The sequence below is a fragment of the Enterococcus sp. genome (assembly GCF_032555305.1).
Lineage (GTDB): Bacteria > Bacillota > Bacilli > Lactobacillales > Enterococcaceae > Enterococcus_A.
On sequence record NZ_JAWGOQ010000016.1, the window covers coordinates 57,672 to 100,937 of the forward strand.

Below are 43,266 nucleotides of genomic sequence, written 5' to 3' on the forward strand. Positions count from 1 at the left end.
ACGATCGATAAACTTAAATTACTAGACATCTTCTTCTTACCGCATTTCAATCAGCCGTATAACTACATCACAATGGCTGCGTTAAGTGCAGAATAATAGTCTATTCATTGAGTTTGATAATATTGAAAAGGGATTGTCGCCTGAGCGCAACAATCCCTTTTCTTTTATGTTCAGTTATTCCGCGTCCTTTAATATATCAAGGACTTTCTGATAATTTTGATTTTGAAATATTTCGTAATTTAAACTTTTGTAAAGCTTGACTGCAGGATTACTCCAAGTTTGTGTATTTAAATATAGATCTTGATCAGGATAGTATTCATGGAGCAACTCAGTTACCCGAATCGCTAATGCTTTAGCCAGACCCTTACGTTGTTCTTCTGGAACCACTCCCAACCAGTGAAGCCGTGGGTAATTCTCTTCGGTCCACCAGGCAGTAAAAGTCCCCACTTTTTCTCCTTGCGGATTTTCGATGAAGAGCATTCGCCGCCTCAACTCTTCTTGATGAGGTGCGAAAGATCGTTGAAAATATTCAGCGGCATCCACCTCTGAATCAAATTCTAAAACAGCCGTCTCAATCCGACACCAGTCCTTTTCATCGCCTGGTTGATAAAAGACGATACGATAGCCTTCAGGTAATCGTATCTTTGGCAATGCAGGAGCATTTGATGGGCGAAACATTGTGAACGGAATGAACGGTACAGACTTATCCAACATAACAAGACCTCCAATATTTTCTCATTAAAATCGTATCATGTAGTCATACTAAAAGCTAGCTGGATTTTTATTAGCAATGCTTTTTCTAAGACCATTTTTGTTTGACTAGTCCATAACAATGAATGCACTTGTTTGAGCTACTTACAAACCAAAAAGTTGTCTGAATTCTGGGTTGGTTGTATGATGTGCAAACTAGCAAAACGCTTGTTCTCCATAAAAACTACTATTATAAAGAAAATGGAGACATAGAGAATGATTGGTATTATATAATGATAGAAGAAATTGGATTTCAGATTCTCTAGGAATTGTCAAGACATTTCTTGTTTTTTGACAAATAGCAATCTGTGGCAATTTCTGGTGATGAAAAAGTTAGGGAGGTAATTTTATGGCGAAAAGAGTTTTTTTCAGTTTTTACTATGAAAATGATTTATCGCGAGCGTTAGTCGTTAAGAACAACTGGGCTTTGAAGGAGAATGAAGAGTCCGGTTTCATTAACAAAGCAGAATTTGAGCGAATGAAGCGTGATGGAGATGAGACGATTGAGCGTTGGATTGATAAACAATTAGCGGGAACATCGGTGACTGTCGTATTAATTGGTAGTGAAACATTGGACTCCAAATACGTGCAATACGAAATCAAAAAAAGTCACGAACGCGGAAATGCGATTATTGCATTGAAAATCGGCAAAGTAAAGAACTTGAATCAGCAAACATCGATCAGTCAGTCAGTCGTAAAAATTGTTGGTAAAAAAAGCGATGGAGAATTGCTTTGGTTTGATGAAATCATTGATGGGGAATATGATTACATTAAAAACGACGGCTACAACAATCTTGAAAAATGGATCGAAAATGTTGATAAGGTGAAGGAGAAATAAAGAAACTCTACAACTTGTCTTGGATAATTTTTGAGGGGGAGCTCGCTGAAGACTTTTTAAAAAAGGAGACTATGAAAGCGAATGGAGAACTTAAAGGGGAAAACCAAAGCAACGCGCTTTAGAGAGAATAGAAGGACAAGACATTGAACAAAAAGTTCAGTTCTTGTCCTTTTTAATTTACTTAGACAGAGCAAGTGCAAGGGCTTTTTGGACAGCAACAATATTTTTATCTTTTCTAAACTGAATTGTTTCTGCGGGCAATTCAGCACTGGAAATCCAAAGTTTAAGTTCTGCATCCAAATCAAAGTGTCCGCTGGTTTCTACTGAAAACCGTGAAATAGAACGATACGGAATAGATTTATATTCAGCCTTTTTACCTGTAATACCCTGCTTATCAACTAAGATCAAACGAAAATCGGTGAAAACGATCAAATCTCGAACCAACTTAAAGGCTAAAGAAACAGCTTCTCCAGGAATCAAGACATCCTCCAATTTTTTCTCAACTGCTGCGTTATCGTGTTGGTTGGCGTTTCCCATTAAACCATCAAAAATACTCATAAGTAAACTCTCCTCTTCAGTTAATTGAATAGTTTAATTTTAGCTGATATTTATCTAAATAACCACACAGTATTTAATCAGATGAATGAAAAATTCAAAATAATAATTATTCTTTCACAAAAAAAGGTTTTGTTCTTTTTTACCAGAAATTTACTTGCTAAACAAATGACGTTTCGTTATACTCGATAAGGAAAAGAACTCAGTTTTTAAAGACTGATATAGGAGGTGTTCTCATGTTTATTAACTATCAGCGGTGACTATGATCTCAATCGTTACTTAGAGTTTCTAAGCAAGCAGAACAACTTGATATCCTCCAAGAACCTTTTTTTGCGTTACCTTAAAAAGGGTTATTCAGTCTACATTTGATCATCGCTTAGGAGGAGGCATACTTTTTAGTATGTTTTTTTGTTGTGCTTTAAAAGATTGGTCTACCGTTGTTGAAAACGGTTCAAGTGAAAAAATAAACTTAAAGGAGCAGAATGATGAAAAAAGTATTAACAGTTGTAAGTTGCTTGTTGCTAACCGCCTTGGTGGTATTCGTAAAAACAGAACAGGTTCAAGCAGCCAAAAAAACGAGTAAAGTTCAACGTCTTGTAAAAAGCAAGGACATCAAGGAAGATGATTTCTTCGTTGACGCAAAATGGTTGAATAAGCAGATGAAGGATAATGATAAAACAGTTGTGATCGAAGCATCTTATGGTGAAGGCAAAGATTACAAAAAAGCGCACATCCCTAGTGCATTGCATATCGATACAATGGAGATCGAAACGGAAGAGAACAATTGGAATATTCTAGATGCTGAAACATGTAAAGAAGTTTTCTTGAAGCGCGGAGTCACAAAAACAACTCCAGTGGTTATTTACTCTAGCGATATCAATGCTGCTGCACGTGTTGCCTTTGTAGCTTACTGGTTGGGTGTCGATGATGTTAAGATTTTGGATGACGGCTTAAAAGCATGGGAAAATGCTGGTTATAAAGTAGAGAAGGGAACTGAAGAGGCAACAGCTGCTAAAGATTTTGGTGCTGAGGTTCCTGGCCGACCTGAATATTTAATCTCAACATCTGCTGATCTTCTTGCATCTAAAGAAAAAAATTCAGATTTAGTTATAGCTAGTATTCGTTCTTGGAAAGAGTTTACTGGTAAAACAAGCGGTTACGATTATATCGAAAATGCTGGTGAACCTGAAGGGGCAGTTTATGCGAAATCGAGCAAGACTAGTGCTGATGTGGCTCAGTTAATGAACAATGATGGTACGGTCAAAGAGCCGACTAAAATCTTCGCCGCATGGGAAAAATGGGGCATTACTCCTGATAAAGAGGTTGCTTTCTATTGCGGAACTGGTTGGCGTGCGGCCACAGCCTTCTTTATCACGAAGCAAGAAGGTTGGAAAGATGTTCGTCTCTTCGATGGTGGCTGGTTTGATTGGGATAAAGCCCATCAAAAAGATCCAAGCAAATACCCGGTTCAAGTTGGCGACCCAAGAGACAAAGATAAGGTGGAAATCTTGAACTAATGAAGATTTTCCACTATTTCATTCATCTGCTACAGGCAGGATTGGTTTATGCCATCTATTTAATGAACGATCTTTATAATAATCATTTAGGCTTTATGCGAAACGTTTCCTTTTACTCCCATAAAGTTGAAGCTAGCACATTCGGCAGTATTTTCTTTTTGCTGCCGCTTCTGCTAGCAGCTGTCGCCATTTTCTTAGCAAACAAAAAAAGAGGAATCGAAACCTTACTTTTGACTTTATCTAGCATCCTATTTCTAGTTTGGCAAACAGTAGTTACACTGGAAATAATACCGATTTACTATCTAGTGAGTGGCATTCTATGTCTAGGATTTTTACTGCAATTTATAATCGTCCTAACAAAAAGGAGCTAATCTGATGGATTACTCAAAAGAAACAATTAAAATGGCACAATATATCGCAGAAACTTGTACAAGTTGTAAACGTTGTATGAAGGATTGCCTTTTTCTGCAACAGTATTGTGAGGATCCGCAAAGATTATTCCAGCGTTTTTTAGAGGAAGATCTCGAACCGATCATCCCGTATTCCTGTATGCTATGCGGTCATTGTACGGTTGTATGTCCATTAAAACTAAAATTGGATGACGCCTTTCTGTCAATGCGACAAGATTTGATCAAAGAAGGGCTACCATTAAGACAATTAAGAGGGGTTGAAATGCATCAAAAGCTTTCAACCAGTAAACTTTTTACCGCTGTGAATCGAGGCGAAGCAAAATGAAATATGGTTTTATGGCCGGCTGCTCATTAAGCTCCAGCAGTCCAAAACAAGTTGGAAAAATTGTCGAATACTTAAAAAGTTTTTATCCCGATTTGGCCATCATTCAAGGCTGCTGCGGGAAACCGACGCGTATGATCGGTCAAGAGCAGTTGTTCCAAGAGCGTTTCGGAAAACTGACGCAACAAGTACATCAGGCTGAGATTGAAGAATTGATTGTCGCTTGTCAAGGCTGCATCAAAACGATGACGATTCAGAATCAGTTTCCTACCTCATCCTTATGGGTGAAGATGGCAGAATTGGGACTGCCTAAAGAATCGATTGGTAAAGCAAAGGATAGTAACGTTGTTTTTTCTATTCAAGATTCTTGCCCCACCAAAGAAGTGACCGAGATCCACCAAGCTGTCAGGTACTTGTTGGAACAACTAGGTTATCAAGTTGCGAAAAATCGTTTGTCGGGAAAAAACACGTTATGCTGCGGAATGGGTGGTATGTGCGGCGTCTCGAATCCGACTTTAGCAAAGAACTTTGCAGAAAAACGAGTTCAAGATTTTAAGACTGATCATATTGTCACCTATTGTGCCAGTTGTACTTCAGCCATGATTCTTGGTGGCGGCGAAGCTTGGCATTTATTAGATTTGATATTTGGGGATGTCATACATAATGAAGATAAAAGTCCGACTCATCCATTAGCCAACCCAGTAAAGGCATGGAAGAATCGGTATCAATCAAAAAAAATTGTCACAAAAGCATAGGAGAGAATGATGAAAAAATGGTTAATCGGTTTGCTGACGGCGGGGATGATTTTTTCTTTAGCTGCCTGCAAAACTAACGAGAAAAAAGAAGCAGATACGACGGACTCTATCAGTAGTTTTTCTGATGCAGTCAAAAAAGGAAAAGGCGAAACGGTAACCTTTTATGGGTTTGGCGGTAGTGAAAAAGCCAACGCTTGGGTGGACGAAGTGGTTACCCCGGCGATGAAGGATAAATATGATATCACGGTGAAACGTGTACCGATGGATATTGATCAAATTTTGAATAAATTGACCACTGAAAAAGAAGCTGGTACAAAAGCTGGTGACATCGATGTTATTTGGATCAACGGTGAAAACTTTTATACAGCCAAACAAGCGAAGCTGCTTTACGGACCGATCACCAAAAAAGTCGAAAGCTTTGAGAAATTGATGGATGTTGACGGACATAATTCTAAGTATGATTTTGGTGTCAAAATCGATGGCTATGAAGTTCCTTATGGCAGTGCACAATTAGTTTTCGCTGGCGACAAGGAGAAATTCAAAGAGGGTTTTCCTACAGATACAAAAGCTTTGCTGGAATATGCGAAAGCCAATCCGGGTAAAATCACCTATACTGCACCACCGGAATTCACAGGCAGTGCTTTTGTCCGCAATGTCATTTGTGATATCGTCGGGTATGATAAAGTAGAGAAGGCCAAAGCGAACAAAGAAGAGTTGTATAAGGTGATCAAACCGGGGCTAGATTATTTAAATGAGATCAAGCCTTATCTATGGCAAGAAGGCAAAACTTATCCAACGACCACTGCTGAGCTGGATCAGATGTTCGCAGCTGGGCAGATCGATATGAGCTACAGCTATTCGCAAATGCATGTGGCAGAAAAACGCAGTGATAACGAGTTTAAGACGACAACCGAATCCTTCTTGTTTGATAAAGGGACGATTGCTAACCAAAGTTATCTAGCGATCGCCAACACGTCGCAAGTCAAAGCATCGGCCTTACTTTTGATTAACGAAATGACTAACGAATCAGCGCAACTGAAAAAAGCAGAAGCCAAGTACGGATACAGCATTCCGCCATTTGATTCAAGCAAATTATCAGAAGAAACCAATCAAAAACTGACCGATCTTTATAAAAATCAAGGCGTCTTATCACTTGAAGAAATGCAGGAAAAACAAATTCCTGAGGTTCAAGCTGAAAAGATCCCAATGATTGAAGCGTTATGGAAAGAGCATGTCTTACATGAATAAAAAAAATTTTTTGGCAGTACCTTTTCTCTTAATAAACGGCGTTGTGATTTTTGCAGCGCTGTTTAAGGGGCTGCAAATTAGTCTAGGGTACTATCCTTTGAGCGGTCTGCGAGAAATTACTTTAGCGAATTATAAACAGATTTTGACCGACCCATTTTTTCAGAAGTCGCTAGGATACAGTTGCTATTTGGCACTGACTGCGACTTTTTTGTCATTGCTACTGGGAGTGGCTCTGTCTTTTCTTCTACTAAAAGTAAAAAGTCCTTGGTTACATACAATTATCCGACTGCCGATTTCTTTGCCGCATATTATTGTCGCTTTAATGATTATGCAATTGGTCAGTCAGTCGGGAATTATCTCGCGATTCCTTTTCCAATTGGGCTTGATAAAAGAGATCGGTCAATTCCCTTTGCTGATCCATGACACAGGGGGCATTGGGATTATCTTAGTCTTTCTTTATAAAGAGATTCCTTATGTTGCAGTGACAACCTTAGCGATTTTACAGCAGCTGCAATTGGGATACATAGAAGTGGCTAAAAACTTAGGTGCCTCAAACTTACGAATCTTTTTTTCGGTGATTCTGCCGATGATTCAGAAAACGTTAACGACTTTATTTATCATTTTGTTTTGTTTTACTTTTGCTTCTTTTGAAGTGCCGTTTCTGCTGGGAAATCCAAGCAAGCAAACAGTCGCATTAACAGCGTACGATTTATTTACTCAGGTCGATTTGACGACACGTCCTCAAGCCTTCGCGTTAAATCTAGTGATGTCAGGGATTTGTTTAATAGCTGTACTGCTTGCATTAGCGATCAGCCGGGTGCTGCCGGGAGGGAGAAAATCATCATGAAACTCTCGACAAAAAGAAATTCCTTATTTTTACTTCTTTCCGCAACGATCGTTTTAGTACCCTTGGTTCTATTGTTTTTATGGTCCTTTAGCGATAAATGGATGTTTCCTGCCCTTTGGCCGCAGGAAATAACTTTTAGGGCTTTCAAACAAATGCTAAGCGAGCCTAACTTCTTTCCAGCGATTCTAAATAGTTTCGTGATTGCTTTAACAGTAACGATCATCACTATTATGATTGCACTGCCAGCGGCTAGATATTTTGCTTTTCAGACAAAACTTTCTCAGCGTTTTGTTGAAGTGGTCATTTATTTGCCGTTGATTTTACCTGCTATCGCAATTATTACATCTAGTCAGGTGCTGTTTTTGCAAATGCGCTTGACCGGCACCTTTTTTGGTATTATTCTGATTCATACTTATTTATGTTTACCTTATGCGATGCAGATTTTACTGGAAAGTTATCGTCAGTTAGGAGATGGCTATCATCTGACCGCACAAAGTTTAGGCGCAAAACGTTGGAGAATTTTCTGGCAGATCACCTGGCCATTGCTGAGACCTGGCTTGAGTACGGCTGCGACCCTGGTTTTTATCGTTTCCTTCAGCCAGTACCTGCCGACCTTTTTTATTGGTGGAGGGAGAATCGTCACACTGCCGCTTTTACTGCTGCCATATGCGAATAATGGCCGTTTTGGCTTAGCTTCAACTTACAGTCTAGTCTTTATAATCTGTACAATGATCGGTGTATTCATCTTGAAAAGAGTAATAGGAGGAAAACAGCGTGGGATTAAGCGTTAAAAATTTGCAGCTAAGATACGGGAAAAAAGAAATATTACGTGATTTGTCTTTCGATGTGAATGAAGGGGAGATTCTTGCACTCTTTGGCCCATCTGGTGTAGGAAAAACCAGTCTCCTAAAAATGATTGCAGGAATCCAACCGGTTGATAAAAACACGATTTGTTTCACTGAATCATTTTCTCAAGAAAGTACAGTATTGGTATTCCAAGATTTTTGGCTTTTTCCCCACATGAATGTGGTGGAAAACATCGCTTTTGGATTAAAGGCCCGCAAATTTTCAAGAGAAATTATTCAACAGAAAATCGATAAAATCCTAGAAGTCTTTGATTTAGAGGGCTTAGAAATGCAGTTTCCTGATCAATTGTCTGGCGGACAAAAACAACGAGTAGCGTTGGCCCGAGCGATTGTTTTAGAACCCAAGCTGTTATTATTAGATGAACCATTTGCCAATTTGGACAATCATTTAAAAAGCGCCATGCGGGATTATTTGCGACGCTTGCAAGAATCCTATCGTTTTAGCATTATTTTAGTGACACATGATCGTGACGAAGCTCTTCAACTGGCGGATCGTATGATCATTTTATTAGACGGTAAGATTCAGCAAATTGGGGAACCCAAAGAAATCTATTTCCATCCCAAAAACCGAAAAGTTGCTGAAACGATCGGGGAGGCCAATTTTATCTCTGGAACAGTCAACAACACTTTATTTCGAACAGAAAAATTCAAACTAGCTGTACAAAATCCCGACAATATAAAGGGAGAGGCTCTTCTCTATCTTCCATATGGTGCAGAAATAACGATCAGACAAGAAGGGGCAGGAGTCCCGGCCTTCATTACTAGCAGTGATTGGACCCCCAATGGACAGCGAGCACAAATCAAAGTTGGGGAGACAAGCTGTACTTTTACGAATTTATCTCAAAAAATCGCTATTGGTGAGCAAGTCTTTTTAGATTTCAGCGAGCCCTTGCAAGTGATGAACCGATGATTTCGATTATTATCCCAACTTTAAATGAAGAAAAGAATCTTACGAAGCTGCTCTCACAATTGAAGCAACTAAAGAATACGATTTCTTTCGAGATTATTGTCGTGGATGGCGGCAGTCAAGATCAAACAGTTGCGGTCGCCAAAAATGATGCCGCAGTTTATCAATTACATAAGGCCAATCGAGGTGCGCAATTAAAGCTTGGCGTCGAGAAGAGCAGCGGTGAGATTCTATGGTTTTTACATAGTGACAGCAGAATTGAAAGTAGTCAGAATAATGTTTTAGAGCAAATTCAAACTGCTTTAAAAGATAGTCACTATAGTGCGGGTTTTTTAAAATTAACTTTTGATTCATCGGATTTCTTCTACCGTTATTTAGCAGGGACTTCCAATTTGCGAGCCCGTTATCTGGGCCTGATTTTTGGCGATCAAGGCCTATTTACCACTCGTGAAAGCTATGAGAAAGTTGGAGGCTTTGAACCTACACCTTTGATGGAGGATTGGCAGTTAAGCCGAAAGTTGTGGAAGCTTGGAAAATTTTATTCATTGTCAGCGACGATTATCACCTCCAGCCGACGATTTCGTAAAGGAAAGCTTCGAACGCACTTAAAGATGCACAAAATAAAATTGCTTTATTTACTGGGAATGTCACCAGAAAAATTAGCGAAGCGTTATTATAAATAGAAAGGAGTCATTCATGTTAGAAAAGATTCAGCTCTATTTGAAACAAAACCAACTCATCGAACAACTACACTTGCAAGAGCCCTTTACAGTTAAATTTTTAGCTCAAGGAGAATACAATCAAAATTTCCTAATTACTGATGAGAAAAGCAGTTACGTCTTTCGTTTAAACTTTGGCAGTCAACTGCATTTAGAAAATCAGATTCAGTATGAATACCAAGCATTAAAATGGCTTGAACGAACAGAACGAACGCCTAAAGTTTATTACGTCGACGATAGTCATCGAAGCTTCCAGCAAGGATTATTAATCATGAAGTTTTTAAAAGGGCAGCCTTTGGATTACCGAAAAGATTTACAGGAAGCAGCCAAAATATTTGGTCAGATTCATCAACAGCCAATTGATGAATTAGCGGATAAAACGTTCATAAAAGAAAAGGCGACGATCTTATCTGCTCGCATCAAGGAGTGCCAGCAGTTATTGGAACCTGTACTAAAAAGTGATTACGTTCCATTGCATGCACAGCGTCAGTTAGCCAATGCCTTCGACTGGTGTCAAAAAAATGTTTCTCGACAGCAATTTTTCATTGATTTGGATCAATGGTCAATCAACAATACAGAGGTTAATTCACATAATTTCATCATTGGAGAAAAAGGATTTTTGATTGACTGGGAAAAACCAGTCATTAGTCATCCGGTTCAAGATATTTCGCAATTTTTAGCTTCAACAACAACACTTTGGCGAGCGAACTTGATTTTGAATCGCTCAGAGAAACAAGAGTTTATTTCCAGATATCTTTCTGAGACTAATTCTGACGCCGCCTCTTTTGAAGAAGCACTTAGAATCTATCACCCATATTTGATGCTGCGGGCGTTAAGTTGGTCGGCAATGGCCTATGACAGTTATCAAAAAGACACTAAAGAATTGAAGAACCAAGAAATTTTCGACAAAGTGGCTAGTTATTTAGAAGAGGATTTTTTACGTCAAGCATTGAAGGAGCAGGTCTTTGAATAAAAAAGCGTATATTTTATTTACCCGTGTTCCTGTGCCCAATAAGGTTAAAACGCGTTTGCAGAGTTTGCTGACTGGCGAAGAAGCCTGTCAGGTTCAACAGCGAATTTTACAAGATAGTTTTGTAAAGTTTCAGCCGTTAAGTGAAACCGGGGTGGATCTCTATCTTACTTACTCTGATGAAGGCGATCCAACAGAATTGCTTACAGCATTACCAAAGAGCTTTCACTCATTTCAACAGCATGGAAAGACGATCGGTGAGCGTATGAATCACGCGATGAAGTATGTTTTAAAAATGGGCTACGAGCAGATTATTTTGACTGGAAGTGATATCCCAAATTTAAATACCAGCACTATTCAAGCAGCATTTAATCAGATGCGTGATGTTGTTTTAGGACCGTCACCAGATGGCGGCTATTACCTAGTAGGCTGTACTCGATCAATTGATTTGACACCGATATTTGAAACGAACATCGGATGGGGAAAAAGTGAAGTTCTAAAAGAAACACTGCGATTATTGACGGATTTTGATGTGACCTTATTAGCATCGTTGCAGGATATTGATTATCCCTCTGATTTAAAAGGAATTCGTAACGACTTAAAAGAAGAAAATTTGTATTTTAAACACTGGCTAGAAGAGAATCGAGGGATCTTAGAATGAAGAAAGTCATTTTTGATTGTGATAATACTTTTGGGATGTTCGGCCGCGATGTTGATGATGGACTGACTTTATTTTATTTACTGGGCTCACCAGCGATTGATTTACTTGGAGTTACCTTGACTTATGGAAATGGTGGTTTAGAAGAAGTTATAAAAATGACTGAAGAAGTTCAGCAACGTTTACGATTGCCTTTCATTTATTTCTCAAGCAATCAAGCACAGTTTTTGGTTAAGCAAGTTAATTGCTATCCCAATGAAGTGACGATTATAGCTACAGGAGCATTATCGAATTTATTTGAAGCACAAAAAATTGACCCTAATTTTTTTGAGAAGGTTCAAGAAATTGTTTTGATGGGTGGCACGCTCGAACCTCTGCAGGTAAATCAACGACCAGTCGCTGAACTGAATTTTTCATGCGATGCGGAAGCTGCTAAAGCAGTTCTATTAAGTCAAACAAAGCTCACAATAATGAATGGTCATATGACTTCTGAAGCTTTTTTTTCAAGAATTGAGCTGGACAAATTTCTGGAGTTGGCAGCAGATACTATCAGTCAAGAAGCGCTCATCTGGATTAGTAACACGTTAGATGAATGGATTGGTTGGAACAAAAAAATCTTTAATTTCAATGGTTTCTGTAATTGGGATATGACGACCGCCGTCTATTTAGAACATCCGGATCTGTTCAGTAACGAACATTATTGTTTATCTGTTGAGCAATTAGAACTCTCTCAAGGTAGAATGACGATTACTGATGAGTCACCTTATATAGTGAAAATGCCTAAGAAGCTTTTAGCCGTTACCGAGTTTAATAAGCTCGTGATTGATCGGATGATTCAGGGACTAAAAAGTAATGAAGACTAACAAGGAAGGAGAACAGGTGAAAAAGATCGTATTCTTTATTTTGTTAGTATTATTTGGAATCTTTCTAGCACATCAATTTGGTTTAGTTGATTTCTTGACAGATATTGCTGGGTTAAGGGCTTATTTAGAAAATCTTGGCTGTTGGGGATATCTGATTTTTATTGTCCTTTCGATCGTCGTATCGGTATTCCTGTTGCCAGGACAATTCCTAGCGATTGTCGGAGGTCTTGCATATGGTGGGTTTATTGGTGGACTGTTGACGATCGTTGGTGCTTCGTTCGGCTCCAGTATTTCCTTTATTATCGGAAAATATGTGGCACGGGATTATATTATAGAACGATTCGGCAGTGACCCAACCTTTCAAAAAATAGAAAAGGGTGTTAAAGAAAACGGCGTGTTTTTTTTGATTTTTACTCGACTAGTGCCGATATTTCCTTTTGCCATCCAAAGTTATGCTTATGCAATGACACCCATGAGTACCAAAAGTTTTAGCTTGATTTCATTCTTAACGATGATGCCAGCAAGTTTCCTATATGCCTTCATGGCTTCAGAGATTGCCGCCAAAGGTGTCTCTGTACTCTTATTGTTGGAATTAACAGGCGCAGGAATTCTCTTAGCGCTGCTAGCCTACTTGCCGAAAAAAATCAGCAAGAAAATTAGCCGCTTAAATTCAGAATACAAAGAAGATTAATAGTGTAAAAAAGATCAGAGAAACTCTTTCTGATCTTTTTACGTTCCAGCAAAACAAAGGGAATCTTATATTGAACGAAGATAAGATAATTTCATTTTTTTGTATTCTTCGATATTACGATCGCTGTTTCTCAAGAGTTGATTTTAAACCGTGTAAGTTAACTAAGACTCCATTGTTTTCTTTTGAATGTCATTCTAAAATAAAGATGAAAGGGGAGATGAAGATGGAAATGAATATTGGGCCGATTATTATGGAAAAACGTAAAGAGAAGCAAGTGACCCAGCAAGAACTAGCGAATTTTGTCGGTGTATCTAAAGCTTCAGTATCGAAATGGGAGACAGGGCAAACCTATCCTGACATAACGTTGCTCCCGCTCTTAGCTGCTTATTTCGATATCACAATCGATTCGCTGCTAACCTACGAACCGCAATTAGATAATCATGAGATACAGCGAATCTACGCAATGTTGAAGGAATCCTTGATAACAAAATCACCAGAGGATGTTTTAGCGACTGTTCGCAGTTTTGTCCGTCGCTATTATTCCTGTTATCCCTTTGTACTAAGAATGGGGATGTTTTTAATGAACCATGTTGATCTACTACCAGGCGAAGATAGCATCCAGACATATACAAAGGAAGCGCAGGAATTATTTGTCCATGTTCGAACACAAGCAAAAGACCCTGAAATGATCATTCAAGCTTTGAAGTACGAAGCATATACTGCTCTAACTTTGAATGAGTTTGATCAAGTTTTAGAAATTTTGGGTGACCAAGTCCCTATGCTGTTTCCAATTGAGAGTTTAATAGCTGCAGCACAACAGCAAAAGGGTGATCAGCAACAAGCGATCGTTACTCTTCAAAGTGCCATCTATCAATACTTAACAGTTTTTTTGAGCTTCTTAACGAATTACTTACAGCTACTACTTAATGATTCTGCTAAGTTTTCCGAAACAGTATCACGAGGTCTTCAGTTTGCGTCTATCTTTAATTTAAATGAAATGCATCCCGTAGCTTTGATGAACTTTCAATTATCTGCAATTTTTGGCTATGCACAAAAGGGTGATGAAGCTGCTGCCTTACAAAATTTAAATAGGTTTCTTAATGTGTTACAACAAACAAAATTTCCAGTCGATCTTCATGGAGACAACTATTTTGATCAAGTCGATGATTGGTTGAAAGAATCAGAAATTGGAAATCAATTGCCTAGAGACTCAATGAAGGTTAAGGAAAGTTTGATTACTATCGTAATAGATAACCCTGTATTCGCAAATTTTAAGGACCAAGTACAATTACAGAGAGTTTTTAGTGAACTGCGAAATATCAAAGGACAGGATGTGACTGATAATGAATAATTTCGAATTTTTGAAAGAGAATCTGCCCATTTTTCTGCCATTAGTCATTTTAGAATTGATCTTAATGATCACCGCCGTCAGGCATGTATTGAAACACCAAAATTATCGTTTTGGCAGCAAGGCTATCTGGTTGCTGATTGTGATTTTGCTTCAAATCATTGGGCCAGTCATGTACTTCGTCTTTGGAAGAGGGGATGACCAGTGAGCATTTTGGAATTGAGGCAAGTGACTAAAAAGTTCGGTTCGAAAAGTGTGTTAAATCAGCTAAATCTGACTGTCCCAACAGGATCAATTTTCGGTTTTGTTGGCGAGAACGGTGCAGGAAAGACGACTACCATGAAGATGATTTTGGGATTAGAGGAAAAAAATGGTGGAGAGATATTCGTTAAGGGAATACCTGTAGTTTTTGGTGATAATCAAACCAATCATCTGACAGGATATTTACCTGATGTGCCGGAATTTTATGATTATATGTCTGCTCAAGAATATCTAAAGTTCTGCGGAGAAATCACCGGTCTATCGAAAGAGCAATTAAAGCAAAAGATTACTGAAATTTTATCACTGGTAGGATTAAAAACGGATAAACGGAAGATCAGTGGGTATTCGAGAGGGATGAAGCAGCGATTGGGTATCGCGCAAGCTTTGTTGAATGATCCAGAATTATTGATATGCGATGAACCAACCTCAGCGTTGGATCCCAGCGGGCGCAATGAATTTTTGGAAATGTTGGAGCAATTAAAGGGACGGACGACGATTTTGTTTTCTACTCATATCTTGAGTGACGTGGAACGGATCTGTGATTACGTCGGTATTTTAAATAAAGGTAAATTGGCTGTAAGCGGATCATTGAATGAATTGAAGTGTCAGTATGCCAAAAATCAAATTGAAATCAAATTTTCAAAGTATGATGAACTCACTGAATTTGCTGGCAAATTGGATGAGATGAAACAAAACGCCATACTGAAAGAGGTTTCTTTTAATATGGAAAAAAGGCTTTTTCAACTTGAGCATGCTCAACCTTACGAGAAAATTGCACCACAGATTTTTCAACTATTTGAAACGTGTCATGTGTTTCCAATAGCGATCAAAAAAATTGATCCATCATTAGAAAAGATTTTTCTGGAGGTGGTTCAATGAAAAATTTGTTTTATTTTACTAAGAAAGAATTATTTGAATGCTGGCGCACTTCGCGTTTAGTGATTATGGTGATTATCTTTTTAATTCTTGGCTTAATGAATCCCTTACTGGCAAAGTTGACACCGGAAATCGTGAAAATGACAATCGGAGAGATTCTGGCGAATACCATTCCTGAACCAACATCTATTGACTCTTGGACACAATTCTATAAAAATCTTACACAAATCGGATTGATTGTTATAGCCTTGATGTTTAGTGGAGTCGTTAGCAATGAGATCGGCAGGGGAACATTGATTAATCTTGTGACCAAGGGGCTGAGACGGTGGGTGATCATCGTGGGAAAAATGATTAGTTTGTTGCTCCAATGGACGATTTGTTTGGTGTTAGCATTTTTAATCACCTGGGGTTACACCGCGTATTACTTTCCTGATGATAAGAGCCCTCATATTTTCTTAGCCGTTCTTCCCTTATGGATATTTGGTCTGCTATTGTTCAGTTTTATTCTTCTTGCTTCAACAATCGCTCATAACAATTACGAAGGACTATTGATAACGGGCGGAGGGATTGTGTTGCTAGTAATCCTCAACTTGTTCGATAAGATGAAGCATTATAATCCTATTTCACTAGTTACCCAAAATTTATTTTTATTGAAAAAAAGCGCAGGCTTTCAAGATTATCTCCCGGCAATGCTGATCAGTATCATTCTTGCTATTGCAGTTATTATTTTAAGTGTGCTGATTTTTAATAGGAAGAAACTGTAGTGCACTCTTTAACTCATAGAGGTGTTATTTTTGAAGAAATTGAAATGAATGACTATCTATTCAAGTAGAATTTCTGACAAACGAAAAATTACTTGTTGTGCTTGAGAACCAGATCTTTTCTGGTTCTTTTTTTAACTCAAAATTCTCTTTGGAAGTTTTTGACAAAAAGAAAAAAACATCAACACAATGTCGATGTTCATAATTAAATAAATAGATAAATAACGGAATAGATATAGTAGGCTAAGAGTAGTAAAGCAACGATGCAAGAAAGCTTAGCAAAAAAACCTCCGCGCGCTGGCTTAATAGACTGGCGAGATTGCTTACGTGTCATCTCTGCTACGTCAATATCAGGTGTCTGCTGTTTTGATGAACGTAAAAGTACGACTGCCAGTAAGTCGATAAAAAGTAATCCTTGTAAAATAATGCTAACGATGAATACAATTTGATCTCCCTTTATTAGCCTGAATAGGAATAAGACGATCATCAGAAGATCAAAAAGTAGTGTCAGTAAAAGCGCCATAATAAAGCTCCTTCGAATAGGTTAGAATAAACAAAGTTTATTATAGCATACAACTAATAAAAAAAATTACGAAATATTTGTGAAAGATTCCAGTAGGAGCATTACCTCTTGTGTCTCCATAGTGAATAGATCATCCAATAAAGCATAAATGTAACCAGGGAAATCAACATTAAGAGTGCGAGTGTCCATGCTCCTTCAACCGGCTGGTCATGATGATAATTCATTAGCAGGTAGATGCATAAAAAAGTCGGAATCAAGGATAAATACAAATGAATCAGCACACGATCTCTTTTGAAAAGATAAAAATAAATGATTGTCATCAAGCCAAAAATCAGATAAATAATCCAAGAAACTGCATCGCCAATATCCATAAATTCCCTCCTTCGTACGCTATTATAACAGAGTGACGGCTTTAATAAATAACGGGAAAATGAGAATTGATTGGTTTTGTTAATGAGAAAATGCCATTTTATGTCTCATTTTCAATTGTATAATAATAAATACGCTTTAAGCTCTGAAAAATCTTTCTTTAATTTAAAAAAATCAGAAAGAATTGAGAAACGGTTGTTATATAAGGGTTTCCATAATTCAAAGTTAAAAGAAATAATTTTACTTTGTGATTAATTTTTGTTACTTTATAAAGAGAGAGGTAAGGAAGAAGCATTAATTGTAACTACATATTAATGCTTGATAGAGGGGGATGACATGGATTATAAAAAACTACTATGTAGTGTGATGTTGTTAGGAAGCTTAGGGACTTCAACAGTGGTGGCCTATGGGGATGAAACAACTGATTCTACTAGTACACAGGAGAGCTCAGCAGTAGTAGAATCATCTAGCTCTTCAATTGATTCAACTGGAACACAGGAAACATCAACACAAAAGACGTCAGAATTAGAAATTAAGGAAAACGTAGCAACTGATTCTAGCGAACAGATAGAAAGCAACAGTGAGATAGAGGCTATAGATGAAGAAGAATTCGATGCACAAGGAAATTTGCAGTTTCATCATCCGATTCGATTTGAAGATTTTACATTGGAACCACCTGCCTTTAGAGCAGCTCGTTCAACTATGAGCACACAGCAGGTATTTATCAATCAAATTGCTCCATCAGCAAAATCATTGGCAAGTGAAAACGACTTGTATGCCTCCGTTATGATTGCGCAAGCAATTGTCGAGAGTGGATGGGGAGGGAGTGCACTTTCACAAGCACCTAATTACAATCTTTTTGGCATTAAGGGAGATTATAAAGGACAATCTGTAACAATGAAAACACAAGAGTGGAGCGAAAAAGAAGGCTGGCACTATGTGAATGCCAAGTTTAGAAAATACCCTTCTTACAAAGAATCTTTAGGAGACAATGTAACAGTTCTGAAGAAAACCTCTTTTTCAACAGGAATTTATTTCTATTCAGGTGCGTGGAAGAGTAATACAAAATCTTATAAGGATGCTACAAAATGGCTGACAGGTAGATACGCTACAGCACCCAATTATGGATCAACTCTGAATAACGTCATTGAGACCTATAAACTAACGCAATACGATACCGGAAGTAACAGCAGCGGCGGATCTAATCCAGCACCAGTTCAAACGAACGCGATGTATCGTCTGTATAACCCGAATAGCGGAGAACATTTTTATACGGCAAATGCTGCTGAACGTGACAAGGTTAGAAAAGCGGGCTGGCGTTACGAAGGTATCGGCTGGCAAGCACCTAGAAGCGGCACACCTGTTTATCGCCTTTATAATCCGAATGCAGGGGATCACCATTATACGACATTTGCTTACGAGAAGAATGATTTAGTTAAAAAAGGTTGGCGTTATGAAGGAATAAGCTGGTATTCTGGAGGTAGCAAGCCACTTTATCGACTCTATAATCCAAATGCTAAAGCAGGTTCTCACCACTATACATTGCTTCAAAGCGAGCGGAACAACTTAATCAAACAAGGTTGGCGCAATGAAGGTATTGGTTGGTACGGACAGTAATGATGACTAAAAAAAGGTTCTCGATGAAATAAATCATCGAGAACCTTTTTTAGTCAGCGTCAGAGATTTCTGAAATGACAAAAAAGTTGTGAAGACTATCTTTTGAGTACTCATACTTTTTCGCAATCTCACACAGAATCTGATTGTTAGATTCAACAATTGGCTCGTTCCCATCATACAAAGTTTCCGTTGGAAGATGGATTTCGAAAGATTTTTTGTCCTCTAACACCAAAGGCTTTTGAAAGAAATATCCAGCGATCTTTTTCATGAGAATTTCTCCTTTTTCTATTATTTGTTATATATTACCTCAGCGAAGCTGTTAAAACCAGAAATAAGCTCTATAACAAGTGTAATTTATAGTAAGCGTAAGAGCGCGATTCCCAATACACCTGTAAGAACTATTTTCATCAAATCATTCGTACGAATACCCACAATCAATGCTGGTATACAGGCTAAAACCTCTGGAATGCGTACAGTAGGAAAATGACCTGTTCGAAAATTTAGTAAGCTTTGCAGCAGCAATGCTGTCAAAATCGTCATTGGCAAGTAACTCAAGAATTTTTCGATCACAGGTGGCAACGTGAATGCCTTAGTAAGTACAAAAGGTAAGACCCGTGGAATCCAAGTAACTAAAGCACAACCAAAAAGTGTCAATAAATAGTAGTAATTATTCATCTTTGATCAGCACCCCCACAAAACAACCTGAAAGTGTTGCCAATATTACGGCAAATTCAGCAGAGACAAAACGCATCAAAAGGAAAAGCGCAACAGACGTCACAGCTAAAATCGTAATCGTTTTATTTCTTTGTCTTTTTAGCGGCAATTGAACCTGAAAAAGGAACAGGCCAAGAAACATCGCAGTCAAGGCAAAATCAAAACCAAAAATTGTGGGGTCAGGAATGAAATTTCCCAGCAGCGCACCAATAACGGTTGAAAGAATCCAAACGAGATAGGCAGTGATATTTAATCCGTGCATCCAATTGCTTGTAACCCTTTTTTCTTGCGCTAAAGTGCTCATCAATACTCCATAAGATTCGTCTGTAAGTAGTGTTCCGATGGCAATACCGTTTAACAACGAATCTTCTTTAAAGTAGTGAGCAACAGAAAGACTCATGAGTAAATGGCGCAGGTTAACTAGAAAGACTGTAAAAACAATGGACAAAACCGGTGCGCCCAACAAAAGCAAACCGCATAGGATGAATTGTGCACTTCCAGCATAGACCAACGTTGACATCAAAAAAACTTGCCAGATAGCAAGATGGGCAGACTTGCCCACGATACCCATCGCAATACCGATACCCAGATATCCCATGATTGTAGGCAGACAGGCCTTGACTCCATCAGAAAAGCTGGAGGTTTGCGTAATGCGATTATCCATATGGTTTCACCTCTCATTTTTTTTTAATCATATTAGACTAAAACAAATAAAAAAACAAGAGTAACTAAAAAAATAAATGAGCTACTGATCCAATGAGAAGAATATATCAGTGAGCAAGAGAAGTTACTGCTTATTTATTTTACCATAAAAAAAATAGTAAAAAGTTTAAAAAATGAAATAGTATTAGTTAAATAACTAATGATTACTCTTTTCCATGAGAAAAGGCTTTAATTTTATTGCTGGATGTAGTTGATGTATAATAGAACTAAGGGAGGCGTTTTCAATGAAAGAAAGCTATAAAAATATTCTCGTTGCAGTGGATGGTTCACCAGCTTCGAATGATGCGTTTAATGAAGCACTCAATGTTGCTGACCGTAATGGCGCAAAATTATTCATCCTTACTGTAGTGGATTACAAATTTTCAATCGGTGATCCAGCATTTATCAATGACGCGCTGAAGTTTCATTTGAACAATGCTGAAATTGAATTAGAGCAGTTGATTTCCAACTCAAAGATGAGTGGATTGGATTACGAAACGAAGATTGATTCAGGAAGTCCAAAACGAAAAATTATTGAATATGCGCTTGAAAAACAGGTCGATCTCATCATGGTCGGCGCGACTGGATTAGGAGCCATAGAGCAAGCAATAGTTGGTTCTACGACAGCGTATGTCGTGAATCATGCAAAGTGCAATGTAATGGTAGTTAAATCCTAAGGAGTTTAAAAACGCAAAAAAAGTTTCTGCCTTCCATTGAAAGCAGAAACTTTTTTTATTGGGATAGTAGGGCTCGAACCTACACTCTCCTGATTCAGAGTCAGGCGCCTTACCAGTTTGGCCATATCCCAGTGAGAACAGAAAACATTATAACGCTAGTTTTTCTATTCTTCAAATAAATTGTCTTGATTATTTATTTCCAGCTTGTTTCAAAGCAGCCAGAACGATATTACCATTAGCGAATCCAAGATTGATCTTGATAACTTCAGCCTCGAACACCAAAGTTAGGCGGATACCATTTAGTTTCTTTTTACCGCTGATTTCCTTACATTGATACAGATTGTATTTATAAGCCTTTTGTTTACTTAACGCATAAAGTATATTTCCTGAAATTCCATAGGCGGTCAAGCCTTCTTGTTTCTTGATATTTTCATATTTATGAAATCCGATAAACGAAAAAGTGAAGGTCGTTTTTGGAAAAGACTGTAAAAAGCTACTAAATAAATGGATTCCCTTCTCTTCATTGGTATTGTAGTCAATCCCATATTTCTTGCTAAATTGATATAATTCGTTTGCTGTGTTCATAATGACCTCGCTCTTCTTAATACTACTAGTATAAATGTTTATTATAATAGAAACAATTGTTTATCTATTGAAGCGGCGGGTATTGAAAAATTCTGAAACAGCCATCGTAATTAATAAGATACCGAAGATTTGAAAGAGAATCATAATACTGCTGAAAGGATTGAATAAAAGGAAAAATCCAGCGATGATCATTAAGCCGCTGTAAATCACTTGACCGGTTACTGGAAAACCGTTTCTTCTGGCAGTCCAGCTTTGAATAAACTGACTGATGGCAAAAATTAGGATAATAAATCCTAAAAACATTGGTAAGATACTAATGATCCCCTTTGAAAACCATAGGACTACAAAAGCGGTGATTACTCGCATGATGCCGCCCGTGGTTTCGAAACCGACGTTGCCAGTATATTTCTTCGCTCTTAGCCCACGAATAATCTGCAAAATACCAAAAATTAACAAATAGAAGAAAACAATGTAAACAATTCCTCTAAAAACGTTTCGTGGTGATGCTAAGATAGCGATTCCAAGCATGAGATAGCAGGCACTTCTTAAATATCCATACTTTTTGATTGAATCAATAAAATTCGACATAAAACTATCACTCCTCATAGATAATTTTACCCGATTTAAATACATTTTGCTAATGAAGTGAAAAATTCGATTGTAAACCATTCCATACTTCGGTATAATTGCGAATAACATTGATCCAAAAGCTAGACGAACAAATGAATGTCGATACTGGAGGGCTTACTTATGAATGAAGAAGAAATTGAACTAGGTAGAAGTTATCGTTGCCATCCGATTGGTTTCGAAGAATGCGTAGAAGGCGAAGTAATTTCGAAAATGACAAACTGCGCAGTCGTTCGGATCAATCAGTGCGAAGAAATCGATCAAGAGCAGCGAGATGACAAATCTAACATGGTCGTGGTAAAATATTCTAATTTCATTCCAAGTTAGAAGGCGGTTTTTTTGAATATATTTACATTGTTATTGGTGATTTTTACGGCTGTACTTTATGTTTTTTTGATGATAGCACGCAGAGAAATCGTTGTCCCGGTTTTTAAGCGACGCAGGCAATATCCCATTTATTTATTTTTAGCAATACTGATTTTATGGATAGGATTCACTAGTTGGCAAGACCTGAATGGCCGTGTGCAGACAATCCTAGCAGCACTGGTGATGTTGAGTTTTCTGTTGGACAAAAAAGGTTTTACAGAAGAAAGCCTGATCCTTTTTAGCTTAGATAACCGCGGGATCCCTTTAGATGAGATCGAGCGGGTGGTATTGTTTCAAGAGGAGAACGGATTAATCAAGTTAAATTATTTCCGCAAAGAACGTCGTGGGCCGATCTTGACTTTTGATTACTCTTTAACAGAATTCGTCGTTTTTCTGTCAACTCATCTCAGTGAGGGAAGCACGTTGGAAATCTTAACCAAAGACGATCAGGACAAAGATGGCAAATAAAATAGGCAATGCTGTTTTACAGCATTGCCTATTTGTATGATATTCAGCAGATTAACGGAAAACGCGGAAGCGTTCGTCGTCAGCTAGGTATTCTTTTTCATTAGCTTCGCCTTCTTTAGAACCGAAAACTAATTGTGAACGTAATTGCCAGTTTGCTGGAATATTCCATTCCTTTGCGACAGCATCATCGATAACTGGATTGTAATGTTGCAAGTTTGCGCCAAGGCCTGCAGCTGTTAAAGCGGTCCAAGTGTTTGCTGTTGCGATACCATTTGATTGTTCAGCCCAATCAGGGAAGTTATCAGCATATAATGCAAATTGTTCTTGCAAGTTTTTCACAGTATCAGTTTCCTTGAAGAACATTACAGTTCCATAAGCGTTTCTAAAGCTAGCGATTTTTGCTTGCGTATTAGGAAAAACTTCTGCTGGAGTTAATGGTTTCAACGCTTCTTCAACAATGTTCCACAATTTTTCGTGGGCATTTCCAAATAGAATAACGGCACGAGGTGATTGTGCGTTAAAAGCAGTTGGGCTGCTTTTTACTGCGTCTTTAATCAACTCAGTGATTTCTTCTTCTGATTGTTTAACATCTCGTCCTAAAGCGTAAAATGAACGACGATCTTTTAATGTTTCTAAAAATTGAGACATAATAATTTCCACCTTTTCTTGTTTTGTTCTTGTTGACAAAAACTACTTTACCATCTTACAAAAAGTAAGAAAAGAAATATGCTCGTGGAAAGGTAATTTTTTTTAAAGGGCTAGTGAATAACTTCCATGAAACTCTTTGAAATATGATAAACTAGCATTATGAAGCTTTAAAATTGGAGGCCCACAGATGAACATAAAGGAAGTAGGAAAAACAATTCTTTTGTTTTTGATCTTAGGAGCTATTTTGATTGGTTTACGCCAGTTTGTTTTTACTCCAGTAGTAGTAAAAGGAGATTCGATGGATCCGACACTGATCGATGGGGAGCGTGTCATTGCACTAAAAAATACGAAAGTTAAACGCTTCGATATCGTGACCTTTCCAGCACCAGACGATGAAGGAAAAAACTATATCAAACGTGTGATTGGCTTACCGGGTGATACTGTCGAGTATAAAAATGACAAGCTCTATATCAATGATAAAGAATACGATGAACCTTATTTGAAAGAGTTCAAAGGTAAATTGGATGACGACCAGCCGCTGACCTACGATTTTAATTTAGAAGAACTATTTGGATCAAAAACAGTCCCAGAAGGCCAGTTATTTGTTTTAGGCGATAATCGCCGAATTTCAAAAGACAGCCGAATCATCGGGATGATCAAAGAAAAAGATATAATGGCCGATGTGAAATTTGTGTTTTGGCCACTGGATCGTTTCGGTACTGTAGACTAGCATAATATGCTAGTCTTTTTTAGTTTATTTCGAAAAAACTTCATTCTCATGTTTTGAAAATGAATCGAATAATCCGAATGGAACAGCCCGCTTTACCTTGAAATTCAGTTCGTCTTATTAATTTAGATATTATAGCAAATCAATATTTTTAACTATCCATTTTACTATTAAATTTCCTGATGACAGCTTGCTTAACCATGCGCAGAATCAGTGTAACTGTTATAATATACGAGTAACATAATTTGAAGAAATGAGGGGAAACGATGCCATTACAATTTTTGTTGGGTGCTGGACAGAACGATGCAAAAGAACAAATGATTCAGAGAGCACGTGTTTGGTTAGAACAAAATCCAGTGAATCGCGTGTTTTTCTTAGTCCCCAATTATAATAAATTCGAGCAAGAGATTAATCTCTTGTCAGCTATAAAACAGGCGCGGGGAAACACGGAATTCAGTACGATCCGCACACAAGTTTTTAGTTTTCAAAGACTGGCTTGGTATTTTTTGCAGCGGGACGGACAAGTTCCGGGAAATATTCTATCTGAAGCAGGCAATGCCATGATCTTACGGAAAATTCTCCATGAACAACGTGAAGAATTGACGATTTTTCGAGGTGAGGTCAATAAGACTGGTTTCATCCAACAATTAGTCGGATTTTATCAGGAGATGCAGATCGGTAATGTTACTGTGGCTGATTTGGTTGAGAACGGGGACGATCAAGACCAAGTATTAAAACTTCAGGATTTGCAAAAGGTCTTTACAGCTTACGAAGAAGCATTGATTACTTATCAAGTAGCGAACGAAGATCCGCTTTTATTATTGCAAGATTATTTAAGTAAACAAGATCTTTCCAACAGTCTTTTTATCGTTAGTGGATTTACACGTTTTAATGCACGGGAGTTAAGTGTTTTGAACACGTTAATGGGTAGCGGCAATCTGCTTGTCGATTTAGAGTTAGACCGTCCTTACCCTAACGAAGAACCGAATCCATTGAATTTATTTGCTGATCCTGGGAAAACTTATTTCCAGCTAAAACGCAGTGCTGATGCGCAACGGATTCCAGTACGTCCGGATCAATTTTCTCAGTTAAAGCAAACAGTCTTTAATCAAATAGGAGAGTTTTGGGCAAATCAAAAAAAAGTAACATTAAGCCAAACAGATCAGTTCCAGATTACACAATACGCAACAGTCGCTGAAGAAATTCGAAAGATTGGTGAAGAAATTCTGCATCTTGTCAGGGATGAAAATTATCGCTATAAAGATATTCAGATCTTAATGCGAAATCCGCAAGTTTATAATAGTGTCTTACCGGATATCTTCCAAAAATTGGCTATTCCATTTTATTTGGACGAGACACAAGAGATGTCGGCGCATCCCTTGATCGAGTTTCTGCAAGCCTTGTTTTTGATTGATAATTATCATTACAGGATTAACGATGTTTTTCGAATGCTCCGAACAGAATTATTTGCGCCGTTTGGGTGGGAGGCAAATACATGGTTCGTAGAACAGCAGCAGTACAGAGAGAAAATCGATCAAACGGAAAATGTTTGTTTAGCATATAATTTTCGCGGGAGTGCTTGGACGAAATCCGCTGATTGGGAGTTTGTCGATTATGATTTTGAAGCGGATGTTTTTAACGACGCCAAACAATTGGAAGAGACAACCAATGAAGTTCGTCGTTCGGTTCAACATATTCTGCCAATATTCTTTAAAGAAATTAAACAGTCTGCAAACGGATTGGAGGCAGCGACGCTTTTCTATCATTTTCTAGAAAAGAGCGGTGTAAAGCGACAATTATTATTTTGGCGTGATCAAGAAGTAGCTAAAGGTAATTTGGATAAGGCTCGTAATCATGAACAAACCTGGCAAGCGTTGCTTGATCTTTTAGATGAATATGTGCTGATTTACGGAGCAGACGCTTTTGATTGGGATGCATTCCAGGAAATCTTTTTAGCGGGATTAATGAACTTAACCTACGGAAAAATTCCAACAGCGATTGATCAAGTACGAGTTAACGATCTGGAACTGACACGTGTGGATCAAATGAAAGTCACTTTCGCGATTGGGTTGAACAATAATGATTTTCCAGCCCGTTTTGACGATAAAGGATTATTGTCAGTGGAAGAACGTTCCGCCTTTAATCAAAATCTGCCAGAGGGCAAGTTTTTACCTGAAAGTAACAGTTCTAAAGTGAATCGCGAACCATTTTTAGCATATTCTGTCTTCCTTTCCGCAACAGAAAAGCTTTATTTAAGCGTTGCAACAACGGTTGAGGGCGAGAAAAAATTGGAGATTTCCTCTTTTTTAAAACAGATAAGTCAGGGTTTAAATGTGCCAATTATTGAAAATGATTCCTTAAAATTAACAAGTGAACCGGAAAATCATCTAGGCACAATGCGAACACTGTTGTCCGATTTGATCGCTTTAAATCGTTTCGCCCAGGATGAGAACCGTACTTTCCTACCAGCTTGGCGTGAGTTGCAAAAATTTTTACAAAATAGCTTGCTGGCTCCATTAGCACAAAGAGTCTTCAAGAGTCTTCAAGACCTCAATGTACCAAGGGAACTTTTGCCTGAGACTGCGGAACGACTATATGGGAAAAATCTTTATGTCTCCGTTTCGCGGATAGAAAATTTCTATAATTGTCAGTATAAATACTTCGCTAGTTTTGGACTTGGACTAAAGGAAAGAACCGTTTATGGACTGACTCCAGCAGCAGCTGGAGATTTTTATCACGAAGCTTTGGATCATTTCTTCCGTTTATTGAAGGATCAAGGGATGCGTTTGGCAGAGTTGAATGAAGAACAACGAAATCAACTTGCTGATGAAGTATTGAGAGAAATATTTGGTGAGTTGAAATTTGCTATTCTTTCTAGCTCAGCTCGGATGAACTATATTCGCTATCAACTATCAAGGACTATTCAAAAAGTCAGCTGGGGATTGGTGCAACAAGGAATTCGCACAAAGTTCGAGCCACAGCAAACGGAAATTATTTTCGGTTCGATTGGCGGACAAAAAGGTATTCCTGGAATCAACTTACCGCTATCAAACGGCGGAGAAGTAGCGGTTCGCGGGAAAATCGATCGTTTGGATCAATTGCATAGTGCTGAGAATGATTGGTTAAGCGTGATTGACTACAAATCAAGCCCGCATAGCTTCAATGTAGCTGATGCATATTATGGCATTGCACTGCAATTGATTACTTATTTAGATGTTGCAGTGACAGACTTTAGTCAAGAGAACGGAAAAGAGATTAAACCAGCGGGAGCCTACTATCTTCACGTCCATAATCCAGTGTTAAAGGATCCAAAGAATATTGAAAAAGACATGTTGAAAGCTTATCAATATGATGGCCTGTTTACAAAAGAGCCTGAGCTTTATGATCAGTTAGATCAAAGCCTACATGAGAAGGAAAATTCATTACTCTTCCCAATTAAGAAAGATAAGAATGGGCAAACGGTCATTGTATCTCAGTCAAAAGACAAATTTTACGATCTATCTGAGATCGAGACTTTGCGTCAATACAATCGCGAAAAAATTCAAAAAGCTGGCAACCAAATTGTTTCTGGTGAAATTAAATTGAATCCTACTTACAAGGATAATCAGCGGATTGCTTGCCAGTACTGTCCATTCCGAAGTGTTTGCAAATTTGACGCGATGTTGAAGGAAAATAATTACCATCGCTTAGAAAAGCTGTCTAAAGAAGAAGTCTTGAAACGAATGGAGGATGAGCTGCATGATAAATAAATTTGAAATCCCTCCAAAAGCACCGAATGAAATGTATACTGACTCTCAGTGGCAGGCGATTTATGATCAGGGAACTAATCTTTTGGTTTCCGCTTCTGCTGGATCAGGGAAAACCGCAGTACTCGTTAGACGTGTGATTGAAAAAATCAAACGCCAACAGCTCTCTGTTGATCAGTTACTAGTGGTAACATTTACTGAAGCGGCTGCCAGTGAGATGAAAGAACGAATTCAATCAGCCTTGCAAGAAGCAATCAACGAAGAAACGGATCAAGAATTAAAAAATCATTTTACTCGTCAACTGACGCTACTGCCGACTGCGAATATCTCGACATTGCACTCGTTTTGTTCTAAAGTCATCCAGCGCTTCTTCTATTTGATTGATTTAGATCCGAGTTATCGAATGTTGACGGATGATACAGAGACAATCTTACTAAAAGAGGATGTTTGGGATGAACTGCGAGAGACATTCTACGAAAAAAATCAGGAGATTTTTTATCGTTTAACAGAGAATTTTTCAAACGATCGCAGTGATAGCGGTCTGGAGGACTTAATTCTTTCGATGTATGAGTTTGCTCGTGCTAATCCTGAACCATTTCATTGGTTGGATAGGTTAGTCGATAACTATCGTGTGGAAAGCTTAGTTGATTCTGATTTATACCAAGACTTGATTCGACCACAAGTTTTACAAACATTGCACGAAGTCAATCAAACCTATCAATGGATGATTTCAGCCAGTCAAGGTACGGATGAACTGCTGAAAATTACTGAGCTTGCACAAAATGAACAAGCCTTCACTCAGCAAATCGAAAAAGCATTAACAGATGACAAGTTAGATGCTGCATATACTAGTTTCGAAAGTCTCAAATTTGCCACGTATCCTTCACCGCGTAAAAAAGAAGTCAAAGAGCTTTATGGCGATGTAATCAGTGAGTGTAAAAATTATCGAGATCAAGCAAAACAAGCATTGATGAAAATCAAAGAGATGCATTTCACGGTTTCTCCAGAAGAACAAGTTGAACGCCTGCAAGAAGCGTTACCGATTGTAGCAGAACTTGTTCGGGTAGAAAAACGTTTCATTGAAGAATATTCTGCGAAAAAACAGGAGAAAGGTATGCTGGATTTCAATGACTTAGAACACTTCACTCTGCAGATATTACAGGCAGAAGTTGATGGTTTTAAGCCGGCAGCAAGCTATTATCGCAAACGTTTTTCAGAGGTTCTTGTTGATGAGTACCAAGATATTAACCAGCTTCAGGAGACGATCCTAAGACAATTAAGCACAGATGAACCAGGAAATCTTTTCATGGTAGGAGATGTCAAACAATCAATCTATGGCTTCCGGTTAGCTGATCCAACGTTATTTATCCAAAAATATCACGATTTCGCAGATGAAGAAGGTGGACGGCGGATCATCTTAGCTGAAAATTTCCGTTCGCGGAAAGAAGTCTTGGATTTTACTAATTTAATCTTCACTCAACTAATGGATCAGACAGTCGGACAGATCGAGTATGACAAACAAGCAGAACTAATTAATGGTTTTACCGATTTTCCTGAAACGGATGCCTTCATCCCAGAATTACTAATTTACGAAAAAAATGGTGAGGTTCCAGAGTGGATAGAAGACAAGGCTATGGGCGAAATCTTCATGACCGCAATAAAAATTCGGCAATTAATCGATGATGGTTTCGAAGTCTATGATAAAAAGCAAAAAATAATGCGCGCTGTCCGTTATGAAGATATCGTTTTGCTAACGCCAACTAGAAGTAACAATTTGACGATCTTAGAAGTTTTTAAACAATTAGGAATTCCGCTATCGATTAATGATACGCAGAATTATTTTCAATCAACGGAACTCCGAGTAATGATTTCTTTATTGCAGATTATTGACAATCCTTATCAAGACATTCCACTTGCGGCTGTTTTGCGTTCACCGATTGTCGGTCTACAAGAAGAGGAACTGGCACAGGTTCGGCTATCATTGCCACAAAAAGAGTATTATCGAGCAGTCAAAAGCTATAGCAAAAATAATTCGGATGCCACAGCGAAAAAGTTAACGACTTTCCTAGAGCAATTAAATGATTGGCGTGAGTTTGCAAGACGAGAAGCCTTAGCAAATTTACTAGTTAAAATCTATAATGAGACAGCCTACTTAGATTATGTTTTAGGAATGCCGGCAGGGCAACAACGCCACGCGAATCTACTAGCTTTGATTGAGCGAGCAAAAGATTATGAACACAGCAGCTTCCGCGGTTTGTATCAATTTATTCGTTTTATTGAAAAAATGCAGGAAAAAGATAAAGATTTAGGTGAGCCGCCAACGGAAGAAGTCCAGGATGCCGTGCGTGTTATGACGATTCATGGTAGTAAAGGGCTGGAATTTCCAGTTGTTTTCTTAATGGATATGAGTAAAAGCTTTAATGTTCAGGATACAAGAAGAAATTATGTTTTTGATGAACGATTGGGACTCGGTGTAAAATTGCTGACACCAGATGATCGTATTAGAAAAGACACTTTGCTATTCCAAACGGTCAAACAAAAAAATTTGAATAAGTTATTATCCGAGGAAATGCGGAAATTGTATGTCGCGCTGACTCGAGCAGAACAAAAGTTATTTCTAGTTGGTTCTTATGATGATAAAGATGCAGCTTTTAAAACTTGGAGCAAAGGATCTCTGAATGAAGGCCTGGTTTTAGACGCCGGCCTTAGAAATGGTCAGAATGATAGTTTCATTGATTGGGTGGGGATGACCTTATTTAGACACCCATTGATGGATCAGTACCAAAAAGAATATGCGGTGAATCAGCCTGCTGTTTTGAAAAATCATCCAGCCTCTTTTAAATTAGACTTTGTCGATCCGCAAACAATTGCTGAAGCGGTACAAGGCTATCTGCCAGAGATCAAAACGCTGGAAATTCCGCAAGGAGCAATCAATATTGAAACCTTGAAGAAGCAGTTGTTGTTTAAGTACCCCTATCCTGAAGCAACTAAAACGACTAGTTATCAATCAGTCTCAGAATTAAAGCGTCTATACGATGATCCAGATAATCGGGAGACGCTGGGCGTAACAGCAACACAAACTCAGTATCGTTTTACGGAAGGTGAATTAAACGCTCCGAAATTTTTAGGGACTCAAAAGGAATTATCATCAGGAGAGATTGGTACGGCGACACATTTAGTAATGCAGCTTCTGCCATTAAATGAAATGCCAGAGAAAAAAATGATTGAAGACTTGATTCAGAAATTGATTGATCGAAAAACATTAACAACAGAAATTGCTGAAAAAATTTCTGTGGACAGTATTATGCAATTTCTGGATTCTGATGTCGGACGATTTATCATCGAAAATTCCGGAAAGTTGTATCGGGAAGAACCATTTGCGATGTTGTTGCCAGCTAACCAATTGTTCGATGACTATCAGAATCACGATGAAATATTGATTCATGGGATTATTGACGGTTACTTGGAATTTGAAGATAAATTATTCTTGTATGATTTGAAAACTGATTATTATTCACCTGAACGTGAACAAAGTTTGATCAATCGCTATCGGGGACAGTTACATCTGTATAAGGATGCCTTAGAAAAAGCAAAACAGAAACCAGTGAAGGCCGCTTACCTAGTTTTTTTACAAGGAAATCAAGTCATTAATTTGTTAGAAACTCCTAAAGCTTAGGCAAGTTATACTTATAAATTGTAAGTGATGTGCTATACTCTCCCTATCGAGGTGAGGAAGATGGAACAAGTAGAGGTAATGGACTTTTCACTCTGTCCAAAGTTTGAGAAAGGATTTCAAATTTTAGGCAAAAAATGGAACGGTTTAATTATTGATGTATTATTAGAAGGCGGTCCTCAAAGATTTGTCGATATTGCTGCGATGATTCCAGATGTCAGTGATCGGGTCTTAACGGAGCGACTCAAGGAATTAGAGGCAGAAGGTATTGTCGGTCGCGTGGTTGCCTGCGGAAGCCAAAAGCGCATGGATTATTGCTTGACTAAAAAAGGTGAAGCTCTAGAAACAGTGATGAAAGAAATCCATCAATGGGGCGACACTTGGATTACAGATGCAGAATGTAGTTGATAATTTTTTTGATTTCTTGTAGTATTGGGATAGTCAATTGAATATTTTAAAAAGCGTTGATAGAAAAGAGTAGTCTTTTTAGATCTTAAAGGGAATGTCTGTCGTTGACTGGAAGCAGACTAAGAAGAAAAAAGATGAAGTTCACTTCTGGAGCTTGTCGATAAGACCGGTCAAGCCGTTAAAGAAGTGAGAGCGCCAGATCAATTGGCGAATTAGGATGGTAACGCGAAACCTCGTTCCTTTATAGGAGCGAGGTTTCTTTGTGTTTATTTTTATTGGATATTAAGTGGATTTTTTCACTTTAGTAATAGGGAAAGGAAGAAAACAATGAGTTTACAAGAGCAATTAGAAGAACTAAAGAGTCAGACGTTAGCCAAAATCGAAGCTGCAGAAGAACTGTCTGCCGTTGAAACGATTCGTGTGGAGACGTTAGGAAAGAAAGGCCCGATCACAGAAGTATTGCGAGGAATGCGAGATCTTTCAGCTGAAGAACGTCCGAAAGTTGGAGCCTTCGCGAATGAGATCCGTGATCTTTTAACAAATGCTGTGGAAGAACGTAAAGCACTATTGACCGAGCTAGCTTTAGAAAAACAATTAGTCGCGGAGTCACTAGATGTTACTTTGCCAGGAAAAAAAGTAAGTCACGGCACCCGTCATGTATTGACACAAATAATGGAAGAAATCGAAGATACTTTTGTTGGAATGGGTTATCAAGTAATCGAAGGAACAGAGATCGAATCTGATCACTACAATTTCGAACGAATGAACTTGCCAAAAGATCATCCGGCACGGGATATGCAAGATACATTCTATATTTCCGATGATGTTTTATTACGTACCCATACATCACCTGTTCAAGCTCGAACGATGGAAAAGCATGATTTTTCAAAAGGCGCACTACGCATGATTTCCCCGGGGAAAGTTTTCCGCCGTGATACGGATGATGCGACTCATAGTCATCAGTTCCATCAGATCGAGGGTTTAGTTGTCGATAAAGGTATTACAATGGGGGATTTGAAGGGAACGCTGGAAGTGTTATTGAAAGAATTGTTTGGTGCAGATCGTAGTATTCGTTTGCGTCCTAGTTATTTCCCATTCACCGAACCCTCAGTAGAAGTCGATGTCAGCTGTTTTAAATGTGGTGGTAAAGGCTGTAATGTCTGCAAGCACACAGGATGGATTGAGATTTTAGGTGCCGGCATGGTTCATCCAGATGTTTTAGAAATGTCAGGAATCGATTCAAAAGAATATTCTGGCTTTGCTTTTGGCTTAGGTCCAGACCGGATCGCAATGCTGCGTTACGGTGTAAATGATATTCGAAGTTTTTATCAAAACGATGTTCGTTTCTTGGAACAATTCAAGGGGGAGTAAGAAACAATGTTAGTTTCATATAAATGGTTAAATGAATATGTAGATATTAAGGATATCGCGCCAAAGGATTTAGCAGATCGCCTTTCATTAACAGGAATCGAAGTCGAAGGCTTGGAATCTCCAGCGGATGGTTTGAAGAAAATCGTTGTTGGTGATGTAAAAGAATGTATTCCGCATCCTGATTCGGATCATCTTTCGATCTGTCAAGTTGATGTGGGTGAAGAAGAATTATCACAAATCGTTTGTGGTGCTCCAAACATTAAAGCAGGAGTTAAAGTTATTGTGGCATTACCTGGTTCGCGGATTGCAGGCAATGTAAAAATCAAAAAAGGCAAAATGCGCGGACAAGTTTCTAATGGTATGATCTGCTCATTGCAAGAGCTTGGCTATAGTGATTCAGTGATTCCTAAAGAATACTCTGAAGGAATTTACTACTTGCCAGAAGATGCCATCGTTGGCGAACCAGTTTTCCCATATTTGGAAATGGATGATATAATCATTGATCTATCAATTACGCCTAATAGAGCGGATGCATTAAGTATCCGGGGAGTGGCCCATGAGGTTGCAGCTATTTACAACAAGGAAGCGAAATTTCCATCCGTTGAATTAAGAGAATCAGCAGAAAAGGCTAGTGATAAGATCAGCGTATCTGTGACTGATGAAAATGATGCGCCACATTATGAAATTCGGATCATCGAAAACGTAAAAATCGGTCCTAGTCCACAATGGCTACAAAATCGTTTGATGAATGAAGGAATTCGTCCTATCAGCAATGTGGTTGATGTGACGAACTACATTTTACTGCTTTTCGGGCAACCGTTACATGCCTTCGACTATGATAAATTAGGAAGTAAGGAAATCATGGTGCGCCGCGCCAAAGAAAATGAACCTTTCACAACATTAGATAGTGTAGAAAGAACGTTGAATCCTGAAAATATCGTAATCACTAATGGTGAAATTCCAGTCGCTTTAGCAGGTGTTATGGGTGGTTTGGATTCAGAGATTTCTGATGAAACAACGACAGTTGCATTGGAAGCAGCGATGTTTGACCACACTTTAGTTCGACGTACTTCTCAAAGCTACAATTTACGCAGTGAGTCCTCAATGCGTTTTGAAAAGGGAATCAATCAAGGTGAAATAAGTTTGGCTGGTGAGGTAGCTGCAGCTATGATTGCTGAACTAGCTGGCGGTAAAGTTCTGCAAGGCGGAGTTAAAGGCAGTGAAGTTCATCCTCAAAATGTCGAAGTGAGTACTACCCTTGAGAAGGTTAATCGCTTCTTAGGTACTGAATTAACGCAAGAGCAAATCAACGATATTTTCCAAGCTTTGAATTTTGAAACTCAAGTGAAGGATGGCGTGACAACTGTCAGTGTACCGCCACGTCGTTGGGATATTACGATTGAAGCCGATTTGATGGAAGAGATCGCACGTATTTATGGCTACAATAATTTGCCGTCTACTCTACCAGAAGGGCAAACTGTTGCAGGTTATCTGACTGAAGCACAAAAGGCAGTAAAAAAAGTACGTAACTTATTAGAAGGTGCTGGATTATCAGAAGCGATTAGCTATGCTTTAACAACAGAAGATAAGGCGCAACAATTTTTAGTGAATGAAAGCAAAGTGACTCGGGTTGCTTGGCCAATGAGTGAAGAACGATCAACCATGCGTCTAAATTTGATTAGTGGTTTATTAGAAGATTTAGCTTATAATGTGGCACGCAAGAATAATGATGTCGCTTTTTATGAAATCGGTCATGTTTTCTATCAAAACAATGATCCGAAAAAAGATTTGCCGATCGAACAAAACCATGTCGCAATCGCTGTTACTGGTAATATTGTAGATAAATCTTGGACTGGTAAAGCAGAAGCTTGTGATTACTACACGATTAAAGGGATGGTAGAAGAGTTAGTCGGTGGCTTAGGTCTCACTGAGAACATTTCTTTTAAAGCAATCAAAATGACAGAGATGCATCCAGGCCAAACAGCTGGTATCTATTTAGGAGAAGAACTGATCGGATTTGTCGGTCAGGTTCATCCCAAACTGGCAGCAAGCTATGAACTTAAATCAGCCTATGCAGCTGAGTTGAATTTAGAAGCACTGATCAGTCTGGAAAAAGCGCCATTAGTTTTTGAAGCAGTTTCTAAATATCCTGCGGTTAGTCGTGATATTGCGATGTTGGTGGATGAAGCAAGTACGAACGCTGAAATTGAAGCGGTGATTAAATCTGCTGCTGGCAAATTCTTGACTGATTTGCAGGTGTTCGATGTGTATCAAGGTGCAAATATCGAGTCGGGCAAAAAATCGATGGCGTACAATTTGACCTTCGTTAATTCTGAGGCAACTTTAACTGATGAAGAAATCAATCACATTATGAGTAAAGTTACTAAGAAGTTAGAAGAAAAGGTTCAAGCGATCATTCGTTAATGTACAGATAGATATAAAAAACTCCTCAAAAGTCAACTTTGAGGAGTTTTTTTGAAATTAACTTGCTTGTGATTCGCTGGTTACAACAACATCGACTCCTGTATTCAGAAGGTTATTGATTGCTACGTCGCCAATTTTGACTGGAGCTTGCAGTTTAACTTGGTTGATTTCTCTCATTGCCTCCAAAACCATTTTCTTTGGAATACCATCTGCAGTTTTTACCGAACAAAGATGAGAACTACCGCCATTTACGAGAACAGTAGAAGTGACCACTCGAATTGGATTTGTGGCTTCTGCCTTGCCATATTTTACGCCCTTGTTACAGCTGTGGCCGGTCACCTGATAATCTTTGGTTTCATCAACGGTTAGATGACAGCCTTTTGGGCACATGATACAAATAAAGTTTTTCATCTCTTGGACACCTCCTCGACACAGATCTCCAAATCACCATCAGTGACTTTTTCCAATACTTTTTTCGACAATTTAACTTTTTCCATCTCTCCAGGTACGATGTAGCTTTTCTTCTGTTTTGCTAAAACCTCCCCTTTTGATTTGATTAGAATCTGACTATCATCAAACACTTGATTGACTCTGAAGAAAACTTCTACTCTACGGTCGATATTTTCTTTTCGGATGGTTTGGGGAACCGCATAGGTTACGTGATCGCCATTTTTTACTGAAATGGCGTTTGATAGTTCTTTTTCTTCCTCAAGAACATAAGTGGCGGCTGCAGTTCCAGCCTTGATGCTTTCTTCAGTTACAAAATCAACTAAATCATGGACATGGACCACGTTTCCGCAAGCGAAAATCCCTGGTATAGAGGTCTCCATATTCTCATAAACGAAAGGACCATTTGTTTTCAAATCGAGATCTAGATTTGCATCACGGCTTAATTCATTTTCAGGTATCAGACCGACTGATAGTAAGATTGTATCGCAGTCAAATGTTTGCTCTGTGCCTGCGACAGGCTGACGTTTCTCATCGACTTCTGCAACGACAACCTGTTCAACACGATTTTTTCCGCGAATTTCAGTAATTGTATGGGATAGATACAAGGGAATATCGTAATCATCCAAACATTGAACAATATTTCTCGTTAACCCGCCCGAATACGGCATTACTTCGATACAGGCTAAAACTTCTGCGCCTTCTAGAGTCATACGTCGAGCCATAATTAAACCGATATCACCGGAGCCTAAGATAATGACTTTCTTTCCAACAAGGTAGCCCTCCATGTTGACATAGCGTTGAGCCGCTCCAGCAGTAAAGACGCCAGCTGGGCGACTGCCAGCGATACCAATAGCGCCACGTGTCCGTTCACGACAGCCCATGGCAAAAACAATTGCTTTTGTTTTTAGGATCTGATACCCTTGCTCTTTATTGACGACGTGTACTTCTTTTTCTTCAGATACTTCTAAAACCATCGTATCTAACAGAACCTTGACGTCTGTTTCTTGGATTTTTTTTATGAAGCGAGCAGCGTATTCAGGTCCTGTTAATTCTTCCTTAAAATAATGAAGACCAAACCCATTATGGATACATTGATTCAAAATGCCTCCCAGTCGCTGGTCGCGCTCAATGATCAAAATATCTTTGATACCATTTTCATAAGCAGCAACAGCCGCTGCTAAGCCTGCTGGCCCTCCGCCGATTACGATTAAGTCATGCATTTTAACGACCTCCTTTAGTTGCTTCTACAAGAATATAACTGCCTTCACGGTCCTGGAGAATATCTAGTGGTGATTTATTACGTTCGTCAGCCAAAATTTCTACAACCCGTGGACCGCAGAATCCTCCTTGACAACGTCCCATACCAGCATTACATCTGCGCTTGATTCCATCCAAAGAAACAGGAGGGATAGGGGAGTGGGCTGCAGCTCTGATTTCTCCTTCTGTGATCGTCTCGCAACGGCAAATTACTCTGCCATAATCATTATTTTGGGAGATGAGCTGATTTTTTTCATCTAAAGAAAGTTCATCAAACACTACTTTTTCACGGAAATCAATAAACGAGTCCTTTCGTGTGAATGACTCTTCGACCGACTTTTCTAACATCTCAATTCCATATAGAGCTATGGCTGGTGCGGAGGTAAGACCAGGAGATTTGACACCCGCCAGATCTATAAATCCTGTGGCTGCTTCTTGCAAAACAAAATCTCCAGTAGAATTATTCGCGCGAACTCCAGAAAAATTGCGAATTGATTGACGTAAATTTAGGTCAGGCACCGATTTTCTAGCCAAGTCGGAAACTAGTTTTAATCCGGCGATTGTACTTTCAGTATCCTTTCCGCTGTCCAAGTCTTCGGTAAGGACAGGTTCGGAATTTGGCCCGACAACCAAATTTCCATGAACAGTCGGACTGATCAGAACCCCTTTTCCGATACTGGATGGACATTGGAAGATAACATGATTCACAACAGTTCCTTCAGATTTATCCAAGAGGTAATACTCTCCCCGTTTTGGAGTGATTTTGAAATTTGGTTCAGCAACCAAGTTATGAATATCATCCGAATGGACACCAGCAGCATTGAATACATATTTCGTTTGATAGGTGGTTTTATTGGTCGTGATCTCATAACCGCCATTGATCTTTTTGATATCCTGAACACGGTTACTCAAAGCGATATCAACACCATTCCTTACAGCGGTTTCTGCTAACGCTAAGCAAAACTCCCAAGGGTTTACGATGGCCGCAGTAGGTGCGTACAGAGCACCTAAACTTTCATGTGAAAGATTAGGTTCCTTTTGATGGAGTGCTTCTTGATCCAACAATTCAAGATCTTTCACGCCATTTTTGATGCCTCGTTCATAAAGTGTCTCAATGAGAGCCAACTCTTCCTCTGAAAAAGCGACAACAAGAGAGCCGATTTGATTATAATGGACAGATAGCTTTTGACATAGTTCTTTCGCACGTTCTGCTCCTTCGACATTCAGTCTTGCCATCAAGGAACCAGGTTCTGGGTCAAAGCCTGCATGCATTATGGCGCTATTAGCTCTAGTTGCTCCCAAGCTGACGTCATTCTCGGCTTCTAAAACTAAAGTCTTCAGCTGATACTTGCTTAGTTCATAGGCAGTTGCAGACCCAACAATTCCGCAACCGATTACAGTTACATCATACATAGATTTTTCCTCCCAATTATTTTGAGTTATTTTCCGATTACTGTTCCCTCCAGAAAGCACTAAAAAAAGAGTACAGTAAACAAACGCCAATGTTTGTTGACGTTTGCAGCTATACTCTTTTTATCTCTAGCAGTTATTTAGTTATCTGTATTATAACACCTTTATAAACGTTCAACAATCGTTAAATTGACCAAATCGTGCTTGCTGTTGTTGAGACAGCGAGACTTCCTGCTCCCAAAGCACCCATAATGTCTTCTTTGTCGCGAATCAAACCACCAACGATTACCGGTTTTTTTGAATGGTTGACCAGCTCTTTGATTATTTTTGGTGAAACACTTGGAAGAACTTCAACTAAATCTGCTTCAGTATATTTTAATTGGCGGTCAACGTTTTCTAGAGCAGAAGAGTCCAAGAGAAAGAAACGTTGGATCGTTAATAATCGATGTTTTTTAGCATGACGAATGATCGCAGGTTTGGTAGAAATAATGCCGTCAAAGGAGGTAGATTGTTTAATATAGTCAATTGCTTTTTCATCAGATGATAGCCCCTTGACTAGATCGGCATGTAAAATAGCTACTTTTCCACTAGTTTTAATTTTCTTAGACAGATTTGCCAACTCCATCAGATGGGATTGGAGAATAAAAATTACTTCAGCTTCAGAATTAATCGCTGCTTCAAGTTCAACTTCATTTTTTGCAGCAGCGATTACTGGGGAAAGCTCTAATTTTTGGTACAATTCATGAATGTTCATCCCTATGAACTCCTTTTATTTTCTCACTATTTATTTTACCACGAGAAAAAAGTAAGAAACAGACTTCTTTATATCTATTCCAGCATAAAAAGAAACAAGACATAAAAAAATCCACTGAGTGTCAGTGGATAGCGGTAATCATACACGGATGAAATTAATAAGTTCTTTCCAACAATTGCTTGGCTACGATAACTAAAACTTCTTTGCTTTTACTATCAGGTAATTGATGGATTTCATCTAATGCCTTTTGTGTTAGCTTTTCCGCAAATGATAAGGAACCGGAAATCCCGCCAAGGCTATCTACATAAATAGCTAACTGAATCAAATCCTGTCGAGATAACTCTTCAGGCTTTTCTAAGTAGGGGCGTATGATTTCAGGATGGTTGTCACGTGCAATCAGTAAGGGCAGAGTAAAAATCCCTTGCTGAACATCAGTTAGAATAGGTTTCTGATCGTTTCCTAGTTCTAGCGAAAAATTCAAAATATCATCATAAACCTGAAAGGCTAGACCTATTGCAGATCCGATGCGTTTAGCTCGTGATTGCAGTTTTTTGTCAGCCCCACCAAAATAGGCACCTTCATGACAACTTAGTCGAATAAGTTCCGCAGTCTTACCGTTAATGTTTCGTAAGTAATCGCTAACGGTCTGATCGGCATTGAAAGTACAAGTCATTTGGGTCAATTCCCCCTGTAAAACTTTCTTCATCGCTTGAGCGTTTTTAAGCAGAAAAGGGGTTTGGCTCATGCATTCGGCTAGTAGTTCAAAATAACTAGTATACATAAAATCTCCAGTGTAAACTGCTACATCTTTACCGAAGCGCGTTTGGATCGACGGCATCCCGCGGCGAGTAGGCGAGTCATCGATAATATCATCATGGACAAGTGTTGCAGAATGCAGCAATTCAAGTGAAGCTGCGATTTTTATTAATTGTTCGTGCTCTTTTTTTTCTCCAAAATCAGCGAAAAGAAAGAAGAGTGCCGGACGAATCATTTTTCCCCCTGTAGAAGAAAATTTTGTGATGGCCTCTTCAATCGATTTATTATTAATAACAAGTCTTTGTGAGATCAATTTCTTAACTTGGATTAGATTTTCCTGTATTTTGGGGTATTCATTCCAATAGTCTAACATGGGTGCTCCTTCTTACAACGTTTTCAATTCCATTTTAGCGCATGCTTCACGTAAAGACTACTAGAATGCTTAATTAGCGTTTCGTGAGAACTAACACATGACAGATAAGCAAATCCTTTGAACAAAAAGTATAAAAATAGCATAATGAATACGAAAAAGAAAATTGAGAAAGTTGGGTGAGATGAATTTAACCGTTTTCTTGGAGCTCGTAGAATTTAAAGCGAAAACTGCGAGTGTCCTGCCTTTTTTTATTGGGATTTGTTTTAGCCTGTATAATTTTCACAAACTTCATTTAGGTCTAGTCCTGTTTTATTTTGTCGCAATGTTCATTTTTAATATGGCTGTCGACATTTTAGACAATTACAATGACTATCACCATGCGACGGAAATTCACGACTATCGAGAAAAAACCAATATCATTGGGAGAGAAAACTTGGATTTAAAATTAGTTTTCCGAATGATGGTGGGAATGATCATTGTTTCGGCACTGATTGGAATCGGTTTGTCTCTTGTAGTCGGATGGCCTTTTTTGTTAATGGGGTTATTTTGTTATGGTGTAGGAATTTTTTACTCGTCGGGTCCAAAACCTTTGTCGAGTCTGCCATTTGGAGAGGTTTTCTCTGGATTAACTATGGGATTCATGATTACGATTCTGTGTGTTTACCTTAATACGTATGAGGTTTTTCGATGGAGCTTTAATAATCTGAGTGAGATTTTTCTGATCTCACTTCCAAATACATTGTGGATAGCAAATTTGATGCTGGCAAACAATATCTGTGATTTAGAAGAAGACGAAAAGAACAATCGCTTTACATTGGTTCATTATTTAGGAAAACAGCGATCAATCCAATTGTTCATTGGATTGAATATTGCAGCTTTTCTAGCCATTCTATTTTCGGTGCTCATTCGAATTGCCCCATGGACAATGTTGGGAACATTTCTAGCGGCGCCATTCATTTATAAACAGGTTCAAATATTTCTTACAAAACAAGTCAAACGCGAGACCTTTATTTGTGCAGTAAAGATCCTAGCAGTAGGGGCTGTTGCACAGGTACTCAGTTTCGCATTGACGTTCTTATTTTAAAGGAGGAAACAGAAAATGAAAGAAATCGTCATTTTAGGCGCAGGCTACGCAGGATTGCGGGCCTTACATGTATTGCAAAAATCAGGAGCAGACATCCATATCTCTTTAGTAGACCGCAATGATTATCATTATGAATCAACAAGTCTCCATGAAGTTGCGGCTGGTACCCAACCAGATGAAAAAATTTGCTATAAGATCGAAGATGTAGTCAACCCAAGTAAAACAACATTTATCATGGATACTGTAGAAAAAATTGCTGCTGATCAAAAAGAGGTTTATTTAGAAAATCAGACACTTAAATATGATTATTTAATCGTTGCCTTAGGTTTCCAATCTGAATCATTTGGAATACCAGGGGTGAAGGAAAACTCTCTAGAAATGGTTGACGTGAAAACAGCGGATCAAGTTCACAAACACATCCTTGAGCAAATGGAAAAATATAAAGAAACACAAAACGAAGAATATTTACGAATCGTTGTCTGTGGAGCAGGTTTCACAGGAATTGAACTGGTTGGAGCGCTTGTTGAGGGCAGCAAAGAGTTCGCTAAAATCGCAAACGTAAAACCAGAGGATATTCAAATTTATTGTGTGGAAGCAGTCGATAAAATTTTGCCAATGTTTAGTGATAAACTAGGACAATACTGTCTGAAATATTTGGACAAATGGGATGTTAAACTATTAACTGGTAAACCAATTAAAAAAGTGGAGCCAGGGGCGGTTATCTATCAAAATTCTAAGGAAGATGAAAATGACCTTGTGGCGCTTAAAGCGAAAACGATTGTTTGGACAACCGGCGTCAGCGGCAGTCACGTCATCGGCGACTCAGGTTTTGAAGAACGTCGTGGACGTGTCATGGTAAAACCAAATCTGACTGATCCAAATCATGATGATGTATATCTGTTGGGTGATGTGTCAGCAGTCATGGATCCAGCCAGTAATCGCCCTTATCCAACTACGGCACAAATTGCGTTAGCGATGGGGTCTTATGCCGGCAAAGATATATTAAATCAAATGAAGGGACAACCTAGTAAACCATTCTCCTTTAAATCATTAGGTTCAGTGGCTTCAATAGGAAATACTCATGCCTTTGGAGTTGTCGGTAGTACTGAAGTAACTGCATATCCGGCTTCTTTCATTAAGAAAGCGATTATGGACCGCTCACTCTTTGAGACAGGAGGAGTTAAGGAAGTTATGGCAAAAGGCCGTTTTGATTTCTATCACTAAATCGAAAACAGGTTATTCGGTGAAAGAAAAAGCACTCGAAATTTTTCGAGTGCTCAGACTGTAGACAAAAGACGTCCCAAACTCGTAATTTGAGTTTGGGACGTCTTTTTATCTGATTTCTTTCGAAATTCAGGACAAAAAAATAAAGGCT

46 protein-coding genes, 1 tRNA gene and 1 other annotated feature (1 of these 48 cut by a window edge) are annotated in these 43,266 nt (G+C 38.6%); of the genes, 31 read left to right on the plus strand and 16 right to left on the minus strand.

Translation table 11 applies throughout. The features are described from left to right. Positions 1-96: the end of a H2O-forming NADH oxidase gene (nox, locus tag E6139_RS12805; RefSeq protein ID WP_316403461.1), read on the plus strand. 1,236 nt of this gene lie to the left of the window's left edge; the window shows 96 of its 1,332 coding nt (coding positions 1,237-1,332); the start codon falls outside the window, past its left edge; it ends in the stop codon at positions 94-96. A 78-nt stretch (positions 97-174) separates the two neighbouring features. Here the strand turns inward: nox and E6139_RS12810 are convergent, their stop codons facing one another. Further along, on the minus strand, positions 175-714 hold the full coding sequence (locus E6139_RS12810) for a GNAT family N-acetyltransferase (protein ID WP_316403462.1): 540 nt from the start codon (positions 712-714) through the stop codon (positions 175-177). A gap of 385 nt (positions 715-1,099) precedes the next feature. On the opposite strand from E6139_RS12810, the gene E6139_RS12815 reads away from it, so the two are divergent. Beyond that, positions 1,100-1,588 carry a TIR domain-containing protein gene (locus E6139_RS12815; protein WP_316403463.1) on the plus strand — a complete coding sequence of 163 codons (489 nt, stop codon included), beginning with the start codon at positions 1,100-1,102 and terminating at the stop codon, positions 1,586-1,588. A 177-nt stretch (positions 1,589-1,765) separates the two neighbouring features. On the opposite strand, the gene E6139_RS12820 is transcribed toward E6139_RS12815, so the two are convergent. Further along, positions 1,766-2,146, minus strand: coding sequence for a PH domain-containing protein (locus E6139_RS12820; RefSeq protein ID WP_316403464.1), 381 nt, complete (start codon positions 2,144-2,146; stop codon positions 1,766-1,768). A 482-nt stretch (positions 2,147-2,628) separates the two neighbouring features. Between E6139_RS12820 and E6139_RS12825 the strand changes: the two genes are divergently transcribed. From E6139_RS12825 to E6139_RS12905, 17 genes are all read left to right on the plus strand, one after another. Beyond that, on the plus strand, positions 2,629-3,660 hold the full coding sequence (locus E6139_RS12825; RefSeq protein ID WP_316403465.1) for a sulfurtransferase: 1,032 nt from the start codon (positions 2,629-2,631) through the stop codon (positions 3,658-3,660). After that, on the plus strand, positions 3,660-4,031 hold the full coding sequence (locus E6139_RS12830) for a hypothetical protein (protein WP_316403466.1): 372 nt from the start codon (positions 3,660-3,662) through the stop codon (positions 4,029-4,031). The genes E6139_RS12825 and E6139_RS12830 overlap by 1 nt, the downstream gene beginning before the upstream one ends. Before the next feature lie 4 nt (positions 4,032-4,035). Beyond that, entirely contained in the window at positions 4,036-4,395 is a 360-nt protein-coding gene (locus E6139_RS12835) for a 4Fe-4S dicluster domain-containing protein (protein ID WP_316403467.1), read from the plus strand. Continuing rightward, positions 4,392-5,147, plus strand: coding sequence for a (Fe-S)-binding protein (locus tag E6139_RS12840; RefSeq protein ID WP_316403468.1), 756 nt, complete (start codon positions 4,392-4,394; stop codon positions 5,145-5,147). Before E6139_RS12835 ends, E6139_RS12840 begins: the two co-directional genes overlap by 4 nt. Before the next feature lie 9 nt (positions 5,148-5,156). Beyond that, positions 5,157-6,395 (plus strand): ABC transporter substrate-binding protein, encoded by a 1,239-nt coding sequence (locus E6139_RS12845; protein WP_316403469.1) that lies wholly within the window; start codon positions 5,157-5,159, stop codon positions 6,393-6,395. Continuing rightward, a complete protein-coding gene (locus E6139_RS12850) occupies positions 6,388-7,242 on the plus strand; it encodes an ABC transporter permease (RefSeq protein ID WP_316403470.1) in 855 nt (284 codons plus the stop codon). The genes E6139_RS12845 and E6139_RS12850 overlap by 8 nt, the downstream gene beginning before the upstream one ends. Beyond that, a complete protein-coding gene (locus E6139_RS12855; protein WP_316403471.1) occupies positions 7,239-8,033 on the plus strand; it encodes an ABC transporter permease in 795 nt (264 codons plus the stop codon). Before E6139_RS12850 ends, E6139_RS12855 begins: the two co-directional genes overlap by 4 nt. Then, the gene (locus E6139_RS12860; RefSeq protein ID WP_316403472.1) at positions 8,017-9,018 is read left to right on the plus strand and encodes an ABC transporter ATP-binding protein; all 1,002 of its coding nucleotides are present in this window, start codon (positions 8,017-8,019) and stop codon (positions 9,016-9,018) included. Before E6139_RS12855 ends, E6139_RS12860 begins: the two co-directional genes overlap by 17 nt. Further along, entirely contained in the window at positions 9,015-9,698 is a 684-nt protein-coding gene (locus E6139_RS12865) for a TIGR04283 family arsenosugar biosynthesis glycosyltransferase (protein WP_316403473.1), read from the plus strand. Before E6139_RS12860 ends, E6139_RS12865 begins: the two co-directional genes overlap by 4 nt. A 13-nt stretch (positions 9,699-9,711) precedes the next feature. Next, positions 9,712-10,707 carry an aminoglycoside phosphotransferase family protein gene (locus tag E6139_RS12870; RefSeq protein ID WP_316403474.1) on the plus strand — a complete coding sequence of 332 codons (996 nt, stop codon included), beginning with the start codon at positions 9,712-9,714 and terminating at the stop codon, positions 10,705-10,707. Further along, positions 10,700-11,365, plus strand: a complete 666-nt coding sequence (locus tag E6139_RS12875; RefSeq protein ID WP_316403475.1) for a TIGR04282 family arsenosugar biosynthesis glycosyltransferase — start codon at positions 10,700-10,702, stop codon at positions 11,363-11,365. Before E6139_RS12870 ends, E6139_RS12875 begins: the two co-directional genes overlap by 8 nt. Continuing rightward, entirely contained in the window at positions 11,362-12,225 is an 864-nt protein-coding gene (locus tag E6139_RS12880; protein ID WP_316403476.1) for a nucleoside hydrolase, read from the plus strand. The genes E6139_RS12875 and E6139_RS12880 overlap by 4 nt, the downstream gene beginning before the upstream one ends. Before the next feature lie 16 nt (positions 12,226-12,241). Beyond that, positions 12,242-12,916 carry a TVP38/TMEM64 family protein gene (locus E6139_RS12885; RefSeq protein WP_316403477.1) on the plus strand — a complete coding sequence of 225 codons (675 nt, stop codon included), beginning with the start codon at positions 12,242-12,244 and terminating at the stop codon, positions 12,914-12,916. A gap of 223 nt (positions 12,917-13,139) precedes the next feature. Beyond that, entirely contained in the window at positions 13,140-14,267 is a 1,128-nt protein-coding gene (locus E6139_RS12890; RefSeq protein WP_316403478.1) for a helix-turn-helix transcriptional regulator, read from the plus strand. Further along, complete coding sequence (locus E6139_RS12895; protein WP_316403479.1) at positions 14,260-14,472, plus strand: PLDc N-terminal domain-containing protein; 213 nt, start codon at positions 14,260-14,262, stop codon at positions 14,470-14,472. Before E6139_RS12890 ends, E6139_RS12895 begins: the two co-directional genes overlap by 8 nt. Then, a complete protein-coding gene (locus E6139_RS12900) occupies positions 14,469-15,404 on the plus strand; it encodes an ABC transporter ATP-binding protein (RefSeq protein WP_316403480.1) in 936 nt (311 codons plus the stop codon). Before E6139_RS12895 ends, E6139_RS12900 begins: the two co-directional genes overlap by 4 nt. After that, on the plus strand, positions 15,401-16,165 hold the full coding sequence (locus tag E6139_RS12905) for an ABC transporter permease (RefSeq protein ID WP_316403481.1): 765 nt from the start codon (positions 15,401-15,403) through the stop codon (positions 16,163-16,165). Before E6139_RS12900 ends, E6139_RS12905 begins: the two co-directional genes overlap by 4 nt. Positions 16,166-16,367: 202 nt before the next feature. Here E6139_RS12905 and E6139_RS12910 read toward each other — a convergent pair whose 3' ends face one another. Further along, positions 16,368-16,685, minus strand: coding sequence for a hypothetical protein (locus E6139_RS12910; protein ID WP_316403482.1), 318 nt, complete (start codon positions 16,683-16,685; stop codon positions 16,368-16,370). A gap of 101 nt (positions 16,686-16,786) precedes the next feature. After that, positions 16,787-17,056 carry a hypothetical protein gene (locus E6139_RS12915; protein ID WP_316403483.1) on the minus strand — a complete coding sequence of 90 codons (270 nt, stop codon included), beginning with the start codon at positions 17,054-17,056 and terminating at the stop codon, positions 16,787-16,789. Positions 17,057-17,390: 334 nt separating this feature from the next. Between E6139_RS12915 and E6139_RS12920 the strand changes: the two genes are divergently transcribed. After that, positions 17,391-18,671 carry a glycoside hydrolase family 73 protein gene (locus E6139_RS12920; RefSeq protein ID WP_316403484.1) on the plus strand — a complete coding sequence of 427 codons (1,281 nt, stop codon included), beginning with the start codon at positions 17,391-17,393 and terminating at the stop codon, positions 18,669-18,671. Positions 18,672-18,720: 49 nt separating this feature from the next. On the opposite strand, the gene E6139_RS12925 is transcribed toward E6139_RS12920, so the two are convergent. The 3 genes from E6139_RS12925 to E6139_RS12935 all read right to left on the minus strand — a co-directional run bounded on the left by E6139_RS12925 (position 18,721) and on the right by E6139_RS12935 (position 20,049). After that, complete coding sequence (locus E6139_RS12925) at positions 18,721-18,939, minus strand: hypothetical protein (RefSeq protein WP_316403485.1); 219 nt, start codon at positions 18,937-18,939, stop codon at positions 18,721-18,723. Positions 18,940-19,025: 86 nt separating this feature from the next. Further along, on the minus strand, positions 19,026-19,346 hold the full coding sequence (locus E6139_RS12930; RefSeq protein ID WP_316403486.1) for an AzlD domain-containing protein: 321 nt from the start codon (positions 19,344-19,346) through the stop codon (positions 19,026-19,028). Then, entirely contained in the window at positions 19,339-20,049 is a 711-nt protein-coding gene (locus tag E6139_RS12935; RefSeq protein ID WP_316403487.1) for an AzlC family ABC transporter permease, read from the minus strand. Before E6139_RS12935 ends, E6139_RS12930 begins: the two co-directional genes overlap by 8 nt. Before the next feature lie 283 nt (positions 20,050-20,332). Between E6139_RS12935 and E6139_RS12940 the strand changes: the two genes are divergently transcribed. Then, on the plus strand, positions 20,333-20,764 hold the full coding sequence (locus E6139_RS12940; protein ID WP_316403488.1) for a universal stress protein: 432 nt from the start codon (positions 20,333-20,335) through the stop codon (positions 20,762-20,764). A 58-nt stretch (positions 20,765-20,822) separates the two neighbouring features. Here E6139_RS12940 and E6139_RS12945 read toward each other — a convergent pair. The 3 genes from E6139_RS12945 to E6139_RS12955 form a co-directional block, all read right to left on the minus strand. Continuing rightward, positions 20,823-20,895: transfer RNA gene (locus E6139_RS12945), tRNA-Gln, on the minus strand. 58 nt (positions 20,896-20,953) lie between these two features. Further along, complete coding sequence (locus tag E6139_RS12950; RefSeq protein ID WP_316403489.1) at positions 20,954-21,349, minus strand: hypothetical protein; 396 nt, start codon at positions 21,347-21,349, stop codon at positions 20,954-20,956. A 60-nt stretch (positions 21,350-21,409) separates the two neighbouring features. Next, positions 21,410-21,937 (minus strand): HdeD family acid-resistance protein, encoded by a 528-nt coding sequence (locus E6139_RS12955; RefSeq protein WP_316403490.1) that lies wholly within the window; start codon positions 21,935-21,937, stop codon positions 21,410-21,412. A gap of 162 nt (positions 21,938-22,099) precedes the next feature. On the opposite strand from E6139_RS12955, the gene E6139_RS12960 reads away from it, so the two are divergent. Beyond that, the gene (locus tag E6139_RS12960) at positions 22,100-22,303 is read left to right on the plus strand and encodes a hypothetical protein (protein ID WP_010780854.1); all 204 of its coding nucleotides are present in this window, start codon (positions 22,100-22,102) and stop codon (positions 22,301-22,303) included. Between the two features lie 12 nt (positions 22,304-22,315). Then, a complete protein-coding gene (locus E6139_RS12965; RefSeq protein WP_316403491.1) occupies positions 22,316-22,810 on the plus strand; it encodes a hypothetical protein in 495 nt (164 codons plus the stop codon). 51 nt (positions 22,811-22,861) lie between these two features. Here E6139_RS12965 and E6139_RS12970 read toward each other — a convergent pair whose 3' ends face one another. Next, the gene (locus E6139_RS12970; RefSeq protein ID WP_316403492.1) at positions 22,862-23,458 is read right to left on the minus strand and encodes a nitroreductase family protein; all 597 of its coding nucleotides are present in this window, start codon (positions 23,456-23,458) and stop codon (positions 22,862-22,864) included. 187 nt (positions 23,459-23,645) lie between these two features. Here E6139_RS12970 and lepB point away from each other — a divergent pair, with 187 nt between their 5' ends. The 6 genes from lepB to pheT all read left to right on the plus strand — a co-directional run bounded on the left by lepB (position 23,646) and on the right by pheT (position 35,807). Beyond that, entirely contained in the window at positions 23,646-24,188 is a 543-nt protein-coding gene (lepB, locus tag E6139_RS12975; RefSeq protein ID WP_316403493.1) for a signal peptidase I, read from the plus strand. 263 nt (positions 24,189-24,451) lie between these two features. Beyond that, positions 24,452-27,934 carry a PD-(D/E)XK nuclease family protein gene (locus tag E6139_RS12980; protein ID WP_316403494.1) on the plus strand — a complete coding sequence of 1,161 codons (3,483 nt, stop codon included), beginning with the start codon at positions 24,452-24,454 and terminating at the stop codon, positions 27,932-27,934. Further along, a complete protein-coding gene (addA, locus tag E6139_RS12985) occupies positions 27,924-31,607 on the plus strand; it encodes a helicase-exonuclease AddAB subunit AddA (RefSeq protein ID WP_316403495.1) in 3,684 nt (1,227 codons plus the stop codon). Before E6139_RS12980 ends, addA begins: the two co-directional genes overlap by 11 nt. Positions 31,608-31,667: 60 nt before the next feature. Further along, entirely contained in the window at positions 31,668-32,012 is a 345-nt protein-coding gene (locus tag E6139_RS12990) for a helix-turn-helix domain-containing protein (protein WP_316403496.1), read from the plus strand. A 47-nt stretch (positions 32,013-32,059) separates the two neighbouring features. Further along, positions 32,060-32,256, plus strand: a binding site (T-box leader). An 83-nt stretch (positions 32,257-32,339) separates the two neighbouring features. After that, positions 32,340-33,383 (plus strand): phenylalanine--tRNA ligase subunit alpha, encoded by a 1,044-nt coding sequence (pheS, locus tag E6139_RS12995; RefSeq protein WP_316403497.1) that lies wholly within the window; start codon positions 32,340-32,342, stop codon positions 33,381-33,383. Positions 33,384-33,389: 6 nt separating this feature from the next. After that, a complete protein-coding gene (gene pheT / locus E6139_RS13000; RefSeq protein ID WP_316403498.1) occupies positions 33,390-35,807 on the plus strand; it encodes a phenylalanine--tRNA ligase subunit beta in 2,418 nt (805 codons plus the stop codon). A gap of 57 nt (positions 35,808-35,864) precedes the next feature. Here pheT and E6139_RS13005 read toward each other — a convergent pair whose 3' ends face one another. From E6139_RS13005 to E6139_RS13025, 5 genes are all read right to left on the minus strand, one after another. After that, positions 35,865-36,218, minus strand: a complete 354-nt coding sequence (locus tag E6139_RS13005) for a DUF1667 domain-containing protein (RefSeq protein ID WP_316403499.1) — start codon at positions 36,216-36,218, stop codon at positions 35,865-35,867. Further along, positions 36,215-37,477: an NAD(P)/FAD-dependent oxidoreductase gene (locus E6139_RS13010; protein WP_316403500.1), complete on the minus strand. Its 1,263-nt coding sequence runs from the start codon at positions 37,475-37,477 to the stop codon at positions 36,215-36,217. Before E6139_RS13010 ends, E6139_RS13005 begins: the two co-directional genes overlap by 4 nt. A gap of 1 nt (position 37,478) precedes the next feature. After that, positions 37,479-38,927, minus strand: coding sequence for an NAD(P)/FAD-dependent oxidoreductase (locus E6139_RS13015; RefSeq protein WP_316403501.1), 1,449 nt, complete (start codon positions 38,925-38,927; stop codon positions 37,479-37,481). Between the two features lie 181 nt (positions 38,928-39,108). Beyond that, positions 39,109-39,678: a glycerol-3-phosphate responsive antiterminator gene (locus E6139_RS13020; protein WP_316403502.1), complete on the minus strand. Its 570-nt coding sequence runs from the start codon at positions 39,676-39,678 to the stop codon at positions 39,109-39,111. A 154-nt stretch (positions 39,679-39,832) separates the two neighbouring features. Then, positions 39,833-40,807: a polyprenyl synthetase family protein gene (locus E6139_RS13025; RefSeq protein WP_316403503.1), complete on the minus strand. Its 975-nt coding sequence runs from the start codon at positions 40,805-40,807 to the stop codon at positions 39,833-39,835. A 181-nt stretch (positions 40,808-40,988) separates the two neighbouring features. On the opposite strand from E6139_RS13025, the gene E6139_RS13030 reads away from it, so the two are divergent. Both E6139_RS13030 and E6139_RS13035 read left to right on the plus strand, forming a co-directional pair. Then, positions 40,989-41,891: a prenyltransferase gene (locus E6139_RS13030; protein ID WP_316403504.1), complete on the plus strand. Its 903-nt coding sequence runs from the start codon at positions 40,989-40,991 to the stop codon at positions 41,889-41,891. Between the two features lie 15 nt (positions 41,892-41,906). After that, positions 41,907-43,115: an NAD(P)/FAD-dependent oxidoreductase gene (locus tag E6139_RS13035; RefSeq protein WP_316403505.1), complete on the plus strand. Its 1,209-nt coding sequence runs from the start codon at positions 41,907-41,909 to the stop codon at positions 43,113-43,115. Positions 43,116-43,266 lie beyond the last annotated feature (151 nt).

What these genes read in the sequence shown, in the direction of transcription:
- E6139_RS12825 (WP_316403465.1), top strand. Translation starts at nt 2,629, where the DNA reads ATGAAAAAAGTATTAACAGTTGTAAGTTGCTTGTTGCTAACCGCCTTG.
- E6139_RS12855 (WP_316403471.1), top strand. Translation starts at nt 7,239, where the DNA reads ATGAAACTCTCGACAAAAAGAAATTCCTTATTTTTACTTCTTTCCGCA.
- E6139_RS12925 (WP_316403485.1), bottom strand. Translation starts at nt 18,939, where the DNA reads ATGAAAAAGATCGCTGGATATTTCTTTCAAAAGCCTTTGGTGTTAGAG.
- E6139_RS12815 (WP_316403463.1), top strand. Translation starts at nt 1,100, where the DNA reads ATGGCGAAAAGAGTTTTTTTCAGTTTTTACTATGAAAATGATTTATCG.
- E6139_RS12930 (WP_316403486.1), bottom strand. Translation starts at nt 19,346, where the DNA reads ATGAATAATTACTACTATTTATTGACACTTTTTGGTTGTGCTTTAGTT.
- E6139_RS12990 (WP_316403496.1), top strand. Translation starts at nt 31,668, where the DNA reads ATGGAACAAGTAGAGGTAATGGACTTTTCACTCTGTCCAAAGTTTGAG.
- E6139_RS12810 (WP_316403462.1), bottom strand. Translation starts at nt 714, where the DNA reads ATGTTGGATAAGTCTGTACCGTTCATTCCGTTCACAATGTTTCGCCCA.
- E6139_RS12835 (WP_316403467.1), top strand. Translation starts at nt 4,036, where the DNA reads ATGGATTACTCAAAAGAAACAATTAAAATGGCACAATATATCGCAGAA.
- E6139_RS12920 (WP_316403484.1), top strand. Translation starts at nt 17,391, where the DNA reads ATGGATTATAAAAAACTACTATGTAGTGTGATGTTGTTAGGAAGCTTA.
- E6139_RS12820 (WP_316403464.1), bottom strand. Translation starts at nt 2,146, where the DNA reads ATGAGTATTTTTGATGGTTTAATGGGAAACGCCAACCAACACGATAAC.
- E6139_RS12910 (WP_316403482.1), bottom strand. Translation starts at nt 16,685, where the DNA reads ATGGCGCTTTTACTGACACTACTTTTTGATCTTCTGATGATCGTCTTA.
- E6139_RS12915 (WP_316403483.1), bottom strand. Translation starts at nt 17,056, where the DNA reads ATGGATATTGGCGATGCAGTTTCTTGGATTATTTATCTGATTTTTGGC.
- E6139_RS13015 (WP_316403501.1), bottom strand. Translation starts at nt 38,927, where the DNA reads ATGTATGATGTAACTGTAATCGGTTGCGGAATTGTTGGGTCTGCAACT.
- E6139_RS13035 (WP_316403505.1), top strand. Translation starts at nt 41,907, where the DNA reads ATGAAAGAAATCGTCATTTTAGGCGCAGGCTACGCAGGATTGCGGGCC.
- E6139_RS13025 (WP_316403503.1), bottom strand. Translation starts at nt 40,807, where the DNA reads ATGTTAGACTATTGGAATGAATACCCCAAAATACAGGAAAATCTAATC.
- E6139_RS12960 (WP_010780854.1), top strand. Translation starts at nt 22,100, where the DNA reads ATGAATGAAGAAGAAATTGAACTAGGTAGAAGTTATCGTTGCCATCCG.
- E6139_RS13020 (WP_316403502.1), bottom strand. Translation starts at nt 39,678, where the DNA reads ATGAACATTCATGAATTGTACCAAAAATTAGAGCTTTCCCCAGTAATC.
- pheT (WP_316403498.1), top strand. Translation starts at nt 33,390, where the DNA reads ATGTTAGTTTCATATAAATGGTTAAATGAATATGTAGATATTAAGGAT.
- E6139_RS12950 (WP_316403489.1), bottom strand. Translation starts at nt 21,349, where the DNA reads ATGAACACAGCAAACGAATTATATCAATTTAGCAAGAAATATGGGATT.
- E6139_RS12850 (WP_316403470.1), top strand. Translation starts at nt 6,388, where the DNA reads ATGAATAAAAAAAATTTTTTGGCAGTACCTTTTCTCTTAATAAACGGC.
- E6139_RS13005 (WP_316403499.1), bottom strand. Translation starts at nt 36,218, where the DNA reads ATGAAAAACTTTATTTGTATCATGTGCCCAAAAGGCTGTCATCTAACC.
- E6139_RS13010 (WP_316403500.1), bottom strand. Translation starts at nt 37,477, where the DNA reads ATGCATGACTTAATCGTAATCGGCGGAGGGCCAGCAGGCTTAGCAGCG.
- E6139_RS12830 (WP_316403466.1), top strand. Translation starts at nt 3,660, where the DNA reads ATGAAGATTTTCCACTATTTCATTCATCTGCTACAGGCAGGATTGGTT.
- pheS (WP_316403497.1), top strand. Translation starts at nt 32,340, where the DNA reads ATGAGTTTACAAGAGCAATTAGAAGAACTAAAGAGTCAGACGTTAGCC.
- E6139_RS12970 (WP_316403492.1), bottom strand. Translation starts at nt 23,458, where the DNA reads ATGTCTCAATTTTTAGAAACATTAAAAGATCGTCGTTCATTTTACGCT.
- E6139_RS12845 (WP_316403469.1), top strand. Translation starts at nt 5,157, where the DNA reads ATGAAAAAATGGTTAATCGGTTTGCTGACGGCGGGGATGATTTTTTCT.
- E6139_RS12940 (WP_316403488.1), top strand. Translation starts at nt 20,333, where the DNA reads ATGAAAGAAAGCTATAAAAATATTCTCGTTGCAGTGGATGGTTCACCA.
- E6139_RS12980 (WP_316403494.1), top strand. Translation starts at nt 24,452, where the DNA reads ATGCCATTACAATTTTTGTTGGGTGCTGGACAGAACGATGCAAAAGAA.
- E6139_RS12905 (WP_316403481.1), top strand. Translation starts at nt 15,401, where the DNA reads ATGAAAAATTTGTTTTATTTTACTAAGAAAGAATTATTTGAATGCTGG.
- addA (WP_316403495.1), top strand. Translation starts at nt 27,924, where the DNA reads ATGATAAATAAATTTGAAATCCCTCCAAAAGCACCGAATGAAATGTAT.
- E6139_RS12935 (WP_316403487.1), bottom strand. Translation starts at nt 20,049, where the DNA reads ATGGATAATCGCATTACGCAAACCTCCAGCTTTTCTGATGGAGTCAAG.
- E6139_RS12865 (WP_316403473.1), top strand. Translation starts at nt 9,015, where the DNA reads ATGATTTCGATTATTATCCCAACTTTAAATGAAGAAAAGAATCTTACG.
- E6139_RS13030 (WP_316403504.1), top strand. Translation starts at nt 40,989, where the DNA reads ATGAATTTAACCGTTTTCTTGGAGCTCGTAGAATTTAAAGCGAAAACT.
- E6139_RS12840 (WP_316403468.1), top strand. Translation starts at nt 4,392, where the DNA reads ATGAAATATGGTTTTATGGCCGGCTGCTCATTAAGCTCCAGCAGTCCA.
- lepB (WP_316403493.1), top strand. Translation starts at nt 23,646, where the DNA reads ATGAACATAAAGGAAGTAGGAAAAACAATTCTTTTGTTTTTGATCTTA.
- E6139_RS12955 (WP_316403490.1), bottom strand. Translation starts at nt 21,937, where the DNA reads ATGTCGAATTTTATTGATTCAATCAAAAAGTATGGATATTTAAGAAGT.
- E6139_RS12890 (WP_316403478.1), top strand. Translation starts at nt 13,140, where the DNA reads ATGGAAATGAATATTGGGCCGATTATTATGGAAAAACGTAAAGAGAAG.
- E6139_RS12895 (WP_316403479.1), top strand. Translation starts at nt 14,260, where the DNA reads ATGAATAATTTCGAATTTTTGAAAGAGAATCTGCCCATTTTTCTGCCA.
- E6139_RS12870 (WP_316403474.1), top strand. Translation starts at nt 9,712, where the DNA reads ATGTTAGAAAAGATTCAGCTCTATTTGAAACAAAACCAACTCATCGAA.
- E6139_RS12880 (WP_316403476.1), top strand. Translation starts at nt 11,362, where the DNA reads ATGAAGAAAGTCATTTTTGATTGTGATAATACTTTTGGGATGTTCGGC.